Genomic DNA, 57,671 nt, shown 5'->3' with positions numbered 1-57,671 from the left:
CAGGCCCAGTGCCGCGGCGCTGAACTGGGCGCGGAACGCATCGAAGGAACCGAACGCGTCGTCGATGGCAGCTGCCAGCTCGCCTTCGGGCTTGTCGCCGCCGTCCGGGGACAGGTTGTTCCAGAAGACCGAGTGGTTGATGTGGCCGCCGGTGTGGAACGCGAGGTCCTTGGAGAGACGGTTGATGTTGGCGAAGTCGCCCTTTTCCCGTGCCTCGGCAAGCTGGGCCAGCGCGTTGTTGGCGCCGGTGACATAGGCTGCGTGGTGCTTGCTGTGGTGCAGCTCCATGATCCGCGCAGAGATGTGCGGCTCAAGGGCGGCGTAGTCGTACTTGAGTTCGGGCAATACGTACTCAGTCACAAAATCCTCCAATATCGTGGACACGCGGTCCGGTTGGTGACTCTCGGATTGTGCATCCGGGCGTCTGGCGCCCGGAATCTTTTTGATTCTATGGGGCGCTTACTCGTCCAGCATTTCCGGCGTCACATTGGCGTCGGTTCCGGGAATGCCCAGGTCAAGGGCCCGTTTGTCCGCCATGGCCAGAAGCCGCCGGATCCGGCCGGCAATCGCGTCCTTGGTCATCACGGGGTCGGCAAGCCGGCCCAGTTCGTCGAGGCTTGCCTGTTTGTGCGCCACCCGGAGTTCGCCGGCGTATTTCAGGTGGTCCGGAACGTCGTCGCCAAGGATCTCCAGGGCCCGGTCCACCCGGGCGCCGGCGGCCACCGCGGCCTGCGCGGAACGGCGCAGGTTGGCGTCGTCGAAGTTGGCGAGCCGGTTGGCCGTGGCACGGACTTCCTTGCGCATGCGGCGTTCTTCCCAGACCATCAGGGCGTCGTGGGCGCCCATCCGGGTCAACAGCGCCGCGATGGTGTCGCCGTCGCGGATGACCACCCGGTCCACTCCCCTGACCTCCCGCGCCTTGGCCTGGATGTCCAGGCGCCGGGCCGCCCCGACCAGGGCGAGGGCGGATTCGGGCCCCGGGCAGGTGACCTCCAACGAGGAGGACCGTCCCGGCTCCGTCAGCGAGCCGTGGGCCAGGAACGCCCCGCGCCATACGGCTTCGGCATCGGCCGCTGAGCCGTTGACGACGGCGGACGGCAGCCCCCGCACCGGGCGCCCCCGCCCGTCCAGCAGGCCTGTCTGCCGGGCCAGTGCTTCGCCGTCCCGGACCACGCGGACCACGTAGCGGCTGGCGCGGCGCAGTCCGCCGGCCGAGACCACGATGATTTCGCTCTGGTGTCCGTAGACCTCGGCGATGGCGGCGCGGAGCCGGCGGGCCGTAGACGCCAGGTCCACTTCCGCTTCGATGACGATCCGGCCGGAAATGATGTGCAGTCCCCCGGCGAACCGGAGCATGGCGGAAACTTCCGCCTTGCGCACTGATGACTTCTTGATGTCCAGACGGGACAGTTCTTCTTTGACTGATGCTGTCAGTGCCATGGCACCTTCCTAACTGTTCCCAAAAATGTCCTGGTACGCCGTGGCCAGCCGCAGTGGCTCGTGGACTGGGCGGCGTCCCGACGCCCCTACTTTACCCAAGACCACCTCTGCTCCAATCATGGCGGCGGCCTTCTCGAACTCCTGCCGGTCGGGTACTGAAGCGGGATCGGCGAGGACTACGTCAACGCTGAACTCCGGGGCGTACCGCCGGAGGACGTGGAGATGGTCGGCGGCGCTCATGCCTGACGTTTCCTTGGTATCGGTGGCAAGGTTCATGGTCAGGCAGCGCTTGGCCGGCGTGCTGCACAGGGCCTGGCGCATCTCGGGCAGCAGCAGGTGCGGCAGGACGGAGGTGTACCAGGACCCGGGGCCCAGGACCACCCAGTCCGCCAGCTCGATCGCCGTCAGGGCCTCCGTGCAGGCGGGCGCCGATTTCGGCAGGAGCCGGACTTCCTCGAGCGACCCGGCGACGGCGCAGCGCGCCTGCCCGTGGACGGTCTCCAGCCGGGTTCCGCCGCCGGAGGTGGTCACCCGGACGTCGCCTTCGATCGTGAGCGGGACGGTGGACATGGGCAGCACCTGGCCACGGGCACCCAGCAGCGCACCGGCCCACTTCAGTCCGGCGACGGCGTCACCCAGGAGTTCCCACAGGGTGACAATCAGCAGGTTGCCCATGGCATGTTCATCGAGGGAGCCGCCCGGGCCTTTTCCGGCGCGGAACCGGTGTTGCATGACGTCGCGCCAGGTGCGGCCCCAGTCGGTGTCGTCGCAGAGGGCGGACAGGGCCATGCGGAGGTCTCCGGGCGGGAGCACACCGTACTCCTCGCGCAGGCGCCCGGAAGAGCCGCCGTCGTCCGCCACCGTGACGATCGCGGTGAGCTCGGAAGTGAGCAGGCGCAGGGCCGACAGGGAGGCCGCCAGGCCGTGGCCGCCGCCCAGTGCCACAACGTTGGGGCCCTTGTCCTGGCCGGGAGCCGTTCCGCCGGCCGGTGGCACCAGGGGCAGGGCGCCGGTGAAAAGAGCCATTATTCGCGGCCCAGGTCCCGGTGCGCGGTGGTCACGGTGACACGCGGGTACTGGGCGAGTTTCTTGGAGAGCTCGACGGCGACTGCGACGGAGCGGTGCTTGCCGCCGGTGCAGCCGACGGCGATGGTGGCGTAGTGCTTGTTTTCCCGCCGGTACCCCTCCAACACGGGCTCCAGCGCAAGGACATAGCGGTCCACGAAGTTCTTGACCCCCTCTGCCTCAAGCACGTAGTCGCTGACGTCCTTGTCCAGGCCGGTCAGCGGGCGCAGCTGGGGCACCCAGTGCGGGTTGGGGATGAACCGCACGTCGGCCACGTAGTTTGCGTCCACCGGCAGGCCGTACTTGAAGCCGAAGCTCATGACGTTCAGACGCAGGGCCACGGGACCGGTTTCGCTGAACAGCTCCGTAATGGCCGTGGCGAGTCCGTGGACGTTGTAATTGGAGGTGTCGAGCACGACGTCGGAGCTGTCGCGCAGTTCCTGCAGCAGCTCGCGTTCCGCGGCGATGCCGTCCAGGATCCGTCCGCCGCCTTGGAGCGGGTGGGGCCGGCGGCCCTGTTCGAAGCGCCGGACCAGGACGTTGTCGCTGGCGTCGAGGAACAGCACCCGGAAGGTGACCCCGCTGGCGGCGAGTGCGCCCAGCGCGGCACGGATGTCGGCGAAAAGGCCCTTGCTGCGGACGTCGATGACCACCGCGAGCCGGGGAATGGACTGGGGAGCGTGCGAGACGAGTTCTGCCAGGGTGCCAAGCATCTGCGGCGGCAGGTTCTCCACGACATACCAGCCGTGGTCCTCCAACGCGTCGGCGGCGGTGCTCCGCCCGGCGCCGGACATTCCGGTGACCACCAGCAGCTCCGCTTCGAGCGGCTTGACTGTCTCCAGCCCGTCCTGCCCGTCCTCGGATCCCGCCGTCGTGTCTGCCATGAAGTCCGCCCCGTTTCGTTGTTGTGCCAGGGGCGGCCGCGATGGCGCCGCCCCGTCACTTACCCTAGCTAAGTTTCAATGATTTCGCCGGTGGCCATGTTGATCGCCGGGACGGACACGGCCTCGGCAGTGCCGGCGGCGAAGTGGTTCACGATGGCGCCGGCCAGGGCAGGTCCGATCCCCTTGGCTTCGGAGAGCTCTTCCACGGTGGCGGCCTTTACGCCCTTGACCGAGCCGAAGTGCGCCAGGAGGGCCTTCCGCTTGGACGCGCCCAGGCCCGGGACGGCATCGAGCGCAGAGACGGTCATGGCCTTGCCGCGCTTTTGCCGGTGGAAGGTGATGGCGAAGCGGTGGGCCTCGTCACGGATCCTCTGCAGCAGGTACAGGCCCTGGGAAGTTCGGGGCAGGATCACCGGAAAATCGCTGTCCGGCAGCCATACTTCTTCCAGCCGCTTGGCCAGGCCCACCACGTAAACGTCATCGATGCCCAGCTCGGCCAGGGCGCGCGCTGCCGCGTTCACCTGCGGCTGGCCGCCGTCCACCACCACCAGGTTCGGCGGGTAGGCGAACTTGGCTTTGGGCGCCGGCGTGGTGGTGTCCAGCACTGCGTCCCCGGCGACAAGGTCTTTGCCATCCCCGGCAAGGAGGGAGTCATCCACCTGCGCGGACTTGTCCTGCAGGTAATGGCGGAAACGCCGGGTCAGGACGTCATGCATGGCCGCGGTGTCGTCGGAGGCGGCAGGGCCGGTGATGGAGAACTTGCGGTAATCGGACTTCTTGGGCAGGCCGTCCTCCACCACCACCATGGAGGCCACCACGTTGGTGCCCTGGACGTGGGAAACGTCGAAGCATTCGATCCGGAGCAGCGGCACGGGCAGGTCAAGGGCTTCCTGCAGTTCCTGGAGCGCCTGGGACCTGACCGTGATGTCACCGGCACGCCGGGTCTTGTGGAGCTTGAGCGCGTGCTCGGCATTTTCGCGCACGGTGGACATCAGCGCCGCCTTGTCCCCGCGCTGCGGGACGCGGATGTCCACTTTGGCCCCGCGGATGCCGCCAAGCCAGGTGGCGAGGTCCTCCGCGTTGCTGGGCGCGACGGGGACCAGGACCTCGCGCGGCAGCCTGCCGTGGGTCTCGCCGTCTTCGCCGTAGACCTGCTGGAGCAGGTGCTCCACGAGGTCCGGGGTGGTGAAGTCCTCCACCTTTTCCACCACCCAGCCGCGCTGCCCGCGGATCCGGCCGCCCCGGACGTGGAACACCTGGACGGCGGCTTCGAGCTCGTCCTCGTGCAGGGCGAAGACGTCGGCGTCGGTGTCTTCGGACAGCACCACGGCGTTGCGTTCGAAGACTTTCCGCAGGGCTGCGATGTCGTCACGCAGCCGCGCGGCGTGCTCGTAGTCCAGTTTCGCCACGGCGTCGGCCATCTGCTTTTCCAGCTTGTTGATGAACCGTTTTGCTTCGCCGCCCATGAAAGCGCAGAAGTCGTCGGCCAGCGCCCTGTGGTCGTCCGGCGAAATCCGGCCCACGCAGGGTGCGGAGCATTTGTCGATGTAGCCCAGCAGGCACGGCCGGCCGCTGGCTTCGGCCCGTTTGAACACGCCGGCACTGCAGCTGCGCACAGGGAAGACGCGCAGCAGGGTGTCCATGGTTTCGCGGATGGCGCCCGCGGTATAGGGGCCGAAGTAGCGGGTTCCCTTCCGCTTGTCCCCGCGCATGACCTGCACCCTGGGGTATTTTTCGCCCATGGTGACGGCGAGGTAGGGGTAGGTCTTGTCGTCCCGGAACACGACGTTGAACCGGGGCTTGAATTCCTTGATCCAGGTGTACTCGAGCTGCAGCGATTCCAGTTCGCTGCCCACCACGGTCCACTCGACGCTGCTGGCGGCGTGGACCATGGCGTAGGTCTTCGGCAACAGGCCCGCCGGGTTGGCAAAGTATGAGTTCAGGCGGGACCGGAGGCTCTTCGCCTTTCCCACGTAAATGACCCGGCCGTGCGGGTCACGGAACCGGTAGACGCCCGGGTTGGTGGGGATTTCACCGGTTTTGGGCCGGTAACTTGCTGGATTTGCCACCTATCAAGTCTACTAAGGCGCGCCGGGCATCTGTGCCAGCCCGGCTACTCGGCGGACTTGCTCTGGTTGTAGCTGGTGGAACGCTCCTGGCCGCTCAGGGCAGCAATCGCGTCCATGATCCGGTCCGTGACTTCACGGCGCGCTGGCAGGGAATGGTCCGGGCCGGTCTTATCGAAGTACAGCGGCTCCCCCACTTTCATCGTGAAATGCTGTGGCCTGACACCCTTCTCGCCTGCCCGCTGCAGTTTCTCGGTACCGATGAGGCCCACCGGAATGACCGGAGCCCCGGTGGTCAGCGCGAGCCAGCCGACGCCGGTGCGTCCGCGGTACAGGATGCCGTCGCGGGAGCGGGTGCCTTCGGGGTAGATGCCGATGCCGCGGCCGGACTCAAGGATGTCCAGGAGTGTCTTGAGCGCCTGGACGCTGGCCGCCTGTTCGCCCCGCTCCACCGGGATGGAGCCCACGGATTCGAAGAAGGCCTTCATGACCTTGCCCTTGACGCCTCCGGTGGTGAAGTACTCGGCCTTGGCGAAGAACGCGACGGGCCGTGGCATCAGCGCCTGCACGATCACGCTGTCAAAGAATGACAGGTGGTTGGGGGCCACGATGAAGGGGCCGTCGGAGGGTACATTTTCCAGGCCGACGACGGTGGGCCGGCAGGTGCCGGAGATCAGGTTCCGCGTGGTCCAGCGGACGGCATCAAACATTTCCATCGTTGCTCACCCCGCTCATGGCCGCGGCATGGATGGCTTGCAGCCGGTCGATGACCGTGACCAGTTCCTGGCCCGTGCTGACGACGGCGACGGACCCGGCCTCTTCAAGTTCGCCGTCAGGCGCAAATCCCCAGGCCACGCCAATGCAGTCCAGGCCATTGGCGATCGCCCCCGAAACATCCTGGGCCCGGTCCCCTACCATGATGGCGTGTTCGGTATCCAGGTCCCGGAGGGCGGCGGCAATGATCTGGGTCTTACCGAGCGGAACGCCGTCCACGGCGGCTTCGTCGTCGGCGGACCCGTGGATGCCGTGGAAGAAGCCGTCGATGCCGTGGTGGGCCAGTACGGTGTGGGCCAGGCGCTGCGGCTTCTGGGTGGCCACGGCCACGGGCCGTCCGGCCGCTGCGAAGGATTCGAGGATTTCCTGGATTCCCGGGTACAGGCGGCTCTGGGCGATTCCGGTGGACACGTAGTGTTCCCGGTACCGGCGGACCACCTCTTCGAGGCGGTCCGCCGGCACCTTGGCCACATTGAGCAGTGAGTCGCTCAGCTTCGGGCCGATCATCGCATTCAGCAGGTCCTGGGCGGGAACCGGGAGCCCCAGCCCGCGGAGGGCCGATGCAATGCCTTCTGTTATTCCACCGGCCGGGTCGACAAGAGTGCCGTCCAGGTCAAAGATCACGGGCACTGTTGTTGAAGTCACCGGGTTAGTTTCTCACGACAGTACGAGTGCCTGAAACTCGCATACCCGTGCAGGAATATTTCCGGAGTGATTCCGCCGCTGGTCAGCCCAGTATTTCCGCCAGGAACTTCCCCGTGTGGCTGGTGCTTGACTTGGCTACCTGCTCGGGCGTTCCCGCCGCGACGATCTGGCCGCCACCCGAACCGCCGTCTGGCCCGAGGTCCACAAGCCAGTCCGCACTCTTGATGACGTCCAGGTTGTGCTCGATGGTGATCACCGTGTTGCCCTTGTCCACGAGCCCCTGCAGGACCATGAGGAGCTTGCGGATGTCCTCAAAGTGCAGCCCCGTGGTGGGCTCGTCCAGGACGTAGATGCTGCGCCCGTTGGACCGCTTCTGCAGCTCGGCCGCGAGTTTGACGCGCTGCGCTTCACCGCCGGACAACGTGGTGGCGGGCTGGCCCAGCCGCACATAGCCCAGTCCGACATCCACCAGGGTGTTCAGGTGGCGGGCGATGGGCGAGAATGCCGCGAAGAACTCGGCGCCCTCCTCGATGGGCATGTTGAGGACGTCAGCGATGGTCTTGCCCTTGTAGTGGACTTCCAGCGTTTCCCGGTTGTAACGGGCACCGTGGCAGACCTCGCAGGGGACGTACACGTCAGGCAGGAAGTTCATTTCGATTTTCAGCGTGCCGTCACCGGAGCATGCTTCGCAGCGGCCGCCCTTGACGTTGAAGGAGAACCGGCCCGGCAGGTAGCCGCGAACCTTGGCTTCGGTGGTCTCCGCGAAGAGCTTGCGGATGTTGTCGAACACTCCCGTGTACGTGGCCGGGTTGGATCGGGGGGTGCGGCCGATGGGGCTCTGGTCCACGTGGACCACCTTGTCCAGGTGCTCGAGGCCCTGGACGGTCTTGTGCCGGCCAGCCACCTGCTTGGCGCCGTTGAGCTTGTTGGCGAGCACCTTGTAGAGGATTTCGTTGACGAGCGTGGACTTGCCGGAACCGCTGACGCCGGTCACGGCCGTAAAGAGGCCCAGCGGGAAGGCGGCGTCGACGTTCACGAGATTGTTCTCCCGGGCGCCCACCACCTTGATCTCGCGCTTTTTGTCGTACTTCCGGCGCTTCTTGGGCACGGCAATGGCCTTGCGCCCGGACAGGTAGTCGCCGGTCAGCGACTCCTTGTTTTCCAGCAGCTCTTTGTAGGTTCCGGAATGGACCACCTGGCCGCCGTGTTCGCCGGCGCCCGGTCCGATGTCCACGATCCAGTCAGCCACGTGGATGGTGTCCTCGTCATGCTCGACGACGATGAGGGTGTTGCCCATGTCGCGGAGCCGGGTGAGGGTTTCGATGAGCCGGCGGTTGTCGCGCTGGTGCAGGCCGATGGAGGGCTCGTCCAGGACGTACAGCACGCCCACCAGGCCGGACCCGATCTGGGTGGCGAGCCTGATGCGCTGTGCTTCGCCGCCGGAGAGGGTGGCTGAGGGGCGCTCGAGGTTAAGGTATTCGAGGCCCACGTCCAGCAGGAAGGTAAGCCGCGCCTGGATCTCCTTGAGGACCTGGTGCGCGATCTGCGCTTCACGTCCGGTGAGGACCAGGGTGTTCAGGAACTCCGCACAGTCCCGCATGGGCAGTGCCGCTACTTCGGCGATGGACTTGCCGTTGATGAGGACCGAGAGCGAGGCCGGGTTGAGCCGGGCACCGTTGCAGGAAGGGCACGGGACCTGGCGCATGTATTCTTCGTAGCGGTCGCGGGCCCAGTCGGAATCGGTCTCGCCATGCTTGCGGTGGACGTACTGGATGGCACCCTCGAAGCCGGTGCTGTATTTGCGTTCACGGCCGAACCGGTTCCGGTACTGCACCACCACCTTGTGGTCCTTGCCGTGCAGGATGGTCTGGCGGACGTCTTTGCCGAGCTTCTCCCACGGCGTTGCCATGGAGAAACCCACTTCCTTGGCGAGGCCTTCCAGGAGCCGGTTCCAGTATTCGGTGGTGGCGGTTCCCAGGGACCATGGCGCGATGGCGCCTTCGGACAGCGAGAGCTCCGGGTTGGGAACGATCAGTTCCTCGTCCACCTCCAGCCGGGTACCGATTCCGCTGCAGGCCGCGCAGGCACCAAAGGGGTTGTTGAAAGAGAACGAGCGGGGCTCGATCTCGTCGATGGCCAGTGGGTGTTCGTTGGGACACGCGAGGTTTTCGGAGAAAGCCCGGATCCGTCCGGGATCGTCGGCGTCCAGATCCACGAACTCGGCCAGGACGCGGCCTTCCGCCAGGCCCAGGGCCGTCTCAATGGAGTCGGTGAGCCGCTGGCTGATGCCTTCCTTGACCACCAGGCGGTCCACCACCACCTCGATGGTGTGCTTGAACTGCTTGCCGAGCTTGGGCGGATCGCTCAACTGGACCAGGTCGCCGTCCACCCGCGCACGGGAGTAGCCCTTGGCGCTGAGCTCCTTGAACAGGTCAACGAACTCACCCTTGCGGCCGCGCACCACCGGCGCCAGGACCTGGAAGCGGGTGCCGTCTGCGAGTTCCAGGAGCTGGTCCACAATCTGCTGCGGCGTCTGCTTGGACACGGGCTCACCGCACACGGGGCAGTGCGGCCTGCCGACGCGTGCCCACAACAGGCGCATGTAGTCGTAGATTTCAGTGATGGTGCCCACGGTGGACCGCGGGTTCTTGCTGGTGGACTTCTGGTCGATGGAGACCGCCGGAGACAGCCCTTCGATGAAGTCGACGTCGGGTTTGTCCACCTGGCCCAGGAACTGGCGCGCGTAGGCGGACAGCGACTCGACATAGCGGCGCTGGCCTTCGGCGAAGATGGTGTCGAACGCCAGGGACGATTTTCCGGATCCGGAGAGGCCGGTGAAGACAATCATGGCGTCCCGGGGAAGGTCCAGGTCCACGTTGCGCAGGTTGTGCTCCCGCGCGCCCTTCACGACGAGCCTGGAGAGGTCCGGCCGCTGCGGGACGGCAGCAGGGGCGGCGGTGAAGGAGGTGGCGGGGGCAGAGGTTTCTTCAGCTACGGCTTTAGGCACCCCATAATGCTAATCGAAAACTTCTTCGAACATGCGCGGTTCCGCCCTCAGGGAACATCGTAGGCGGCCGCGAGCAGTTTGACTGCTTCCGCGAAGCTCGCCCCCTGCGCCTTGGCCACGTCCGCGTACACTGCCGCGGCGGCAGCCAGGCCTCCGAGCCTCTCATCCCGCGCCGAAACCACCGTGCCGTTCCGCCCGCGGGTGGCTACGATCCCGGCGGCTTCGAGCTCCTTGTACGCCCTGGCGACGGTGTGCGGGGCGACGTCGAGCTTCTCCGCCAGGGCACGCACGGCCGGGAGCCTGGTGCCCGGGGCCAGCGCACCGTTGTCCGCGAGGTGGATGACCTGCAGCCGCAGTTGCTCGAACAGCGCCACGGTGCTGGCGGGATTCGGCCGCCAGGCGCCGGGAAAGTCCGACGGGGCGCTCACAGGCCACCCTCCAGGACACCGGCGCGGCCATCACGGGCGGCGAACTGTGCATTGTAGAGCGCGGCGTAGTAGCTGTTGGCGGCCAGGAGGTTCTCGTGCGTTCCCTGCTCAACGATGCGTCCATGGTCCATGACCAGAATTAGATCAGCGTTCCGAACCGTGGACAAACGGTGGGCGATGATGAAACTGGTCCGGCCGTTCCTGAGCCGTTGCATCGCTTGGCGGATCAGGAGCTCGGTCCTGGAATCCACCGAGCTGGTGGCCTCGTCCAGGACCAGCACCGAGCGTCCGGCAAGCTGCGCCCTGGCAATGGTGATGAGTTGCCGCTGTCCTTGGCTGAGGGGCTCGCCGCCGTTTTCCAGTACGGTGCCATAGCCGTGGGGAAGGGACCGGATGAAACGGTGGGCATGGGTGGCCTCCGCGGCGGCTACGACGGCGTGGTCCGCAGCCTCTGGAAGGCCGTACGCGATATTGTCCCGGATGGTCCCGGCGAATAGCCAGGCATCCTGGGGAACCACGCCGAACCGGGAGCGCAGCTGGTCGCGGGGAACGGAGGAGATGTCCTGCCCGCCAATGGAGATCCGGCCCGAGGAAGGCTCTAGGAAACGCATCAGCAGGTTCACCACGGTGCTCTTGCCGGCACCGGTGTGTCCCACGATGGCCACGGCCTGCCCCGGTTCAACCGTGAAGGTGAGGTCGCGGACCGCGGGGACAGAACCAGGGTAGCGGTACGTGACGCCGTCGAAGACGATGCGGCCCGCAACCGGCCCGGCCGGCGCCGTGCCGGCCTGTTCCCGGGGGTCCTCGACGGCATCCAGGAGCGCGAAGACCCTGGCCGCCGACGCCGCGCATGACTGGATGACGCTGAGCAGGCCGCCGATCTGCCCCACGGGTTGGGTGAACAGCCGGCTGAACTGGATGAACGCCTGGACCCCGCCAATCGTCATGGACCCGGAAAGGATCTGCAGGGCTCCCACCACCGCCACCGCAATGTAGTTGAGGTTGGACATGAGGACCATCAGCGGCTGGACCACGCCGGCGGAGAATTGGGCTTTGCGGGCGGCGCGGGCCAACTGGGCGTTGCTCCGGCCGAAGACTTCCGCAGCCTGCTCCTGCCAGCCAAAAGCCTTGACCACCTCGTGGCCGCTGATGAATTCCTCCACGTGCGCGTTGAGCTCGCCGGTCTCCTTCCATTGGCTGGCGAAATGCTCCTGCGAGCGGCGCGCCACCAGCACGGTGATCCACGTCGAGACCGGGACGGTGGCAACGGCAATGGCGGCGAGCAGCGGCGAGATCCACAACATCATGGCCAGCGAGCCGCACAGCATAAGGACGGAGACGATCAGCTGCGTCAAGACCTGGTTCAGGGCCTGGGCAATGTTGTCGATGTCGTTCGTGGCGCGGCTAAGGACGTCGCCCCGGGACCGCTCCCGGAAGTAGGTGGACGGCAGGTGGTGCAGCTTGTCCTCCACCGAGGCGCGCAGCCTGAACATGAGGCCCTGGACAGCGCGGGCCGTCAGCGCCCCCTGGATCCAGTTGAACAGTGAGGCGAGGACGTACATACCGGCTACAACCGCGAGCAGGGTCCCGAGGCGCTGGTCCAGGCTGCCTTGGGCGACGCCGTCCACCACAAGGTCCGTGGCGTCACCAAGATACTTGGGAGCGGCAACGTTGAGGCCGGCGAAGGCGCACGTGGCTCCGACGGCGCCCAGGGCATGCAGCCGGAAAGGGCGCAAAAGGCCAAGGAGCCTCGCCGCGGTGGGGCGGAAGGTGTGGGCAACGGCCACGGCTTCCCCGGCCGCCGTCACAGGGGGCCGTCCAGCGCGAGCTGGGACTCGGCGATTTCCCGGTAGGTGGCGGAGTCCTGCAGCAGCTCCGCATGCGTTCCCTGGGCGGCGAGCCGGCCGTCGTCGAGCACCAGGATGAGGTCCGCGTCCTCAACGGCGGAGAGGCGTTCAGCAACCACGACCACTGTTGCGGCCGCCAAAACCTGGTCCAGTGCCAGCCTCAGCCGGGTGTCGGTGCGGTAGTCGAGGGCGGAGAAGCTGTCGTCGAAAAGGTAGAGGGGCGCCTGGCGCAACAGGGCCCGGGCAATGCACAACCTTTGACGCTGCCCGCCGGACAGGCTTGCGCCGCCCTGACCCACCGGCGTGGCAAGACCCAACGGGAGGTCGCGCATGAACCGCATGGTCTGCGCCGTTTCCAGGGCGGCCCACAGTTCCTCGTCGGTAGCCTCCGGCGCGCCCATCCGCAGGTTTTCCGCAATGGTCCCGGTGAAGAGGTGGGAGTGCTGCGGCACGATTCCCATGCCTCCGCGCAAAAGCCCCAGAGGCATGTCCCGGACGTCGCGGCCACCGACGGTGATGTGGCCTTCCGTGGGGTCGAGGAACCGCGGAATCAAGTTCAGCAGCGTCGATTTTCCGCTTCCCGTGGAGCCGACGATCGCCAGGGTGGTACCCGGAGCTGCGGTGAAGCTGATGTCCGCGAGCACCGGCGCTTCAGCTCCCGGGTAGCAGAAGCCAACCCCATGGAACTGGAGGAGGCCCGGCCCGAGTGCCGGTTTGGCCGCGTCCGTACCAGGCCCGCCTGGCCTGGCTGGTCCATGACCGGCGCCGGTCATACGGGCCGCAGCGTCGCGGACCGACGGCTGGGTGTCCAGGACAGCCTGGATGCGTTCGGCGCAGGCGGCCGCACGCGGCGCTGTCATGAGGACGTACATGGCCATCATGATGGCCAGCAGGATCTGCATGATGTAGGCGATGAAGGCGGTGAGGGCGCCGAGGTTCATCAGGCCGTCCTGGATGCGGTGGCCGCCGAACCAGACCACGGCGACCGAGCTGATGTTGACCACCAGCATGATCATCGGCAGCATCCCCGCCACCAGCAGCGCAGACTGCAGGTTGTTCGCAGTGAGGCCGGCGTTGGCCCGGGCAAACCGCTGTGCTTCGTAATCCTGGCGTACGAAGGCGCGGATGACGTCCACGCCGATGATTTGTTCGCGCAGGATTCCGCCCGAGCGGTCCAGCAGGTCCTGGCCCTCCCGGTAGAGCGGAATCAGGCGGCGCACGATCAGGTACATGATCAGGAGGAGCAGCGGCACGATCACGATCACCACCACGGACAGTGCCACGTCCTGCTGCACGGCCAGGACGATTCCCCCGACACCCATGGCGGGTCCGGCAAAGAGCATGGTGAAGACCAGGACGGCGAACGCCTGGATTTGCTGGGTGTCGTTGGTGGCACGCGTGGTCAGGCTTTGGGTTCCAAACAGTGCCACGTCCTGCGAAGACAATGACTGGATCCGGGCAAAGACCTCCGCCCGCAGCCGGCGCCCGATCCGCATGGCCACCACGGCTCCCAAGTAGCCCGCCCCGATGGCGGAGGCCGCCTGCACCACGGCAATGACGGCCATCACCGCGCCCAGCCTGGATATGACAGCCGTATCCCCGGCCACAATGCCGTCGTCAATGATCGCCGCGTTCACGGTTGGCAGGAGCAGGTTGGCCGCTGCCTGGACCAACTGGAGCAGCACGATCGCCCATACTTGGGCTTGCTGTCCCGCGAGTTGCCGCCTGATGAGACCGACCAGCAAAATACCCCCCGTAGATGCACTCGGTCGAAACGGGCCGGCGACTCGACCCTAAACCACAGACCACATTGTAAGCCAGATCACTTTCCGCCGCTGTCACGCCGTGTGACCAAATGCAGCAAACAATAGCCGGCGCCCGTTTCAGCCGTCCCTGCGCCCGACGGCAAAGATCCTGCGGAACGGAAAGACGGTGCCGTGGGGTCCCCGCGGATAGGCGTCACGCAGTGCTGCGGCGTATTCGGCTTCGAAGCGCTTGGCGTCGTCCGCCGCCAACGCGGCCAGGACGGGACGCAGCCCGGTGCCCCGAACCCACTCAAGGACCGGGTCCGGCCCCGGAAGGACCTGCTGGTAGCTGGTTTCCCACGCGTCCGCGGCGTACCCGGCGTCTAGCATGCTCCCAAGGTAGTCGCCCGGCTCCCCCACGGACTCCCCGCCCCGCAACACCCCGCCAAGCTTGTCCGCCCACGGGGCTGAGGACGCCAGTTCCCGCATCAGCGCGTGCGAGGGGGCGTCGAAATTTCCGGGAACCTGCAGGGCGAACCATGCACCAGGGCGGAGCGCCGCGAGCCAGCCCCGCAGCATGTCCTGGTGGCCGGGGACCCACTGCAGGGCGGCGTTGCTGACCACGACGTCCGTGTCCGGCGAGGGCATCCAGTCAGCGATGTCGCCCTGTTGGAACCGCAACGACGGGTGCTTCTGCGCGAGGCGCGCGGCCTTGGCCAGCATCTCCGCGGAGGAATCCACGCCCACCACTTCGGCCCCGGGCCAGCGGTCGCTGAGCGTCGCCGTCAGGTTGCCCGGGCCGCAGCCCAGGTCAACCACCTTGGCAGGGTGTCCGGCAAGGATCCGGGCGGTGAGGTCGAAGAAGGGCCGGTTCCGGTAATCGCCGAATTGGACGTACTTGACGGGGTCCCATTGCATGAGGTTCTCCAGGTTCTGCTGCGCACACGGCCAGGCCGAGCCTAACCCGGCCCCGGGCGGGAGCACGGACACGACGTGGCACTAAGGTGGAAGTCAATGAAACTCCTTGACCAGCTGACCGATCTGTCCGTCCCCAACCAGGCCTCCGCCGTCGACCCCGACGCCCTCTACACCCGGTTCGTGGAGTGGACGGAAAGCCGGGGGCTCTCGCTCTACCCGGCGCAGGATGAGGCGATCATGGAGCTGGCCACCGGGGCGAACGTCATCCTGGCCACGCCCACCGGATCCGGTAAGTCCCTGGTGGCCATCGCAGCGCACTTCCAGGCAATGGCCCAGGGCAGGCGCAGCTATTACACGGCGCCCATCAAGGCCCTCGTATCGGAAAAGTTCTTTGCCCTCTGCGACATCTTCGGCGCGGAAAACGTGGGGATGATTACCGGCGATTCCGGCGTAAACCAGGACGCCCCCATCATTTGCTGCACGGCCGAGATCCTCGCCAACATCGCCCTGCGCGAGGGCTCCGCGGCAGAACTGGGCGCCGTGATCATGGACGAGTTCCACTTCTACTCGGACCCGCAGCGCGGCTGGGCCTGGCAGGTGCCGCTGCTGGAGCTGCCGCAAGCACAGTTCCTGCTGATGTCCGCCACGCTGGGGGACGTGACCCGCTTCGAGGAAGGCCTGACGTCCTTGACGGGCCGGCCCACCACCACCGTGAGCTCGGCGGAGCGGCCCATCCCGCTGCACTATTACTACCACCAGAGCCCGGTCCACGAGACCCTGGAAGAGTTGCTGTCCACCAAACAGGTGCCGGTCTATGTGGTTCACTTCAGCCAGCTCGAAGCGATCGACCGCGCCCAGAACCTGATGAGCATCAACGTGTGCACCCGGGAGGAAAAGGACAAGATCGCCGAGCTGGTTGCCAATTTCCGGTTCGCCGCCGGGTTCGGGAAGACACTGAACAGGCTGGTGCGCCATGGAATCGGCGTGCACCACGCCGGCATGCTGCCCAAGTACCGCCGGCTGGTGGAGCAACTGGCTCAAGCCGGGCTGCTGAAGGTTATCTGCGGTACGGATACGCTGGGCGTCGGCATCAACGTCCCCATCCGGACAGTGCTCCTCACCGCCCTCAGCAAGTACGACGGCGTCCGTACCCGGCTGCTTAACTCACGCGAGTTCCACCAGATTGCCGGCCGCGCCGGACGGGCAGGCTACGACACCGCCGGGACCGTGGTGGTGCAGGCACCCGAGCACGTCATCGAGAACGTGAAGGCGATGGCCAAGGCCACCGCCAAGTTCGGCGATGACCAGAAGAAGCTGCGCCAGGTGGTGAAGAAGAAGCCGCCTGAAGGTTTCGTCTCGTGGGGAGAGCCGACGTTCAAACGACTGGTGGAATCCGTGCCGGACCCGCTGACGTCGAGTTTCACCGTCACGCACGCCATGCTGATGAACCTGATGGAGCGGCCCGGGGACCCGTTTGCCGCGGCCAGGCGGCTGCTGACCGAAAACCACGAGCCACGGTCGTCCCAGCTGCGGCTGATGAAGAAGGCGCTGGGGATCTACCGGGAGCTCCTGGCCGCCGAGGTGGTGGAACGCATTCCGCCGGAAGAACAGGGACCAGACGGCCGCACCGTGAGGCTTACCGTCCACCTGCAGCCGAACTTCGCCCTGAACCAGCCACTCTCCCCGTTCGCCCTCGCCGCGCTGGACCTCCTCGACCCGGAGTCGCCGTCGTACGCCCTGGACGCTGTGTCCGTGATCGAGGCGACCTTGGAGAAACCGCGGCAGATCCTCTCCGCGCAGCAAAAGAAGGCCCGCGGCGAAGCGGTGGCCGCCATGAAGGCGGACGGCATCGACTACGACCAGCGGATGGCCATGCTGGACGAGGTCACCTACCCGCAACCGCTCGCGGAGATTTTGGGCGAGGCCTTCGAGGTGTACCGGAAGGCCGCGCCGTGGGTGGGCGACTTTGAGCTCGCGCCGAAGTCGGTGGTCCGCGATATGTACGAGCGCGCCATGAATTTCGGTGAATTCGTGCAGTTCTACGGCCTGGCCCGTTCCGAAGGGATCGTGCTGCGCTACCTGGCCGATGCCTTCAAAGCACTCCGCCAGACCGTGCCCCAGGACATGCTGCGGGAAGACCTTGAGGACCTGACCGCCTGGCTCGGCGAGTTGGTGCGGCAGGTGGATTCCAGCCTCCTGGACGAGTGGGAGGAACTGGCCTCCGGTGCGGCGCCCACCCCGCACGACGCGCCACCGCCTCCCCCGCCGTCGTTGACCTCCAACATCCGCGCGTTCCGGGTAATGGTGCGCAACGAGATGTTCCGCCGCGTGGAACTGTTCGCCGACGAGGACGCAGCCGCGCTGGGTGAACTCGACGCCGGATCCGGGTGGGGTGCCGAGCGCTGGGAAGACGCGCTGGACGATTACTTCGACGAACACGACGACATCGGCACGGGCCCGGACGCCCGCGGGCCGGGCCTGCTGATCATCACCGAGGAGCGCGGTACGTGGAAAGTCCGCCAGATCTTCGACGACCCGGCAGGCAACCACGATTGGGGGATCTCGGCGGAGGTGGACCTGGCCGGGTCGGACGACACCGGGACCGCCGTGGTCAGGGTGACGGCCGTAAACCGGCTCTGACGCGGGACCGGCGGTAAGCTCGAACAATGAGTGTTATCCGCCCCGCCACCCCGCACGACGTTCCCGCCATTCTCCGGATGATCCACGAACTGGCCGATTACGAGAAGGAACCGGACGCCGTCCGGAACACTTCCGAAATGCTGGAGCGGGCCTTGTTCTGCGGCAACCCGAGCGTGTTCGCGGCCATGGCTGAGAACACGGCCGGTGAAGTGCAGGGCTTCGCCCTGTGGTTCCTGAACTACTCCACCTGGGAGGGCGTGCACGGGATCTACCTGGAGGACCTCTACGTCAGCCCCGGAGCGCGGGGCGAAGGACACGGCAAGGCACTGCTGCAGCACTTGGCCGGCATTGCCGTCGAGAACGGCTACGCGCGGGTGGAATGGAGCGTGCTGGACTGGAACGAGCCGTCCATCAACTTCTACCGCCGCGTCGGCGCCGTCCCCATGGACGGATGGTCAACCTTCCGGCTCACCGGCCACGCACTGGACCGGTTCGGCCGGGCGCAGTCCCGCAGCTCCGTCCCCGCAGCCGCGCGTGGCTGAGCGGCACAGCGCGGCCCTCGCCGCCAGGCATCGCGTTGGCGCCAGCCACGCCTTCCGGGGTATGCGGACGGTGGAACACTGGTTCACCGTCCCCCTGGACCACTTCGCTCCAGATGACCCTTCCGCCCCGGCGGCTGAAACCATCACCGTTTTCGCCCGCGAGTACGTCTCTGCTGCGCACAGCGAGGAAGCAGCGGCCGCGCTGCCCTGGCTCCTCTTCCTTCAAGGCGGCCCGGGCGGCCGCGGCAACAGGTGGGCTTCCCTGGGCGGCTGGGGCAAGGCTGCCGCGGCAGACTTCCGCATCCTGATGCTGGACCAGCGGGGCACGGGCCTGTCAACCCCCATCGACAGGCATACGCTGCCGGCACGAGGGGATGCGGCCGCCCAAGCCGCCTACCTGGAGCACTTCCGGGCCGATTCGATCGTGGCGGACGCTGAACTGATCCGTTCCGCCCTCGAATCAGCGCCCTGGACCATCTACGGCCAAAGCTACGGCGGCTTCTGCGCCCTGACCTACCTCTCCTTCGCGCCGGAAGGACTCCGCGAAGCACTCATCACCGGCGGCCTGGCGCCGCTCAGCGGCAGCGCCGACGACGTCTACCGTGCAACGTTCCAGCGCGTCGCTGCCCGGAACGAGGAATACTTCGGCTGGTACCCCGAGGACCGGGAAACGGTGGAACGGATCGCCCGGCACCTGCGGTCCACCACCGAGATCATGCCCGACGGCGCGCCCCTCACAGTGGAGCGGTTCCAAATGGCCGGGGCATTCCTGGGCGGCAACACGCGGGTGGACAGCCTCCACTACCTCCTGGAAGATGCCTTCATCGCCGCTCCCGGCGGGCCCCGCCTGTCCGACGCCTTCCTGGAACAACTCCAGGCTGTCGTCTCCCGCCGCTCCAACCCGCTGTATGCCCTCATGCACGAATCCATCTATGGCCAGGGACCGGCGACCAACTGGTCCGCGTGGCGGATGCTGGGTGAAAACCCCTGGTTCAGGCCCGACGCCGAACCGCTGCTCCTGACCGGCGAGATGGTGTACCCGTGGTACTTCGAGCAGGATCCCGCCTTGCAGCCGCTCCGGGACGTGGCCGAACTGCTGGCCGCCAAGCGGGACTGGAAGCCGCTGTACGACTCGCGGGCGCTGGCCGCCAACACCGTTCCCGTGGCCGCAGCCGTGTACACGGACGACATCTATGTCGACCGGGACCTCTCCCGTCGGACGGCGGCAGCGGTCCGCGGACTGCAGGTGTGGGAGACTGCCGATTTCCATCACGACGGAATCGCCGACGACGGTGAGCGGATCTTTGCCCGCCTGCTGGGGATGGCGCGTTCAGGCGGCCGTTGACCGGCTTCCTGGGCTGCGGGCGAGAATGGCTGCCGCCAGCACGGCTGCTCCGATGGCCGCGCCGATGAGGTTCAGGCCGAGGTAGCCGGCGGCGCCCAGGACGAGCCCCGACACCGCACCGCCCGCCGCTCCGGCAGCACCCATCAGCATGTCCGAGACGCCCTGCACCGCCACCCGGGCGTCGCGTCCTACGCTTTCGGCCAGCAGCGTGGACCCGGAGATCGTCGCAGCGGACCAGCCAAGGCCCAACAGGACGAGGCCTGCCGCTACAGCAGGGGTGGAGGACTGTCCAAGGCCTGCGACCATCACCGCCGCGACCAACACCGCGAAACCGATCATGATGGTCTCGATCCGGCCGGCCTTGTCCGTCAGCCAGCCCATGACCGGCGAAAGGGCGAACATGCCGGCGATGTGCAGCGAGATGGTGAAGCCGATGATCACCAGCACGTCCCCCTCCGCGGCGTGCCCTGGGTGGAACGCAGGCCCTTCCACCAGGTGCTGCAGATGCAGCGGTGTCATGGACATGACGCCCACCATCACCGCGTGGGCGGCGACGACGGCTGTCACCGCCAGGACCGCCGTCCGGGAGACAGCGATGGCTTGGAGCCCGCGGATCAGTGAGCCGCCGGCAGGAGCGGCTGCCACACCGGCAGGGCGTGCCGGGCGGTCTTGGGCGGTGTTGGTTCCCGCAGCCGCGAGCTGGCGTGCCAGCAGCAGCGGGTCGGGGCGAAGCCCGGCGAACATGAGTACGGTGGCAATCAGCAGTCCCGCCGCCGCGATGACGAAAGGCCCGGCCACTGGCGGCAGGCCCAGTGCCGCGCCCACCGCCGTGCCGGGCTGGATGAGGTTGGGCCCCGTCACGGCGCCAATGGTCACTGCCCAGACCACCGCCGACAACGCCCTCCCCCGGTGTTCGGAGGCTGCAAGGTCCACTGCGGCGAACCGCGCCTGCAGGGTGGCCGCAGTGCCGACGCCGATGCCTACGGCACCCAGGACCAGGAGGATGAAGAGCCCGGACACAACGGCCGCGACCATGAGCAGCGCACCTGCCAAGGCTGCGGAAAGACCCGCCGCCTGGCCCGCCCTGCGTCCTCGGTGGTCGGCCAACGACGCCAGCAGAAGCGCGGCGACCGCGGCCCCCAGCGTCATGACCGTGGCGACGGCCCCCGCCCACGCGCTGGAACCGGACAATTCCACGGCCAGGATGGAGCCGATCGACACGGTGGCCCCGGTGCCGATGCCGCCGAAGACCTGGGCGGTGCCCAGGAGCACAACGGTGCGCCGCTGCACCTGGCGAACGCGCTGCTCCGTTGCTGTGCTGGCCATGATCCGAGCATAGTCCTGTGCCGGCACAGCAGCAGGGGGCTTAAACGGGTAATCCCGGCCAGGCCGGGATTACCAGTTGCAGAGAAGCGGCAGACCTAGTCGACGTCGCTGTGGCTCTTCCGGGCGTCTTCCTCGAGCCGCGGATCGATCGCTGAGGCCTTGGCCTTAGAGCTCAGCAGGCTGGCCACGACAGCAACGATGATGGTGCCCACGATGACTGCCAAGGACACGAATGTGGGAATCTCGGGTGCCCACTCGATGTGGTGTCCGCCGTTGATGAAGGGCAGTTCGTTGACGTGCATCGCGTGCAGGACGAGCTTGACGCCGATGAACGCCAGGATGAAGGAGAGGGCGTGCTTGAGGTAGATCAGCCGGTTCATCAGGCCGCCGAGGAGGAAGTACAGCTGGCGCAACCCCATCAGGGCGAACAGGTTGGCGGTGAAGACAATGAAGGGGCTTTGCGTGAGGCCGAAGATCGCGGGAATTGAGTCCACGGCGAACAGCAGGTCCGTGAGGCCGATGGTGATGAAGACGATCACCATCGGGGTGAACACCTTCTTGCCGTTCACGGTGGTCCGCAGTTTGCCGCCGTCGAACTTCTCCGACATGGGGATGACTTTCCGGATCCTGGCGATCAGGGGGTTCTCGCGGTCCTCTTCCTCTTCGCCCTCGTCCTGGGCCTGCTTCCAGGCCGTCCACAGCAGGAACGCGCCGAAGATGTAGAACACCCAGCTGAACTGTTCAATGACGATAGCGCCGAGCAGGATGAAGATGCCGCGCAGGATGAGCGCGATGATGATCCCCACCATCAGCACTTCCTGCTGGTATTTCCGCGGCACAGAGAACCTGGCCATGATGATGATGAAGACGAACAGGTTGTCGATGCTCAGGCTGTATTCCGTGACCCAGCCGGCGACGAACTGGCTGCCGAATTCGGGGCCGGTAAAGGCGAACATCGCTCCGGCGAAGGCCATGGCCAATGCGACATAGAAGGCAACCCACAGGCCGGCTTCCTTCATGGAGGGTTCATGGGGCCGGCGGACCACCAGGAGGAGGTCGGTCAGGAGGATCAGGCCAAGGATGACAAATGAGCCAACCTCGAACCATACGGGCAAGTCGAGCACAGGGACGGCCTTTCGCAGGGTACACAAAATGGTGTAAGTCTCTCCGGCCTGCCAGTGCACTTGGTGCTGAAGCGGCGGCCCGCTACGCCCGGCGGGGCAACCATGCCCTGCGTGTTGACGATCGTAGCGCTTGGGATACTCCCCTACGTGCCTCCAACTCTACCCCAGCAGCGCCGTTGGATAACGGTTTCCCGGAACCATTGACCCCCGGCAAGCGCTGCTGTCATAATCACATCCAGTGAGAAAGCGGTTTCTCGCCCCATCTGTTAGACCCCTCCAGAAAGTCACGGTCAATGAAGACTTCGCTTCGCACCAGCACGATGGTCAAGTCGCTCGCAGCTGCGGCCACCCTTGCCTTGCTTGCCACCGGCTGTTCTCCCTCCTCATCCGGCGACAGCGGCGGGAACGTCACGGTTCGCTTCACGTGGTGGGGCAACGACCTTCGCAACAAAGAAACCCAACAGGTGATCGACGCATTCCAGGCCTCCCACCCCAACATCAAGATCCAGGCCGAGCCCGGGGTGTGGAGCAGCTACTGGGACAAACTGGCCACCACCACGGCCGCCAATGATTCCCCCGACGTGATCCAGATGGACCAGGCCTACATCGCTGAGTATGGCGGCCGGGGCGCCCTCCTGGACTTGTCCAAGCAAAGCAATATCGACACCTCCAAGATTGACCAGGATGCCCTTAACTCAGGCCAGGTCAGCGGCAAGCAGTTTGGCCTCAGCACAGGGCAGAACGCCAAGGCCGTCATGATCAACGCCAAGATGTTCCAGGACTACGGTGTGCCCATCCCGGACGACAAGACCTGGACTTGGACTGACTACACCAAGACCGCCGCCCAGATCGCAAAGGCTGCTGCCAAGGCGGGCCAAACCAACTACGGCAGCTCCTACTCGCTGACGGACTCCGACCTGAACACGTGGGCGATGCAGCACGGCGAATCCCTCTACTCGGCGGACGGCGGCCTCGGCTTCAAGGAAAGCACCGCCACATCCTTCTTCCAGAACCTGCTGGACATGCGTAACGCCGGGGCTGCCCCGCCGGCCAACATTGCCACCGAGGACATCAGCGCTCCGGTGGAACAGACGCTCTTTGCCACCGGCAAGACTGCGATGTCGTGGTGGTGGACCAACCAGGTCAACGCGCTTCAGTCGGCGCTGAAGACCGACGTCAAGATCCTGCGCGCACCCAGTTCCACAGGCAGCGCGAAGGACAATGGAATGTCCTACAAACCATCCATGTTCTGGTCCGTGTCATCGCGCAGCAAGCATCCCAAGGAAGCTGCAGAGGTGGTCAACTACATGCTCAACAACCTGGACTCGGCAAAGACCATCCTGACCGAGCGCGGCTTCCCCACGAATTCAGAAGTCCAGACGGCCATCGACCCGCTGCTGACTCCGGCGGACAAGTCCGCGGCTGCGTTCCTGAAAGACATCAAGCCTGACCTGCAAAGCGGCCCGCCGGTGCCCCCAACCGGCTCCTCCGGAGTTCAGGCGCTGATCCAGCGGTACTGCACGGACGTCCTGTTCGACCGGAAGTCCCCTGCTGACGCAGCCAAGGGCCTGATGGACGAAGCAAAGGGAATGATCGACTCCGCCAGGAAGTAGCACCCAGGCACCGCAAGGTTAACGACGGCGGGCATCTCCCCACGGAGGTGCCCGCCGTTCTGTGGGCAGCTGGCAGGAGGCCGGCTAGGCGTGGCCGGCGGCCTGCATCTGGCGCAGTTCTTTCTTCAGTTCGCTGACCTCGTCCCGGATCCGCGCCGCCACTTCGAACTGCAGTTCGGCGGCGGCCCCGTGCATCTGTTCGGTGAGCTGCTCGATCAGTCCCACCAAATCCTCGGCCGGAGCCGCGGCCAAGCCATCCGCGCGGACCTGGGCCGCGCCCTTGGCCCCGGATTTGGCGCGCTTGGCGCCCTTGGCGAGCCGATTGTTCTTGAGCAGTTCCTCGGTGTCGGCATCTTCCTTGGCCAACTGGTCCGTGATGTCGGCGATCTTCTTGCGCAGCGGCTGGGGATCGACGCCATGGTCTTTGTTGTAGGCCACCTGGATGGCGCGGCGGCGGTTGGTTTCGTCGATGGCGAGGGCCATGGAGTCGGTGATCCGGTCCGCGTACATGTGCACCTGGCCCGAGACGTTGCGGGCTGCGCGGCCGATGGTCTGGATCAGTGACGTGGACGAGCGCAGGAAGCCTTCCTTGTCCGCATCCAGGATGCTGACCAGGGACACTTCGGGCAGGTCGAGGCCCTCCCGGAGGAGGTTGATGCCCACCAGGACGTCGAAGGAACCCATCCGCAGCTCGCGCAGGAGCTCCACGCGGCGCAGGGTGTCGACGTCCGAGTGCAGGTACTCCACCTTCACGCCGTGACCGAGCAGGTAGTCGGTGAGGTCCTCCGCCATGCGTTTGGTCAGCGTGGTCACCAGGACGCGTTCGTCCTTCTCCACCCGGGTCTTGATCTCACCGAGGAGGTCATCGATCTGTCCCTTGGTGGGCTTGACCACCACTTCAGGATCCACCAACCCGGTGGGACGGATAATCTGCTGGACGAAGCCGTCCGCCTTGCCAAGTTCGTACTTGCCCGGGGTGGCCGAAAGGTAGACGGTCTGGCCCACCCGCTGGAGGAACTCGTCCCATTTCAGCGGCCGGTTGTCCATGGCGGACGGAAGGCGGAAGCCGAAGTCCACGAGGTTCCGCTTTCGGGACATGTCGCCCTCGTACATGGCGCCGATCTGCGGAATGGTCACATGGGACTCGTCCACCACCAGCAGGAAGTCGTCCGGGAAGTAGTCCAGGAGGCAGTGCGGCGCGGTCCCGGGTCCGCGGCCGTCAATGTGCGCGGAGTAGTTCTCGATGCCGTTGCAGAATCCCATCTGCTGCATCATTTCGAGGTCGTACGTGGTCCGCATCCGAAGCCGCTGGGCTTCGACGAGCTTGTTTTGGCTTTCCAGCACCTTCAGCCGGTCCGCGAGTTCATCCTCGATCCGCTTGATGGCCCGCGCCATCCGCTCGGGCCCGGCCACATAGTGCGATGCCGGGAAGACGTACATCTCTTCCTCGTCGCGGATGACCTCACCGGTCAGCGGGTGGAGGGTGTGGATGTTCTCGATTTCGTCGCCGAAGAACTCGATCCGGATGGCCAGTTCCTCGTACATCGGGATGATTTCCACGGTGTCCCCCCGGACCCGGAAGGTGCCGCGGTGGAAGTCGACGTCGTTGCGCGCGTACTGCATGGAAACAAACTTGCGCAGGAGGTCGTCCCGGTTCATCTCGGCGCCCTTGCGCAGGGTGACCATCCCGGAAATGTATTCCTCCGGGGTTCCCAGGCCGTAGATGCAGGAAACGGTGGCCACCACGATCACGTCGCGGCGGGTCAGCAGCGCGTTGGTGGCGGAGTGCCGGAGCCGTTCCACTTCCTCGTTAATGGAGGAATCCTTCTCGATGAAGGTGTCCGTCTGCGCCACGTAGGCTTCGGGCTGGTAGTAGTCGTAGTAGGAGACGAAGTACTCCACCGCGTTGTTGGGCAACAGTTCGCGGAATTCGTTGGCGAGCTGGGCGGCAAGGGTCTTGTTCTGGACCATCACAAGGGTTGGCCGCTGCACCTGCTCAATGAGCCATGCCGTGGTGGCGCTTTTGCCGGTGCCGGTGGCACCGAGCAGCACAACGTCCTTCTCGCCGTTGTTGATGCGTTCGGTCAGCTCCGCGATGGCGGCCGGCTGGTCACCCGCGGGCTTGAATTCGCTGATGACTTCAAAGGGCGCTACAACACGGTTGATCTCCTGCGCAAGGCTCATGAATCTAATTTACAGCCGGGCACCGACAGTGACGGGTCCAATCCGTTACGGGCGAACAAGCGCCGGGACGTGGCGGCAGTTCAGGACGCGTACGACGGCGGCGCCCACCCGGCTGCCTCGGCCCATGCGGACATCAGCGGCCAGGCAACGTCGGTGAACCACGGTTCCTTCGCCTCAGCGTAGGGCCCGGTTCCGGCGGAGCCGGAGAAGCGGTGGGCGAGGTCCGCCTTGTGCGCCTGGTAGATCGCAAGGGCGGAAGGATCGTTGCGCAGCCAGTCCCGGAACATCAGCGCATAACGCCAGCCGGCCGAGCCGGCCGGCCGCACATGCACGTTCACCGCCCGGCCCGGGTCCGCGTTGGCGTGGAATCGCTTAAGCCATGACGCGGGATCCGGCGTGCCGGGCTTCGGCGTGTCCGATTCGATCCCCCGCACCGCCGGGTATCCGGCAGCGGACAGGAGCGGCGCGATCGCGCTTGCCGCGTCCAGGTCAGGCACGGCAACCTGCAGGTCGATGACGTCCTTGGCAGCCAGGCCGGGGACGGCGGTGGAGCCGATGTGGTCCACCGCCAGGATGGCGTCAGGGGCGGCCGCCCTCAGCCGCGCCGCGATCAGCGCGGCCTGCCGGGACCAGTCGCGGCTGTGCGGGGCAAGGACCGGCCCGCCGGTACGCGGTGCCCGGGTCCCGGCGGCGAGGTTGCGGGCGTAAGGCTGCAACCGCTGTTCCCAGAGCCGGTCCACCTGGTCCAGGAGTTGCTGCACGGTGCCGGAGTTGTCCAAGACGACGTCGGCGGCTGCCAGGCGTTGCTCGCGGGTGGCCTGGGCGGCCATCCGTGATCGCGCCGCTTCCAGGGTCATCCCCCGCAGCGCCTGCATTCGCTGCAGCCGGACGTCATCGGGAGCGTCCACCACCACGACGAGATGGAAGCTGCTCCCCTGCCCGGTCTCGACCAGCAGGGGAATGTCCTGGACCACGACTGCGTCATCCGGGGCAGCTGCCGTCAGCTCGGCCGCGCGGGCACGTACCAGGGGGTGAACGATGGCGTTCAGTGCCGCAAGGCGCTCCGGCTGGCCAAACACCGCTTCGCCGAGGCGCGCGCGGTCAAGCCGCCCGTCGCCGTCGAGCATGTCCGCGCCGAACTCGGCAGCAATCTGTTCCAGGCCTTGGGTCCCGGGCTCCACCACCTCGCGGGCCAGTGCATCCGCATCCACAAGGATCGCGCCGCGCTCCTTCAGCCGGGCCGCCACCACCGATTTTCCTGAGGCGATTCCGCCCGTCAAGCCGATTTTCAACACCCTCCCACCCTACTGAATCGCGTGCGACGGCGGCGTCAGTGGCGTCATGGAGTCTCCACCGAGACCCCGAGGGCGCCGGTTCCCGCCGCCGCTAGACTGGGGCGGGTGCAAGCGCAAGACAGCAGGACCACGACCTACACCACGGTGGCGGCCGGCCAGGATCTCCGGCATGAGCTGGAGATCAAGCGGTCCAGGTTCATCACCGTCCTCCGCAGGGCCGGAACGGAGGAGGACGCCCGCGAACTGGCTGCCGGGCTTCGCCGCGAGTTCCACGATGCCCGGCACCACTGCTCCGCATTCGTCATCGGCCCGGACCGCAGCATCCAGCGCTCCAGCGACGACGGCGAGCCCGCAGGCACCGCAGGGATCCCCATGCTCGAAGCGCTGGTGAAAAGGGAAACGGCACCCGGGGTGGCCGACCTCAGCGACGTCAGTGCCGTCGTCGTGCGCTATTTCGGCGGGGTACTGCTGGGCGCGGGCGGCCTGGTCCGCGCCTACTCGGAATCTGTCTCCGCGGCACTGGAACTTGCACCCCTGATCCTGCGCAGCAGGCTGCGGATCTGCTGGACGGCGGTGCCGCATGCCGGGGCCGGCCGGCTGGAAAACGACCTGCGCGCCGCCGGCCTGGTAATGGCGGAGACGACCTATCAGGACCGCCTCACGGTGCTGCGCATCGCCGTACCCGACCAGGCCGATGCCATTGCGGCAGCAACTGAACGGATCCAGCAGCTGACCGCAGGATCCGCTGCGCTGACACCCGAGGGAACGGAGTGGGTGGATGAACGCCTTGCCTGAGGTCACCATCGTGGATGTGGACCGGGCTGTCGCGGACCAGCTGCTCGAACTGGCCAAACGTGATGCCTCCCCTGATGAAGTGGCTCCCCCGCTCGGCGGCCCCGGCTGGAACCTTGAGCGTACCGCCTGGTTCTTCAGCTACCACCACGCCGCAGCCGCCGGCCTTGACGGACCGGCGGCGGAAAAGTCCTGGGCCGTGTTCAGCGGCGGTGACGTAGCCGGTTCCGTCCGGCTCAAACGGGAAACCCACGCGGATGTGCTTTCGGCCGAAACCGGCATCTGGTTGGGCCGCAGCTTTCGCTCCCGCGGGATCGCCAGCGCCGCCCTGGCGCTGGTCCGCAAGGAGGCACGCATGGCGGGCCTGCAACGCGTCACTGCCCGCACTCTGGCCGGTAACCTCAAAGCCCAGCGGCTCCTCGAGGCAGCAGGCGCCGTGCTGACGCCCGACGACGACGGAACGGTCCACGCCGTCGTCGCCCTGTGAGGGCGCGAGGCGCTGTCGCCGCAGCAGCGCCCTGGACCCGCTGCAACGAAAACAGGCCCCCTGCCAGAGGCAGGGGGCCTGTTCGCGTTGGTGCCGGGATGAACCCGGCACCGGTGGCAATTAGTTGCCGGTCAGCTTCTCGCGGAGAGCAGCAAGTGCCTCGTCCGAAGCCAGGGTGCCGGCACCGGTGTCGGTGGCAGCAGGCTCGGAGGAGTAGCTGGTAGCGCCGGAATCGCTGTCACCGGACGTTGCAGCTGCAGCGTCGTCGGCAGCGTGCTGGGCAACCTGCTTCTTGTGTGCTTCCCAACGGGTCTGGGCGTCAGCGTACTGCTGCTCCCAGGCGGCGCGCTGGTTCTCGTAGCCCTCGAGCCATTCGTTGGACTCGGGGTCGAAGCCCTCGGGGTACTTGTAGTTGCCCTCTTCGTCGTACTCTGCGGCCATACCGTACAGGGCGGGATCGAATTCGGTGCTGTCGGCGTCGACGCCCTCGTTGGCCTGCTTGAGGGACAGCGAGATGCGGCGGCGCTCGAGGTCGATGTCGATGACCTTGACGAACAGTTCGTCGCCAACGGAGACAACCTGCTCGGCCAGCTCAACGTGGCGCACGGCGAGCTCGGAGATGTGGACCAGGCCTTCGATGCCGTCTTCGACGCGGACGAACGCACCGAACGGAACCAGCTTGGTGACCTTACCCGGAACAACCTGGCCGAGGGCGTGGGTGCGGGCGAAGGTCTGCCACGGATCTTCCTGCGTAGCCTTGAGCGACAGGGAGACGCGCTCGCGGTCCAGGTCGACCTCGAGGACCTCGACGGTGACTTCCTGGCCAACCTCGACAACCTCGGACGGGTGGTCGATGTGCTTCCAGGACAGCTCGGAAACGTGAACCAGGCCGTCGACGCCGCCCAGGTCCACGAAGGCACCAAAGTTGACGATGGAGGAAACGACGCCGGGACGGACCTGGCCCTTTTCCAGCTTGTTGAGGAAGGTGGAGCGGACCTCGGACTGGGTCTGCTCAAGCCATGCACGGCGGGACAGCACAACGTTGTTGCGGTTCTTGTCCAGCTCGATGATCTTGGCTTCGATCTGCTGACCGATGTACGGAGCCAGGTCGCGCACGCGGCGCATTTCGACCAGGGATGCGGGCAGGAAGCCGCGCAGGCCGATGTCGAGGATAAGACCACCCTTGACGACCTCGATGACGGTACCGGTGACGACACCGTCTTCTTCCTTGACCTTCTCGATGTCGCCCCAGGCACGCTCGTACTGAGCGCGCTTCTTGGAGAGGATCAGGCGGCCTTCTTTGTCTTCCTTGGTGAGCACCAGGGCTTCGACCTGATCGCCAACGGAGACGACGTCTCCGGGATCAACGTCGTGCTTGATGGACAGCTCGCGGGAGGGGATGACACCTTCGGTCTTGTAACCGATGTCGAGCAGGACTTCATCGCGGTCGACCTTGACGACGGTACCTTCGACGAGGTCTCCGTCGTTGAAGTACTTGATGGTGGCGTCGACTGCTGCGAGGAAGTCCTCAGCGGTACCGATGTCGTTAATCGCGACTACGGGGGTACCGGGCTTCTCGGTGGAGGTGATGGTCATGTAGTAGGGGCTCCGTTGTGGATAGTTAGTCGGTCAGGCAAACCGGCGCGCCCGCGTTATGGAACGCAGGCGCGATTCACGGTGAATCCGACGGATCCTCCGGGTCATCCTGATTTTGTGGATTACTTTCAATGCGGCCTGGGACCGTAAGGACGTGCACGTGGTACACGCCCGTTTATTCTAGTCGGTGCCGGCAACGCGGGTCAAAGCGGCCGGGGACCATGGCGGGGACTCAGAAGTGGGTCAGGCAGTGCGTCGCCCGTTCCACCGCAAACATCTGCCGCGCCTTGAGGGCGGCGCCCGGCCGTGGCTCGCCGATGGCGCCGGCAGCTTTCAGGGTCACCGGGCACACACCACCGAGGAAGATCGAGGACAGCGCGGAGACCCCCAGCTCGAGATCGGCGGCGGTGCCTTCGGGGAGGCGTCCGACGCCGGCCTGGCCGCCCTCCACGGTCAGCGCAAAAATCCCCGGCGTGAGGCCGAGCGGATCGTCGACTTTGAGGACCAGCCGGCCATCGGCCGGGTAGTGCCGCGCAGCGAGGGCCTGTGGAACGTCGAGGATCCTGAGCCAGAGCATGTCGCGGCTGTCCGAGGCGTCGATGCAGCGCGGGTCAGCCAGGGCCCAGGCAAGGGGATCATCCACGGGCGCCTCGTTCCAGGTGACCCTTTCCACGAGGTCGATGGCCGCCAGATACTGCCAGAGTTCGAGGTAGGCATGGTCGGTGGCGGCCACAAGGTCCACCACCTCCACCGTGTAGGGGGTGGTGTCCCAGCCAAGGAACTTATAGGAGACGTAGCCGTCAATGGTTGCGTCCGGGCCGTAGTGCAGCGCCACTTTGATGGCGGGATCTTCCTTGCCGTCCCGTCCCAGCGACCCTGAGGCCAGGTGCCGGTACCATTCCTGCCGGCCGAGGGACCCGGGCGTGTGCCGGTGGACGCGTTCGAACACGGCGGGAGCCACTTCCAGCAGGGTTTTGGGGTCCGCCACTTCCACGGCGCCGGTGGCCGTGTGCCGCAGGGTGAACCGGCCCGTGGTGTCGACTTTGACGGTGCGCTCGAGGCTTGCCACGCCGTAGCCGAACCTGCCGTAGATGCTTCCCTCCGAGGCCGTCAGCGCTGCCATGGCGATGCCGTCGTCCTTGGCGGCCTGGAGGTCTTCGGTCATCATGCGGCGCAGGAGGCCGCGCCTGCGGTGCGATGTGCGGACGGTCACGGCCGTGACCATCTGTGTTTCCAGCATGCGGCCGAAGCCAATGTTCAGGGTCTTGCGGAAGGTCCCGAACGTGGCAACGGGCACCTCGGCAGGCAGCGAGGAAGGAGCCACGGGACCGGTCTGGTATGCCCCGGTGAAGATCCGGCCATCGACCTCATAGGTGGCAAGGGACCGCTCCCGGTGTTCAGGGGTGCGGGTGGAGTCGTGGAAACCGAACCCGACGGCCTTGGCCCAGGTTTCGGCCTCCGCGTACCCTTCGTTGCCTTTGGACACGGCGGGAAAGCGCCGGATTTCATAGTTTCCGCTCAGATCACCCATTTACCCGAGCCTAGCCAATGAATCCGGCGCTTGACCAGCACAAACACGCCGGCGGCGTGCTGGGCCGGCAGGAAGCCTAGTGGCCGGCGTCGTACCAGCTGGGACCGACCCCGATCTGCACTTCCAGGGGCACGCTGAGGTCGGCGGCGGCGGCCATCTGCTCGGTCACCAGCTTTTCCACGGCGGCCCGCTCCCCCGTGGCCACCTCAAGGACAAGTTCGTCGTGGACCTGGAGCAGCATCCTGGACTTCAACCCCTGCGCCTTGAGCTCGTCATGCACACCGAGCATGGCGCGCTTGATGATATCCGCGGCGGAGCCCTGGATGGGGCTGTTCAGGGCAATGCGCTCGGCATTTTCGCGCAGCTGGCGGTCGGTGCTGGTGAGATCCGGGAGGTAGCGGCGACGGCCTTCGATAGTGGCTGTATAACCATCCACCCGGGCCTGGTCCACCACGCCCCGCAGGTAGTCCCGGACGGCGCCGAATCGGTCGAAGTAGTCCTTCATGAGGGTGCGGGCTTCGTCGACCGATATCTCCAGCTGCTTGGACAGGCCGAAGGAGGTCAGGCCGTAGGCCAGTCCGTAGGACATGGCCTTTACCTTGGACCGCATGGCGCTGGTGACCTGGTCCGTGGGCACGTGGAAGATGTTCGAGCCGACGAACCGGTGCAGGTCCTCACCGTCCTTGTAGGCCTGGATCAGCCCTTGGTCGCCGGACAGGTGAGCCATGATGCGCATTTCGATCTGGGAGTAGTCGGCGGAGAGCAGGCATTCGTAGCCGTCGCTGACCACGAAGATGCCGCGGACGCGGCGGCCCTCCTCGCTGCGGATGGGGATGTTCTGCAGGTTGGGGTTGTTCGAGGAGATCCGGCCGGTGGCCGCGACGTTCTGGGCGTAGGTGGTGTGGATGCGGCCGTCCTCGGCCACCGACTTCTTCAGCGACTCGAGCATTTGGCGCAGCTTGGCGGCCTCGCGGTGGGCCATGAGCTGGACCAGGAACTCGTGGCCGGTCTTCTCCAGCAGGTTCTTCAACGATGCGGCGTCCGTGGTGTAGCCGGACTTGATCTTCTTGGTTTTGGGCAGCTGCAGCTCGTCGAACAGTACCGTCTGGAGCTGCTTGGGCGAGCCCAGGTTGACCTCGTGCCCGATGGCGGCAAACGCCTGTTCCTGGGCCTGGTCGATCACCCGCGCCAAATCGGCGAGCTGTTCGTCCATTTTGTCCATGTCGATCGCGATGCCGGCGAGTTCCATGTCCGCGAGGACGCGGCCCACCGGCAGCTCAAGGGTGGACAGCAGGTCCTCGGCCTTGCGCTCCTTGAGTTCATCCTCAAAGAAGCGGCTGAGGGCGAGCACGACGGCGCCGGCCTGGACCAAGGCGTCCGCGGCGGCGGTGTCCTCGCCATCGAACGACAATTCCAGTTGCCCGGCCTTGGCCGTGGCAGCGGGGATTCCCACGTTGAGGTGGTGCTGGGCCAGTTCGGCGAGCTCGTAGGTGCGCCGGTCCGGCTCGATCAGGTAGCCGGAAATGGAGGTGTCGTCCACCACGCCTTCCAGCTCCAGGCCGCGGGCAGAGAGTGCCTTCAGCGCGGCTTTGAAGCCGTGCATCACCTTGGGCGCCTCCGGGTCCCGGAGCCACCCTGCGAGGACGTTCTCTGTCTCCGCGTCCAGGCCGGTGAGGTCGACGTAGACGGCGGCGTCGCCACGGACGATCGCCAGCGCCGCGGCATCCTCGCCGATCCGTCCGGGCACGAGGTCTACGGCGAGGGCGGAGCGCTGGCCGGCTCCCGCAGCCAGGAAGGCGGCGAGCTCAGAGGCACCCGCGGGGGCGCTGTACTCCGGGGTGTCGATGCTGTCCCGTTCCGCTGCCGGGGTGTCGGCGTCGCCGTAGAGGGCGAAGAGGCGGCCGCGGATGGCCTTGAACTCGAGCTGGTCGAAGAGGTCTTCGAGGACGGCCTGGTCCGGCCGCGGCTGGTAGAGGTCATCGAGCGTGACCGGCAGGTCGAGGTCGGTGTGGAGCTGGTTCAGCCTGCGGTTGCGCTTGACGGCGTCCACGTTCCCGCGCAGGGCGTCACCTACCTTGCCGCCGATGGAGTCGATGTGTTCCAGTACCCCTTCGAGGCCGCCGTAAAGGTTGATCCACTTGGCCGCCGTCTTGGGCCCAACACCGGGCACGCCGGGCAGGTTATCCGCCGTCTCGCCCACCAGGGCGGCGAGGTCGGAGTAGCGGGACGGGCTCACGAAGTACTTCGCTTCGATGGCTGCGGCGTCCATCCGGGGGATGTCGCTGACGCCCTTCTTGGGATAGAGGACAAAGACGTTGTCCGTGATCAGCTGGAAGGCGTCCCGGTCGCCGGAAACGAGGAGGACCTCGAAGCCGGCCTTCTCCCCCATGGCCGCAAGGGTGGCGAGGATGTCGTCGGCCTCGTAACCGGGCATCTTGATGGTCTTGATTCCCCAGGCCTCCATCACCTGCCCGATGAGGTCGATCTGCCCGCTCATCTCGCGGGGGGTCTCGTTCCGGCCACCCTTGTACTCGCTGTACTCGGCCTTGCGATGCGTGGATTCGTCCGAGACGTCGAAAGCGACGGCGATGTGCGTGGGCTGCTGTTCCTTGATCAGGTTGATCAGCATGGACGTAAACCCGTGGATGGCGTTGGTGTGCTGGCCGTTGGCGGTGGAAAATTTGTCCGCCGGAAGGGCGAAGAAAGCCCGGAAAGCCATGGAGTGCCCGTCAAGCACCAGGAGGCGCGGCTGGCCGGTGATGGGGACGACGGGGGCAACGGTGGCGGAAACCGACCCGCCGGCAGCGGGGGAAGCGTCACTGGCTCCCGGGTCCTGGGGGGTGGAAGCAGGCTGCGCCGAGGGCTCAACCTCCAGGACCTGGGAAGGGAAAGGGGCCGGTTTGGTTGTTTCACTCACAGGTGCCAGCCTAGTTGCCATGACAGACAATTTCACGCCGGGTCCCTTCGCCGAAGAGCTGGCAGCGGCCGGAATCCCCGACCACATGCACGACTGGCTGGGCGCGTTCGGCGTCGGCGCCCTGGTGGTCAAAATGGGGATCCATTTCCTGGAGATGAGCCCGGAACGGACAGTCGCCACCATGCCGGTGGAGGGCAACACGCAGGTCGCGGGAATCCTCCACGGCGGCGCCCACGTGGTGCTGGCGGAAACCCTTGGTTCGTTCGCCGCCGGGATGCACGCGGGCCCGGGCCGGCACGCTGTCGGCATCGAGGTCAACGCCACGCATCACCGTTCGATTGCGCAGGGACTGGTTACGGGTACGTGCACCGCGATCCATTTGGGCCGCACACTGACCACCCACGAGGTGGTCATGACCGACGCCCGGGGGCGGCGGCTGTCATCTGCCCGGATCACCAACATGCTCCGGGACAACGCCGGCTGAATCAGGCAGCACCCGGCCTTGTTGTTCCCGCGGCCAGCAGGTAGCGCAACTCAACGATCCCCCTGCCGAGGGTGCGGGAGGCAGCCAGTTCAAGTGGCGCCGTTGGCCCCTTGAGTGGCAGCAGCCGCTTTCCCTCCCCCAGCACTACCGGGATCAGGGAGAGGATGATCTCATCCAGCAGCCCGGCGTCCGCAAACTGGGCGGCCAGGTTTCCGCCGCCCACCACCCAGATATTCCGCCCTTGCGCTGCATCCCGGAAGTCAGCGATGAATTCGGCCACGTCGCCGCGGACGAACGTGACGTCGGCGCCGTCGGGGACCGGGTACTCGTGGTGCGTGAAAACATACGCCGGAGTCCCCGCGTATGGCCAGGTGCCGGCGTCGTGCTCCTGCAGCCAGGCGTACGTCTCCCCGCCCATGACGATGCACCCCACCCCGGCCATGAAAGCGTCGTAGCTTTCCGCCCCGCCCTCGAAGCCGTCGAACTGCAGGAGCCAGCCGAGGTCGTCCGTGGGGGTGGCGATGAATCCGTCCAGGGAGGCGGCTACGAAGTACTGGATGCGCGGCATGGGCCCAGCCTAGCCAACCCCGGCCGTGCTGCCCATGGTCGGGTCCAGCCGGAGGAACCCGCTACTTGGTGAAGTAGGGGATGATCAGGTACAGCCCGAAGAGCACGGCCAGGCCACACAGGGAGAAGCACAGGTAGGCCACCGAGCGCTTGATCCCCGGGGAGGGTTGCTGGGCGTCGGCGGCGATTGCCGTAAACCTGACGCCGAGCGAGTAGAGCGTAACCACCAGTGCGGCGGAAATGAGCGTGGTGCCTGCGACGGTCAGGAGTTCCAACCACTTCATCGCTGATTCTCCTTCGGGGTGTTGGCAGCGGCGTCAGCGTCGGCCTTGGCCTGTTCCTTCGCTTTGGCCCGGGCACGTGCCATGGCCTTTTTCTTGGCGAAGCGGACCGCCTGGCCGGCTTCCTCGACCTCGACAGCGTTTTGGTGGCCTACGGAGGACTTGCGCGAGTAGAAGAACATGAACAGCACCGCGGCGCTGCCTGCCACGGCGGCGATCAGCACGCCCACCGGGCCGGTCGTGACCAGCAGTGCGGTCAGGGCGCCGACAATTCCCGCTGCCGGCAGGGTGAAGAGCCAGCCGAGGGCGATCTTGCCCACCATGTTCCAGCGGACGGTGGTTCCGCGGCGTCCCATGCCGGAGCCGATGACCGATCCGGACGCCACCTGGGTGGTGGACAGGGCGAAGCCAAGGTGGGAGGAGGCAAGGATCGCGGAGGCGGTGCTGGTCTCGGCGGCGAAGCCCTGCGCGGGCTTGACCTCCGTCAGGCCGGAGCCCATGGTGCGGATAATGCGCCAGCCGCCGGCGTAGGTACCGATCGCAATGGCCAGGGCGCAAGCCGTGATCACCCAGAGCTGCGGGCCCGAACCGGGGGCCTGGCTGCCCGCGGCGATCAGCACCAGGGTGATGATGCCCATGGTCTTCTGGGCATCATTGGTGCCGTGGGCAAGGGCCACCAGGCTGGAGGTGAAGATCTGGCCGGTGCGGAAACCGCCGCGCTTCTGGGTGAGCTTGCTGCCGGTCTCGGGATCGTGGCGGGCGGTGAGCGCGTAGGCAAGCCGGGTGCAGACGTAGGCTGCGAGGCCGGCGATGACCGGGGCGAAGACAGCCGGGAGGATGACCTTCTGGAGCAGGCTCTCGAAGTTGACGGAACTGAATCCTGCACCGACCACGGCGGCGCCGATCAGGCCGCCGAAGAGTGCGTGCGATGAGCTGGAGGGCAGCCCCTTGAGCCAGGTGACCATGTTCCACAGGACGGCCCCCATCAGGCCGGCGAAGATGATCTCGGGGGTGATCTGCACGCCACCTGATCCTTCGCGGATGATTCCACCCGACACCGTCTTGGCCACTTCGGTGGACAGGAAGGCGCCCACAAGGTTCAGCACGGCCGCCAGGGCCACCGCTGTCCGCGGCTTGATGGCGCCCGTTGCGATGGGTGTGGCCATGGCGTTCGCGGTGTCGTGGAAGCCGTTCGTGAAGTCGAAAAATAGTGCCAGTGCTATGACCAGCGCCACCATGAAGGTGATATCCACCTGTTGCCCAATCTGCAGAGTCGACGTTCAGCAGTTTCTCCTACCAGGCTGCCTTGCACAGCATAGTTCACCAGCTGTTTGCGTGGAATGACTTGCGGTGGGGGCCGGACCGGCGGGAAACCTTATCGATCGTACGCGTCCCCGGCAGGAGGACAAAACAGTGGCCGGTACAGCCAGCGGGTGGCCGCCGGCGCCGGTCCGCCCCGTTTCCAGGCCATCGCGGCCGGGACCGGGGCGGTGCCCTGCCGCGGCTTCAGCCCTGGTGGAACTGCGCGGTACGGGGCGGCGCATCCAGTTCCGGCGCGATCTTCTCTTCGATCGCGGCGACGGTTACATCGGGCAGGACAATCAGGCCGTCCAGTTCGCGGCGGGCCCGTTTGTAGGCGGCCTGGCGTTCGGCGGGGGTGGCGGCCTGGTTTTCCGCGATCTTCAGGAGTTTCCGTGCTGTAGCCAGCCGTTCGCGCTCGGGACCGCTGAACCTGCTGTCCCTGATCCGCTTGGCTTCCCGTTCCGCGACGTCGAGGGCCACCGCAAAGTTGTTGACGGCCTGCCGGTACGACTCGAGTCCGGTCACTGAAGTCAGGTCCGCGGCAGATGCCGGCCGCTTGCCGTCTGCTTCCCGCTTGGCCCGCAGGAAGGCGACCGTGAGCGGCTCACGGACGTCGGTCATGAGCGGAAAGTCGATGAGCTTGCCAACATCGAGTTCGTAGTCGAGCCACCGTTTGTTGGTGGCGTCGTGGGCAGCCATCAGGGCCTGCACCTCAGCCAGGGAGGCCATCTCCGCTTCACGTGCCTGGTTCTTCAGGTTGTACAGTTCAACCCGGCGCTGGTGGCGCCGTTCTGCGGCACGCCGCCAGCCGCCGGCCCAGCGGCCGGCGAACGCCATCAGCGGGAAGACCAGCCACCATTTATCGGAAAGAAATTCCATGAGGGAACTCACCCCTCCATCCTCGCAGGACGAAGGGTCCGCCTCAAGGAGCGGGCGGGGTGGATTCGCCCGGGCCGCGGCGGGGAACTGCAGTGAGCAGCCGTTCCCCGGCCACCTTGGCCCGGGCGTAGCGGTCAGGGAACCTGCGTGGCTTGCGCGCCGTTGACGTTGACCAGCCAGGACGTGCCGAAGCGGTCGACGCACATGCCGAAGACGTCGCCCCACGGTGCTTTTTCCATGGGGACAGTGACCGCGCCGCCCTCACCGCTGAGCTTTTCGTAGTAGCCCCGGAGCTCCCCTTCGTCGTCGCCGCTCAGGGAAACCGAGATCGATGAACCCGGGTGGTATTCCATGCTGTTGGGGGTATCGGCGCCCATGAGGACCAGCCCCTGCGTGGTGGTGAGCATGCCGTGCATGATCTTCTCGGCTTCGGCAGGATCGTCGCTGGCCTGGAAGTCGGCGAATGTGCTCAGTGTCAGTTCGCCGCCAAAGACGGACTGGTAGAAGTTCATTGCCTCACGGGCGTTGTCCCGGAAGCTCAGGTAGGGGTTGAGGATGGTGGGCATTGCGGGTTCTCCTTCACATGGCCGGAACGGTGCACACACCATCCTGCCCGATCCCGCGCCGGCCCGGTAGGGGATGTCTCCCCTGTTCATCCCGTGTTTGCGCGGCCAAAAAGGCTGCGCCATCGTATCCGGGTGATGGTGCCGTGCGGCCCCGGGAACGTAGGCTCGGGTGATGGCCAGATTCTTTGATGTTCACCCGCACGACCCCCAGCCGCGCGCCATTGCGCAGGCAGTCAAAATCATTCGCGACGGCGGCCTGATCGCCTACCCCACGGACTCCTGCTATGCCTTGGGAACCCAGATGGGCAACAAGGATGCCCTGGACCGGATCCGAAGCATCCGCCACCTGGATGACAAACACCATTTCACCCTCGTGTGCCGGGACTTCGCCCAGCTGGGACAGTTCGTGAACATCGGAAACGATGTCTTCCGCAGCATCAAGGCCGTCACTCCGGGCAGTTACACGTTCATCCTTCCTGCCACCAAGGAGGTTCCGAAGCGCCTGCTCCACCCGAAGAAGAAAACAGTGGGGGTGCGCATTCCGGACAACCGGGTGGTCCAGGCATTGCTCGCCGAGCTCGGTGAGCCGTTGCTCTCGAGCACGCTCCTGCTGCCGGATGAGGACGAACCGCTGACCGTGGGTTGGGAAATCAAGGAGCGGCTGGACCACCAGGTGGACGCGGTGATCGACGCCGGAGACTGCGGTGCTGAACCCACCACAGTGGTCGATTTCTCCAGCGGTGTGGCTGAGGTTGTCCGGCGCGGCATGGGCGACCCGTCCCGTTTCGAATAGCCTCGACGCACCTGCGGTCCCAGGTCACTTTGGCTGCGCCGCCGTCGTAATTTCCGACGACGGCCGGTGCGTCCGTGCCAGCGTGCCCTGTTGTGGCGGGCCGGGTCAGTCGTTGCTGGCGTCGGTCGGCTTTTTTGCCCGGCTGGGCTGCACCCTGGGCGGTTCGCCCGGCATCTTGGGGTAGTCCGGAGGGAAGGGCATCTCCCCGAGGCCGTCCGTGCAGTCCCGGTCCCACCATTCCAGGAGCGTGTCGATGGTGCCGGGCGCGGCGTTGAAGTCAGCCCAGGGGTCTCCCACCGACTTCAAGCGTTCCGGAACCGTCAGGATGGTGAAGTTCTTTGGATCCGCGTTTTCCAGTTCCGCCCAGGTGATGGGACAGGACACGGGGGCGTGCGGGAGTGCCCTCGGGCTGTAGGCGCCGGCGATGGTGCGGTCCCGGTTGGCCTGGTTGAAGTCCAGGAACACCCGGCGGCCGCGTTCTTCCTTCCACCAGGCCGTGGTCACCTTGTCCGGGATCCGGCGCTCCACCTCCCGGGCAGCGGCGATGACGGCGTGCCGGACATCAAGGAACTCGCGGGTTGGTTCGATGGGAGCGTAAACGTGCAGGCCGCGGTTTCCGGAGGTCTTGACGAAGCCTGTGAGGCCCGCCTCTGCAAGGACGTCCTTGAGGACCAGGGCGGCGGGGACGGCGTCGCCGAAATCTGTTCCGGGCTGCGGGTCGAGGTCGATGCGAAGCTGGTCCGGGTTGTCGGTGTTTTCCGCCCGGGACGGCCAGGGGTGGAAGACCACGGTGTTCATCTGGACGGCCCAGACGGCAGCTGCCGGTTCGTCAAGGACCAGTTGGGGATGGGACCTGGCGCTGGGGTACACCACCTTGACGGACCGGACGAAGTCCGGCGTGCCTTTTGGCGGGTTTTTGGAGAAGAACATCTCGCCGTCGATGTTGTCCGAGTACCGCTGGAGGGACACGGGCCGGTCCCCGTTGGCGGCAATGAATGCCTCCCCCACCTCGCAGATATACCTGGCGAGGTCCAGCTTGGTCAGGCCCAGGTCCGGCCAGAGGACGCGGCTGGGGCTGGAGATGCGCATGTCGCGCTCGCCGTTGGGACCTTTGACAGTGATGGTGGTCTGTTCGCTCGCCATGGGGACAACGTACACCCGGCCGCCGGCACACACCGGCATATGCGGCTGCCCTCAGGCATGATGGACCCATGCACCACCAAGACCACCCGCTCGTCATCGCTGCAGGTGACGCCACGTTTTCGGCCATTTACAAGCGCCCGGAAAGCCCCACCGCAACAGTGGTGGTGGCGCACGGCGCAGGAGCTGGGATGGACCACCCCTTCCTGCACGGATTCGCGGACGCCCTGAACGGGCTGGGCCTGGCCACCCTGCGCTTCAATTTTCCGTACCGGGAGGCAGGGCGTAAATTCCCCGACCGCCCACCGGCTGCCATCGCCGCCTGGCGGGCCGCCATGGACACAGCACGTGCCCGGGCGGAGGCCCACGGCGACAGCGGCCCCGTCTGGGCGGCGGGCAAGTCGTTCGGCGGCAGGATGGCATCAATGGCCGTGGCCGAGGGCATGGAAGCCCAAGGCCTGGTGTACCTCGGCTACCCGCTGCATGCCCCCGGCAAGCCGGAGAAACTCCGGGATGAGCACATGTACGGGATCACCGTGCCGATGCTGTTCCTGCAGGGAACGCGCGACACGTTTGCCACGCCCCACATTTTGACGGACGTCGTGGCCCGGATCGGCTCCAACGCGGTCTTGCAGTGGGTGGAGGGCGGTGACCACTCCTTTGCCGTGGCGGGAAACAAGCGTCCCGCCGATCAGGTGGGTGCATCGCTGGCGCTTCCCGTGGCGGAGTTCATCGCCGCGCACACCTAGGACGCCAACCGGCGCCCACGTAGGCCGCGGCCGCTGTGCGCCGCTCCTGACCGGCCCTATGTGCGTGGCTTGGCGCGTGCGGTCGCCAGGGCTGACCAGGGATCCTCCGGCCAGGGGTGCTTAGGGTAGCGGCCGCGCATTTCGGTGCGCACCTGGGCGTACGGGCCGGACCAGAAAGAGGTCAGGTCGTCCGTGACGGCCAGGGGGCGGCGTGCCGGGGACAGCAGGTGGAAGAGCACCGGCACCCGGCCGCCGGCCAGCCTCGGTGATTCAGCCAGCCCGAAGCATTCCTGGAGTTTCACTGCCACCACCGGCGCTGCGCCGTCGTCACCCGGCTCCGGATATTCGATCCGGATCCGCGAACCACTGGGCACTTCAAGCGATTCCGGAGCGAGTTCGTCAAGCCTGGCTGCCTCGGGCCAGGGAAGGAGCCCGCGCAGCGCACCGGCCAGGTCAAGGGAATCCAGCGGCGCCCCCGCTGCGAGGGCTTCCAACCCGGTTCCCAGCCACTCTTCCAGCCGGCCCTGGAGGGCAGTATCCGAGACATCGGGCCACGGCTCCCCTACCTGGCGGTGCAGGAAGGCGAGCCGGCTCCGGAAGGAGGCCGCCGCCGTCGGCCAGGAAAGCGCTGCCAGCCCGCCCGACTGGAAAGCGTCTGCCACAGCGGCCCTGCCTTGGGCGGCCGTGGGACGCACCGGTGTCGAGGCAAGCACGACCGCCCCCAGCCGCTTGGTCTTGCGGGCCGTCAGCCGCCCTCCGCTGAAACGCGTGTCCACGGTTTCAGCCAGCAGGTGCGCGGCCGCAGTTTCGGCCATGGTGGCGGACAGGGGCGCTGCGGCGCGGATGACGGCACCGGTTCCGGCCGCATCCCGCCCGCCGGCCCGTGAAACGTCGGCCACGGCGAGCCATTCGTGGCCCGAGAGGGTACTGCCTCCGGGGAGCCCCGCCCGGGTGCCGGACGTGAACAGGTACTGCCCGGACCCCTCGCTGCCGGGGACGCGGCGTGCCACGCGGTCGGGATAGGCGAGGGCGACGACGGCACCCACAGCTTCGCCCGGGCCGGGCAACGACGGGGGAACCGTGGCATGGCGGTCCGGCTGCCGGCGGGCCAGGGACGCAAGGCGCTTGGTTTCATCCGCCCAGCGCCGGCCGGCAGGCCCCGGATCTGCCCGCAGCTGGGACAGGAGCCGGGGCAGGTCGGCTCCGGGCGCGCGGTGGTCCCCGGAGAGTGCAGCCACCACCTCGGCAGCCAGCCGGGTCCCGGCGGACGCGGCACCTTCAAGCAACGCCCGGGCGAGCCGGGGGTCGGCGGGTATGGCCGCGAGGCGCCGGCCCTCGGCCGTTACGTGGCCGTCGTCGGTTATGGCGCCGAGCTCCCGCAGGACCTCGACGGCCTCACCCATGGCCTGGCGGGGCGGCGCGTCCGGCAGGGGCAGGCCCTCCCCGCCGGGCGATCCCCAGCAGGCCAGGGTCAACGCCGCGCTGGTCAGGTCCGCCACGTTGATCTCCGGCGTGACGTGCGCCGGCGCGGCACCGTAGGCCTGCTGGCTGTAACAGCGGACCACTGTGCCCGGGCCCTGCCGGGCGGCGCGTCCTGCTCGTTGCTCAGCGGATGCCCGGGAACAGGAAACGGTCACAAGCCCGCTCATTCCGCGGCCCGCATCGCGCCTGGGCTCCCGGGCCAGGCCGGAATCGATGACCAACCGCACTCCGGGCACGGTCAGTGACGATTCGGCAAGGTCCGTGGAGACGACGATCCGTGGGCCGTCCCCGGGGTGCCGTCCGGACACCGCCCGGTCCTGTTCGGCCGCACCAATTTGCCCGTGCAGTTCCAGGACATCCACGCTGCTGCCCAGCCTGCCGCGCAGGGCCGCGGCCACGTGCGAGACCTCCCGGGCTCCCGGAACGAAGACCAGGGCGTCCACGGAGCTGTCTGCCGCAGCGTGGGCCTCCGCAGCCGTGGCGGCCACTTCGTCAAGGAAGGCGCGTGTCACTCCCCCGGCGTCAAGGCGCGGCGCTTGTGCCGGCAGCCACTGCACCTCGAGCGGGTAATGCACCGCCGGGCAGTCCACCACGGGGACCGGGCGGCCGGATGTGCCCAGCAGCGCAGCGAACCGGGGTGCGTCGAGGGTGGCTGACATGGCGACGACGGCAAGGTCCCCGCGAAGCTCGCGGACCTCGGCGAGCATCCCGACGAGGAGGTCAGTTTCGAGGCCGCGTTCATGCACCTCGTCCAAAACGACGGCGGCCGTCCCGTCCAGGCCCGGGTCCGCCAGGAGGCGTCGCAGGAGGATGCCGGGGGTAACGAACTCAATCCGGGTGTCCGGGCCTGCCCGGCGTTCACCGCGGACCGTGTACCCCACCCGCCCGGCAGCCGGGCTGCCGTCCAGCTCCGAGAGCCGCCGGGCTGCTGCGCGTGCCGCGACGCGCCGCGGCTGGGTGACGACGACGCGGCCCGACCGGCCTGCGAGGTTGGCCAGCAGGGGCGGCACGAGGGTGGTCTTTCCGGTTCCCGGCGGGGCCCGCACCACTGCGGCAGCATCGGGGCCGGTTTCCAGTGCCTGCCGCAGCCGGGGAACTGAGGCCCCGAAGGCAAGCCCGGCGCCGATGGCACGGAGGTCAAAGCCGTCATCGGGGTGGCCGCCAGGAGGAATCATCCATCTATTCTCCCTTGACCGGGACAGGTTCCGTGGCGCCCGGTCAGGGCTTGCCTGGGCCTTTGGCCTTGCCCTTGGCTTCCTTCGCCGTGTTTGAACGCCCCGCGCCCGGTGGGTCGGCGGCGGGCACCGGTTCCGGCGCCACGGCGGCCACGGCCGGTTCAGCCGGAGCGCTTACAGTGTCACCCGGTGCCCCGGACAGGCCGCCGCCGGCCGGATCAGCCTGTGGTGCCTCGGCGGGCGCAACTGCCGCCACGTGCGCTGCGATGTCTGCCCGGACCGAGGCCAGTGCGCTTTCGATCCCGTTGTACCGCTCGGGTGAAAGCCGCCCGTCCGCTGCCGCCTCGCCCAGGTCCTTCTCCAGTGCCGCAATCGCTGACAAGGCGCCGTCCATCCTGTTTTCGGCCGCCGCTTGGCTGATGCCCAGCACCCGAACCTGGAAGCCCCGCAGCAGGCCCTGGTCGGTGCGCCCGGGGCCAACGGCAGCGGCGCCGGCAACCAGTGAGGCTGCGACGGCAATGCACACGAGGATCAGGGCACGGGTTCCGCGGCGCCGCAGGCTGCCGCGGGTGCCGGGCGCTGTTACACGGTCATTGTCCGTGTCGCGTCCGGCTTCAGGCCGCATGCCGGCCACGGAGCGGGACGACGGAGGGTGCGCGCAGGGGCAGCACGGTAACGGTGGCGGGCTCCTGGGCTGCCGGCGTCCTCCGCGAACCGAAAGTCGACCGCACCAGGATATGGCGGACAGCGGTGCGGATCCAGGTGGTGAGGAATAAACCGATCCCCATCCCGAGGAGCACGTGTCCTGCAACGTAATGTTGCCCGGCTCCCGGACCCCCTTCGGCTGCCATCGCCACGCCGCCGACGGTCAACATCATTGACAGGGCCGTTCCTGAGATAACGCCCATGGCTCCTGCTCCATCCCATTTAGTCAGCACGCTTACTGGTATTGCTCAGCAAGCTTACTACTTGGCGGGACTGATTCAAGAGCCCGGAGGGTAAAGGGCGGGACGGTGGGCCGGCCGAAAAACCGGTGCCGGTCAGCCTGCAGCTTCGAGCAGGCGCTCCGCCGGCGAGATCCCCGCGTAGCGTCCCTTGAAGAACAACAGCGGCTCAGCGTCCACCCGGGCATCCAGGTGCCGTACCGCCGCCACCACGATGGTGTGGTCGCCGCCGTCGTATTCCGCGTGCAGTTCGCAGTCGAGCCATGCCAGGGCGTCATCCAGGACCGGATTGCCCAGGGGCGACGAGGTGTGGCTGACGCCGGCGAATTTGTCCGCCCCCGAGCGGGCGAACTGACCCGCGAGGTGCTGGTGTTCAGCCGGGAGGATGTTGATGGCGAAGGTGCCCGCATTGCGCAGCACGGGCCAGGTGGTGGACGTACGCGCCGGGCTGAACGTGACGAGCGCCGGTTCCAGGGACAGCGACGCGAACGACTGGCAGGTGAAGCCTGCCGGCCCCTGTGGCGTAGAGCTCGTAATTACCGTCAATCCGCTGGCAAAAGTTCCAAAAATGTCCCGAAGCCGGCGGGGAGCGAGATCTGATGTGGCGGTCATAATGTGGCCTCTCGTTTGGATCGTTACCTCACCAAACCATCAGCGGATTGCGCGTTCAAACCGCATGAAATGAGCCGACGCGTACCGCAACGAAATGTCACGGCCGGACACCCTGCGTCATCGAAGCCTCGCTCCGGGCCGTCCAGCGTGACCTGGTTTTACGCAACAAACAGTCATCCCGGATCAGGCGGCCACTGCCGGCGATGTCGGTCAGGCGCGCTGGTCCAGTGCGGCCAGCAGCCGGCGGACCGAGCCGCCGAGGTTCCAGTCGGCGGCCGCCTGCTCGAGCCCAGCCCGCTGGCCGCCGGTCACGGGCCGCAGCCGGGCACCCGCCTCGTCCAGGGTGGGCAGCTCCAGATCGCGGACCAGGCGCACGACGGCGGGGGCGGCTTCCAGGTATTCGGCGGCAGCTTCCAGCCTGGCCCGGACCGGGCCGGATACCCCGCCGCCGGGCTCATCCGCTGCTGCCAGCAATCGTTCCAGGGTGCCGTACTTCAGGAGCAGGGACGATGCCGTCTTCTCACCGATCCCGGCAACGCCAGGCAGTCCGTCTGAGGCGTCCCCGCGCAGGGTGGCGTAATCGGCGTACTGCTGCGGCAGGACCTTGTATTTGGCCACGACGGTTTCCTCCGTGACCACCTCGAGGTTCTTCATGCCGCGCGCGGTGTAGATCACCCGGACGCCGCGTTCGTCGTCGCATACCTGGAACAAGTCCCGATCTCCCGTGACCACGTCCACCGGGAACGCGGCGTGGCTGGCGTAGGTGCCCACGACGTCGTCGGCCTCATGGTCTGCGGCCCCCACGATGGCAATGCCGGCGAGCTCAAGGGTCCGGCGGATCATGGGCAATTGGGCCTCGAGGCCCTCGGGGACCACCTCGATGTCGGTTCCGCCCGGTACCGCCCTCGCCACGCGGTGTGCCTTGTACGTGGGGATCAGGTCCACCCGCCACTGCGGCCGCCAGTCGTTGTCCCAGCACGCCACCAGGTGGGTGGCCTGGTAGTCGGTAGTGAGCCGCGCGATCATGTCCAACAGGCCGCGGACGGCATTTACCGGCGTGCCGTCCGGCCGCCGGATGCTGTCCGGAAGGCCGTAGAAGGCACGAAAGTACAGGGAAGCAGTGTCAAGCAGCATCAGGCGCTGGGGCATACCTGATCCTGACACGGATTTCCCGCCTGCGGCTGCACTGGGCAAGCGACGCCGCGCCGCCTAGAAGGACGGTGTGGTGAATTCCATGCCCAGCAGGCCGCGGCCTGCCTGCTCCAGGATGGGGTCGATGCCCAGGGTGGGGTGGCTCAGGAGCACGCCGACGTCGCGCTGGATGCGCTGCAGCGGATGGGACAGGCGGTGGACGCTGCCACCCGATCCGGCGACGGCGAGCCGGACCGCCTCCTGGGCAGCCTCGGCGCTTAGGGCCAGCGACAGCCGGAACGAGGCCCGCTCCCGCGGAGCTCCCGTGGCCGCCGGCCCGTCCCCCGGCAGCCGGGACAGTGCCGCCTGCCAGTGCAGTTGGGCGGTGGCCACCAGCCCGGACGCCTTGGCGTAGCGGGTTTGCGCCGGGACGTAATCCGCTTGCCGGGTGATGGTGCCGTTCTTTTCCTTCCGGCGCAGCAGCTGGTCCCGGAACAGCTCCAGGGCATACTCGGCGGAGCCAAGTGCCGCCGCCGGGGCCACCAGGTTAAGCAAGGTGGACATCGGTGCCGAGATCAGTGGTTCGGGGTGGAGCCTGGCGCCGGGGTTGTTAGGGCCGCTGAGCACGGCCCAGTCCATGACCCGGTCCACCGGAACGAAGAGCGAGTCCGCGCGGAGGTCGTTGCTGCCGGTTCCCCTGAGCCCGTCGGTATGCCACGCATCCACCAGTTCCAGGTCGCTGAGCGGAACCAGCGCCTGCAACCGGATACCATCATGCTGCACAGCCAACAGGGCCCATTGCGAGTGCATGATGCCCGAGGCGAAGCTCCAGTGGCCCGAAATTGCGTATCCGCCGGGCACCTTCCGCGCCGAACCAACCGGGGCACTGGTTGCGGCGGCGAGCGGCATCACGCCGCCGGCGAAAACTTCGTTCTGCACCTTCCGGGGCCAGCGCGCCAGCATCCATGCGTGCTCCGCCAGGTGCCCAGCGGTCCAGGCCGTGGAGGCGCAACCCCGTGCGAGGCCCCGGATGGCTTCCCCGTAGGTCTGTGCGCCCAGGCCGTACCCGCCGACACCTGCGGGTGCCAGGAGATGGAAGATGCCGGCGGCCCGCAGGTCCTGCATCGTCTCCTCCGGGAGACGGCGCAGCTGCTCGGCCTCCTCCGCCCTGGCGCGCAGGCCGGGGATCAGGGCTTCCACGCGGCCCAGCATGTCCGCGTGCCCGGGAGCGCGGCGGGAACCTTCCGGGGCGGCGCGGACGACGGCGGCCCGGCCGAGCTCCAGCGTATGTCCGGTCCGGTCCCGCTTGGCGGCGAGGTAGCGGGCGTTGGCTTCGGAGAGGTGGACGCCGGTGGGGACCTTTTGGGCAGTAGCGATGCCGAGTGCGGCCAGCTGCGAAGCCTTATCGGGATTGTTGCTCAACAGCCGCACCGACGTGGCGCCCAGGGCATTGAGCATCTGGGCTGCCGCCGTGTAGTCGCGTTCATCCTCGCCGTGGCCGAGGGCAAGGTTGGCGTCATAGGTGTCAAGGCCCTGGTCCTGTAGGGCATACGCGTCGAGTTTGGGGTAAAGGCCAATGCCGCGGCCTTCCTGGCGGAGGTAGAGCAGGAAGCCTCCGGCGGCAGCAATGCGTTCCACGGCTTCCCGGAGCTGCGGTCCGCAGTCGCAGCGCTCGCTGCCAAAGACGTCCCCTGTCATGCATTCGCTATGCAGCCGGACCAGGGGCGCCGTTGCGCCGTCCAGCAGGGCCTGCTCCCAGTTACCCAGGGCCAGCAGCAGGTGTTCGCGGCCGTCCACCAGACCATGGAACGTCATGACGTCGGCGGTGGTGGCGTAGCCGTCGAACCGGAGCGGGACGCTGACCTGGCTGCGGACGGTGGCCGCGGGGAGGGCGGACGAATGCGGTGCGGAATGGGCAATTGCTGTCATTGCGGGCCTCGGCGATCATCATAAATGGTTGAAGGTTAAAGTAAGGGTATCCCGCATTAGTTCAAGCTTCAAGCATTGTGTCCGGATAAGTCAGTGCTGGCTGATCGATCGAACCTGACCAGCTTCGCCCACACCCTTGACTGCCCTGACCGACGGCGCCGATACTTCCATATGGTCCAACCACACAGCCCATGACGGCTCCGTGGCCGGCGCCAGGCGGCGCGCCCACGGGTGGAACCCACCCCTAACGAGAGCAGGACTCCGATGCCCGGCATGCAGACAACCATCAATGACAACGGAGCATGGTGCTGGTTCCAGGACGAGCGCGCCCTGGTGGACCCGGCCAACAACACGCTGCTGGTGGGCTCCGTGGCAGCCCCCGAGGGCGCCGGCGGTGACGGCCGCGGCGGAAACATCGAGGTTGCCGTCCTTGACCTTGCTACCGGTGACAGCCAGGTCCACGTTGTCCACGCACGGCTGGAGCCGGACGACCACAACGCCCCGGCGCTCCTGGTCAGGCCTGACGGCCGATACCTGGCGATGTACGCCAAACACAAGACGGACAACTATTCCCGCTGGCGGATTTCCACCCGGCCACATGACGCCTCCGAATGGGGCCCGGAGGAGCACTTCGACTGGACCGAGCTGGCCGGCGGCCGAGGCGCGACCTACTCGAACCTGCACCGGCTCGCCGCGGAGTCCCGGGTGTACAACTTTGTCCGTGCCATCAACGACGACCCCAGCCTTATGCTGTCCGCGGATGACGGCACCACGTGGCAGTTCGGCGGAAAACTCTTCACCCGGCCCAAGATTGGCTACGTCAACGGCTACACCCGCTACTGCGGAAACGGGACGGACCGCATTGACCTCATCACCACCGACCACCACCCGCGGGACTTCAACAACAGCATCTACCACGGCTACATCCGCGACGACGCCCTGCACGACGCCCAGGGCCAGGTGGTCAGCAAGCCGCTGATCGGCTCGCCGGGGATCAACCAGGCTGCACTGACCACAGTGTTCGCGGCGGGAACGGACATTGACGGTGACATCCTTACCCACGGCTGGACCGTGGACCTGCGCGGCCAGGGGCAGGACCTGGCCGCCATCATCAGCTGCCGCGCCAACGACGTCAACGGCCCGCTGCAGCGGGAGCAGCCGCTCGACGTCGATGATCACCGGCTGCTGTACGCCCGCTTCGACGGGAGGCAGTGGAACCTGCACCCGCTGGCGGCCGCAGGCCCGGCCCTGCTGCCGCACGAGCAGGACTACACCGGCCTGGGCGCGGTGGACCCGCATGACCTCAACCAGGTGTATATCTCCACCCCCATCGACCCGCGGACCGGGCAGGCCACCGGCCATTACGAGATCTACCGGGGCAGGACGCGGGACGGCGGTGCGACCTTTGGCTGGAACGCGATAACCGGAGGCTCCGCAGTGGACAACCTCCGGCCCATGGTGCCGCCCGGTGATCCTTCCGTCCACGCGGTCTGCTGGTTCCGCGGCAGCATGACCTCGTCCCAGGCCTATGCGACAGAGGTGGTGGTCCTGCATTGATGCCGGGCCCCCGGACCGCCCAGGCCCGGTGACCGAGTGTGATCGAATCGGCGCCGGCCGTTGACCCCGCCGCCCCCTTGCGCCAGGGTTGAAACGTTATTAGCGTCTGCGAACAGCCAGGAAGACGAATGCACCACCCAGGGGAGCTCCAACCAACACTGACGGTGTCAACCCTGGGGGCGCCCGGCGAAAGCCTGGACACGGTACTGTCCTGGCTGACGGGGCACGGCGCACGGGGAGTGGAGCTGCGGCTTGGCCCCGGCCAGATCGCCGCCCCGGCCATGACCCGGCGGGAACGCTCCGAGCTCCGGTCCCGGATCGAAGATTCAGGCCTGGCCGTCACCGGGGTGGCCAGCTACATCAGGGTCGCGGAACCGGTTGCCGATGAACTGGTGGTGGGAGCGCTCGAAGCGGCGCTGATCCTGGCCCATGATCTCGGCGCACCGGCTGTACGGGTGTTCCCGGGAGCCCCTGTCCACCCCTGCGGATACGACCGGGTTCCCGATACGGTCCACGCCAGGCACGCAGCCAACGCCCTGGCAGCCGGCCGGCTCACCGCCGTCGCACGCTTGGCCCGGGATCTGGGAACGTACCCGGCGCTTGAAACGCACGATTCACACCCCCGCGGCAGCGACATTGCCGCGATCCTGGACATGGTGGATGGGCCCGCAGGCGCCGTCTGGGACCTCATGCATCCGTGGCGGGTGGGCGAGACCCTCAACGAAACATGGCAGGCCCTGCACCCCTGGCTCACCGGCGGAGCGGGCAGCGTCCAGGTCAAGGACGCCCGGTTGCCCGCCAGCAGGACTCCGGCCCTCGTCGGCACGGGCACCCTCCCGGTCGACGCCTTTGCCGGACTGCTCCGGGACGCCGGCTACGCCGGTCCCGTCTGCCTGGAGTGGGAGAAGGCGTGGCACCCCGAAGCACCGCCACTGGACGAGGCACTCGGATCCACCGTGCGGTGGTTCCGGCGGCACTGGCCCGCCCGGTCCGGACCCGACGCCGCCGCCCCGCGCACCTTTCCGGCCCCATCCTTCCCGTGGAGACATCATGATCGCCAGCCCTGACCTGAACTTCGACTACTCCCCCTGGACCTTTTGGGCAACGGCATCAGAGGCACAACGGGACGCCCAGCTCGAACGCCAGCACCTGCTCACCGGCCGCGGGGGCGTAACCATTGGGGAGAAGTCGTACATCTCGGCCCTGGCCATGGTGGACCCGGACACCCTCGCGATGGGCAGCGAATCCCTGGTGGCAGCCCACGCCTACCTCACCGGGACCCTGGCCATCGGGGACAACTGCACCGTCAACGCCTTCACCGTGGTGCGCGGATCGGTCAGCATGGGCGATGGCGTCCGCATCGGTGCCCACACGTCCATCCTCGGCTTCAACCACTCGATGGACCCGTCCGAGCCCGTGTTCAGGCAACCGCTCACCAGTAAGGGCATCGTCCTGGGCGACGACGTCTGGATTGGCTCCAACGTGGTGGTGCTCGACGGCGTCACGGTGGGTTCGCACGCGGTCCTGGCAGCCGGCGCCGTGGTCACCAAGGACGTCCCGGAGTGGGCCGTCGTGGGCGGCAATCCAGCCCGGATGATCCGTGACCGCAGGGCCCGGCCTGCGTCCAGGGGTGCCGGGGACAGCATCCGGGGGAGGCTGGCGCGGTTCGCTGACGCCGCGCGGGATGACGCGCCGGCCATCCTGGCCCGGTCCTGGGACCCGGCGGCGGGAGGCAGCGGCGGCGGCCCGCGGGGCCGCTACGTGGACCACCCCGGGAGCCCGGCCACCGTCAGGGCACACTGTGACGCCATCGAAATCGCGGATCTCCTCCTGCACGGCGTCCCGGGCCAACTCAGCCGCGAGGAACACGCCGGACGCCTCGAGTCACTCCAGGACCCTGTGACCGGACTGGTTCCCGAATACGGTCCGGACGGCCTCACCCACTCCGCCGGCCTCCGCTTCGGATCCGGCCCGGAAACCTACTACGTCCTCGCTGCCGGGTATGCGCTCGGCCTGCTGGGCAGGAAGTTCAAGCACCCCGTCCATGTGGTCGCGGATACCGGCCCGGACGATCTGGCGGCCCGGCTGACCCAGCTCCCCTGGCAGACGGAAGCCTGGGAATCCGGAGCCTGGGTGGACGCCTGGGGAACCGCCGAGTACTGGAACCTGGCCAGGGAACCGGCAGGACAACACGTATCCCTTGACGCACTGTTCGGCTGGCTCCTGACACACGTCAACCGATCGTCCGGTACGTGGGGCACCCCGCAGGACGAAACCCGGCTCAAGGTGGTCAATGGGTACTACCGCCTGACACGCGGAACCTTCGCCCAGTTCGGCCTTCCGGTCCCGCACCCCGAAAGGCTGGTGGATACCGTCCTGGGACACGCCGCCGATCCGAGGTATTTCAGCACCGGCCGGCAAAACGCCTGCAACGTGCTCGACGTCGTCCATCCCCTCTGGCTGGCCCGCAAGCAAACCACGCACCGCGGCCAGGACGCCCGGGACTGGGCCGCCGCGCAACTCGACCAGGCCCTCTCCCGGTGGCAGTCCGGCGCCGGAATGGCTTTCAGCGCGTCGCCCGAAAACAGCAGGGACAACACGCCCGGCCTGCAGGGGACCGAAATGTGGCTCAGTATCATCTGGTACCTCGCCGATCTTCTGGGCCACTCCGAAGCACTCGGCTACCGGCCGCGAGGCGTTCACCGGCCCGAACCCGCAATGCTGCTGCCCACCCTCTAGGTTCAGCCTGTCGTGGGCTCTTCGCCGTTGGCGACAGCCTCGATCCAATCCACGGCCCCATCAGTAAGTTGGGGACCGTCAGCTGATTCGCCAGCCCACCATTCAGGATCGGTCGAGCCGCCGGTGACGGCCATGATGTCCGTGATGACAAGCGGCGGCAAGGGTTCACCGTTGTGCTCAATGAGCCACGTCCGTGTTTCATCACGTACCAGCGGCCACCAAGCGGGTATCTTCATGAACGCAGTATCGCACCGACGCCGGCGCGTGCCTACGCTCATCTGCGGGCGCGATTTCGCTTCCCCAAGCCGGTGCAGAAATGCTAAGCCCCTGTTAGCATTTTCCTCACGTGCATGTGACCCGTGCCACAAGCATGTCGATTCGACGACCAAAGGGGTGCCCCATGGTGAATCCGCTGCAATGGCCGGTGCTGCGCCAGCTGCTCGAGAACGATCCCACGGGCAGGCATCATGCCGTGAAATCACCCGCCACCGAAAACCTCACGCCCCGGATCGCCACCGCAGACCACGTGGTCCCTTCGGTGTGCCCCTACTGTGCGGTGGGATGCGCCCAGCGGGTCTATGTCAAGGACGGGAACGTCATCCAGATCGAGGGCAATCCGGACTCCCCCATCAGCCGGGGCCGGTTGTGTCCCAAAGGCTCTGCCTCACTGCAGCTGACCACCGGTGACTCCCGCGAAAAGTATGTCCTCTACCGGCGGCCCCACGGAACCGACTGGGAGCGGCTCGACCTTGAAACAGCCATGGACATGGTGGCCCAACGCGTGGTGGACACCCGCCGGAAGACCTGGGAATGGGAATCCGGGGGCCTCCGCACCCGCCGCAGCATGGGCATCGCCAGCTTGGGCGGCGCCACCCTGGACAACGAAGAAAACTACCTCATCAAGAAGCTGTTCACCTCCCTGGGGATCGTCCAGGTGGAGAACCAGGCCCGGGTCTGCCACAGCTCCACGGTGGCCGGCCTGGGCACGAGCTTCGGCCGGGGCGGCTCCACCACCTATCTCCAGGACCTCCAACGCGCCGACTGCATCCTGATCCAGGGATCGAACTTCGCCGAAGCGCACCCCGTCGGATTCCAATGGGTCATGGAAGCCAAGGAACGCGGGGCCAAAATCATCCACGTGGATCCCCGGTTCTCCCGCACCAGCGCCATGGCAGATACGTTTGTTCCAATCCGCGCCGGGACGGACATCGCCTTCCTGGGCGGCCTGATCAACTGGGTCATTGGCCACGATGCGTACTTCCATGACTACGTCGTCAACTACACCAACGCCGCTACCATCCTCAGCAAGGATTTTCGCGACACAGAAGACCTCGACGGCCTCTTCTCCGGATTCAACCCGGACGATTCCTCCTATGAAACCGAAAGCTGGCAGTACGAGGGCGGCTTCGCGGCCGCGTCCTCCGGCGAACGGGACGCGGACGAGCAGGAAGGCAGCAGGCTGGGTGAATCCTCGCACGCCCAGTCCCATGGTTCCGGCGGGCCCGGCGTGGCCGGGAAGTGGCACCGCGACGAGAGCTTGCAGGATCCGCGCTGCGTGTTCCAGGTCCTGCGCCGGCACTACTCGCGGTACACCCCGGAGCTGGTGGAAGAGGTGTGCGGGGTACCGCAGGCCTTGTTCGAGGAGGTGGCAGAGGCGCTCACCAGCAACTCGGGCCGGGACCGGACCACGGCCTTCGCCTACGCCGTGGGCTGGACGCAGCACACCACGGGGACCCAGTACATCCGCGCCGCGTCGGTCCTGCAGCTGCTGCTGGGCAATATCGGCCGCCCCGGCGGCGGGATCATGGCCCTTCGCGGGCACGCCAGCATCCAGGGCTCCAGCGACATCCCCACCCTCTTCGACCTGCTTCCCGGCTACCTCCCCATGCCGCACGCCAAGCAGCACCTGGACCTGGCCGGATACGTCGAGGCAGACTCCGCCAAGCAGGGCTTCTGGGCCAACATGTCCGCCTACACCGTGAGCCTGCTCAAGGCCTGGTGGGGGGACGCCGCCACGGCAAGCAACGACTACTGCTTCGATTACCTTCCCCGGATCACCGGCAGCCACAGCACCTATGACACCGTGCTGGCGCAGCTGGAAGGAATCTGCAAGGGCTATTTCCTCATGGGTGAGAACCCCGCCGTCGGATCCGCCAATACCCACCTGCAGCGCGCCGGGATGGCCAACCTCGACTGGCTCGTGGTCCGTGACTTCTCGCTGATCGAAAGCGCCACCTGGTGGAAGGACGGACCGGAAATCGCCACCGGGCAGATGCGCACGGAGGACATCGGCACGGAAGTCTTCTTCTTCCCGGCCGCAGCCCACACGGAAAAAGCCGGCAGCTTCACCAACACCAACCGCCTGGTCCAGTGGCGCGAGCAGGCCGTGGAGCCGGACGCCGAACGCCGCAGCGACCTCTGGTTCATCTGGCACCTGGGCAACCGCATCCGGAAGCTGCTCGCGGACTCGAGCGACGACGTCGACCGTCCCGTCCTGGACCTGACGTGGGACTACCCCACCGTCGGCACCCAGGATGAACCGGACGCGGACGCCGTTTTCGCCGAAATCAACGGCCGCGGCCCCGACGGCAGCCCGCTCTCCGCCTACACCCAGCTCAAGGACGACGGCTCCACCTCATGCGGGTGCTGGATCTACTGCGGCTGCCGCGCCGACGGCGTCAACCAGGCGGCCCGGCGGAAACCCCACACCGAACAGACTATTTCGAGCCGCGAGTGGGGCTGGGCATGGCCTGCCAACCGGAGGGAACTGTACAACCGCGCCTCCGCCGATCCGGAGGGACGGCCGTGGAGCGAACGGAAGAAGCTCATCTGGTGGGACGCGGACGCCGGGAGATGGACCGGCGACGACGTCCCCGACTGCGAGCCCACCAAACCACCCTCCTACCGTCCAAGCGAGGACGCCACGGGCACCGACGCCCTTTCCGGCATCGACCCGTTCATCATGCAGTCCGACGGAAAGGGCTGGCTCTTCACCCCCGCCGGCCTGACCGACGGGCCGCTCCCCACACACTATGAGCCGCAGGAATCCCCCTTCGACAATGCCCTCTACGGGCAGAACCGGAACCCGGTCCGGAAGCTCCTCAAACATGACGGCAACCGGTACCAACCCAGTGGCCGAGAACCGGGTGCGGAGGTGTACCCGTTCGTGCTGACCACCTACCGGCTCACGGAGCATTTCACCGCCGGGGCCATGACCCGTTGGCTGCCCTACCTTGCCGAGCTGCAGCCGGAGTCGTTCTGCGAAGTGTCGCCGGAACTGGCGGCCGAGCGGGGACTGACCAACAACGGCTGGGCCACCCTGGTCTCGGCCCGCGGAGCCATCGAGGCCAGGGTCCTGGTGACCGGCCGGATGAAACCGCTCACCGTGCAGGGCCGGACCGTACACCAGATCGGGATGCCCTACCACTGGGGCCCCAACGGGCTCAGCCGCGGCGATGCGATGAACGAGCTCTCCTCCATCGCCATGGACCCGAACGTCCACATCCAGGAAGTCAAGGCATTGACGGTGGACATCCGTCCCGGGCGGAGGCCGCAAGGGCCCGCCTTGCCGTCCCTGGTGGCGGAATACCGTCAGCGGGCAGGCATCGATGAGCACACCGGCCAGGAAGGAATCAAGGCATGAGCGTCACGCAGTTGGGCATGCCCGCCATCGGAGCACCCGGTGAAGCACGCAAGGGCTTCTTCACGGACACCAGCCTCTGCATCGGCTGCAAGGCCTGTGAGGTGGCCTGCAAGGAGTGGAACTCGCTGCCGGCGGAAAGGCCGTTGCAGCTCACCGGTGAGTCCTTTGACAACACTTCCCGGCTCAGCGCGGACACCTGGCGGCACGTGGCCTTCATCGAGAAGAAGGTTCCCGCTCCGGCGGCTGGCGGAACCGAGGGCATCAAGTGGCTGATGTCCTCGGACGTCTGCAAGCATTGCACCAACGCCGCCTGCCTGGATGTCTGCCCCACCGGCGCGTTGTTCCGTACCGAGCATGGCACGGTGGTGGTCCAGCAGGACATCTGCAACGGCTGCGGATACTGCGTTTCGGCGTGCCCGTACGGCGTGATCGACCAGCGGCCCGACGACGGCCGCGCTTTCAAGTGCACCATGTGCTACGACCGCCTGGGTGTCGGCGAAGAGCCGGCCTGCGCCAAGGCATGCCCCACCCAGTCCATCCAGTACGGCGAGCTTGATGAGCTCCGGGAACGGGCCGACGCCCGGGTCGCGGAGCTCCACGAGCGGGGTGTGGACGAGGCCAGGCTCTACGGCAGGGATCCCGACGGCGGGGTGGGCGGTGACGGGGCCTTCTTCCTGCTGCTGGATGAACCCGAAACCTACGGGTTGCCGCCGGACCCGGTGGTGACCACCCGGGACCTGCCGGCCATGTGGCGGCGGGCCGCGGGTGCTGCGGCCGGGCTCCTGGCGGGGGCCGCCGTCGTCTTCTGGGGAGCCCGGAAGTGAGCCGCCGCCGCGAGCGTGAGGAATTCACCTCATACTATGGCCGGCCCATCCTCAAGGAACCCACATGGGAGGCGGCGGACATCGCGGGGTACATTTTTGCCGGCGGCGTGGCTGCGGCCTCCTCCATGCTGGCGGCCGGCGCGCAGTACACCGGGCGGCCCGCACTGGAACGCCGGGCGAAGCTCACGGCGCTGACCGCGATCTCGGTGTCCGCAGCGGCGCTGGTGCACGACCTGGGCCGGCCGGAACGGTTCCTCAACATGCTGCGGGTGGCCAAACCCACCTCGCCCATGAGCATGGGTTCGTGGATCCTTTCCGTGTACGGCCCGCTCGCCGGTGCGAGTGCGGCCGCCAACATCACGGGACTGTTCCCGGCGGCCGGGCGGGCCTGCGGCCTCGGCGCAGCTGTCAGCGGTTCCGCAGTGGCCACGTACACGGCGGTGCTGCTGGCCGACACCGCGGTTCCCACCTGGCATGACGCCCACGAAATCCTGCCGTTCGTGTTTGCCGGTTCGGCCGCAGCTGCCGGCGGCGGCATCGCCGCCGCCCTGGCTCCCGTTCCGGAGGCCGGTCCTGCGCGGCGCATGGCAGTGGCGGGGGCGCTGCTGGAAACGGTGGCGAGCCTGCGGATGGAACGCAGCGGCCACCTGAGCACGGAGACAC

At 67.0% G+C, this 57,671-nt stretch carries 47 protein-coding genes (2 of these 47 cut by a window edge); 15 read left to right on the top strand and 32 right to left on the bottom strand.

Going from position 1 to position 57,671, the window contains the following annotated elements; translation table 11 throughout:
• From QRM95_RS00765 to QRM95_RS00710, 12 genes are all read right to left on the bottom strand, one after another.
• Window positions 1–360: the 5' portion of a superoxide dismutase gene (locus QRM95_RS00765; protein ID WP_285246025.1), read on the bottom strand. Its footprint begins 267 nt before the window's first position; 360 of the gene's 627 nt are visible here — the first part of the coding sequence; its start codon is at window positions 358–360; its stop codon lies off the left edge, out of view.
• Window positions 361–459: 99 nt separating this feature from the next.
• A complete protein-coding gene (gene whiA / locus QRM95_RS00760) occupies window positions 460–1,440 on the bottom strand; it encodes a DNA-binding protein WhiA (protein ID WP_015937022.1) in 981 nt (326 codons plus the stop codon).
• Between the two features lie 9 nt (window positions 1,441–1,449).
• Entirely contained in the window at window positions 1,450–2,466 is a 1,017-nt protein-coding gene (locus QRM95_RS00755) for a gluconeogenesis factor YvcK family protein (RefSeq protein WP_285246024.1), read from the bottom strand.
• Entirely contained in the window at window positions 2,466–3,389 is a 924-nt protein-coding gene (gene rapZ, locus QRM95_RS00750; protein WP_285246023.1) for an RNase adapter RapZ, read from the bottom strand. The genes QRM95_RS00755 and rapZ overlap by 1 nt, the downstream gene beginning before the upstream one ends.
• Window positions 3,390–3,457: 68 nt before the next feature.
• Complete coding sequence (gene uvrC / locus QRM95_RS00745) at window positions 3,458–5,458, bottom strand: excinuclease ABC subunit UvrC (RefSeq protein WP_285246022.1); 2,001 nt, start codon at window positions 5,456–5,458, stop codon at window positions 3,458–3,460.
• Window positions 5,459–5,502: 44 nt separating this feature from the next.
• Entirely contained in the window at window positions 5,503–6,171 is a 669-nt protein-coding gene (locus QRM95_RS00740; protein ID WP_285243107.1) for a lysophospholipid acyltransferase family protein, read from the bottom strand.
• Window positions 6,158–6,874, bottom strand: coding sequence for an HAD hydrolase-like protein (locus QRM95_RS00735; protein WP_285246021.1), 717 nt, complete (start codon window positions 6,872–6,874; stop codon window positions 6,158–6,160). The genes QRM95_RS00740 and QRM95_RS00735 overlap by 14 nt, the downstream gene beginning before the upstream one ends.
• Before the next feature lie 82 nt (window positions 6,875–6,956).
• A complete protein-coding gene (uvrA, locus tag QRM95_RS00730; protein ID WP_285246020.1) occupies window positions 6,957–9,881 on the bottom strand; it encodes an excinuclease ABC subunit UvrA in 2,925 nt (974 codons plus the stop codon).
• Window positions 9,882–9,928: 47 nt separating this feature from the next.
• Window positions 9,929–10,309: a GntR family transcriptional regulator gene (locus QRM95_RS00725; protein WP_285246019.1), complete on the bottom strand. Its 381-nt coding sequence runs from the start codon at window positions 10,307–10,309 to the stop codon at window positions 9,929–9,931.
• On the bottom strand, window positions 10,306–12,117 hold the full coding sequence (locus tag QRM95_RS00720; protein WP_285246018.1) for an ABC transporter ATP-binding protein: 1,812 nt from the start codon (window positions 12,115–12,117) through the stop codon (window positions 10,306–10,308). Before QRM95_RS00720 ends, QRM95_RS00725 begins: the two co-directional genes overlap by 4 nt.
• Window positions 12,114–13,901, bottom strand: a complete 1,788-nt coding sequence (locus QRM95_RS00715; protein WP_285246017.1) for an ABC transporter ATP-binding protein — start codon at window positions 13,899–13,901, stop codon at window positions 12,114–12,116. The genes QRM95_RS00720 and QRM95_RS00715 overlap by 4 nt, the downstream gene beginning before the upstream one ends.
• Window positions 13,902–14,039: 138 nt before the next feature.
• A complete protein-coding gene (locus QRM95_RS00710; protein ID WP_285246016.1) occupies window positions 14,040–14,819 on the bottom strand; it encodes a trans-aconitate 2-methyltransferase in 780 nt (259 codons plus the stop codon).
• 96 nt (window positions 14,820–14,915) lie between these two features.
• On the opposite strand from QRM95_RS00710, the gene QRM95_RS00705 reads away from it, so the two are divergent.
• From QRM95_RS00705 to QRM95_RS00695, 3 genes are all read left to right on the top strand, one after another.
• Window positions 14,916–17,459 (top strand): DEAD/DEAH box helicase, encoded by a 2,544-nt coding sequence (locus tag QRM95_RS00705; RefSeq protein ID WP_285246015.1) that lies wholly within the window; start codon window positions 14,916–14,918, stop codon window positions 17,457–17,459.
• Between the two features lie 26 nt (window positions 17,460–17,485).
• Window positions 17,486–18,001 (top strand): GNAT family N-acetyltransferase, encoded by a 516-nt coding sequence (locus QRM95_RS00700; RefSeq protein ID WP_285246014.1) that lies wholly within the window; start codon window positions 17,486–17,488, stop codon window positions 17,999–18,001.
• A 61-nt stretch (window positions 18,002–18,062) separates the two neighbouring features.
• Window positions 18,063–19,346: an alpha/beta fold hydrolase gene (locus QRM95_RS00695; protein WP_285246328.1), complete on the top strand. Its 1,284-nt coding sequence runs from the start codon at window positions 18,063–18,065 to the stop codon at window positions 19,344–19,346.
• On the opposite strand, the gene QRM95_RS00690 is transcribed toward QRM95_RS00695, so the two are convergent.
• Together QRM95_RS00690 and QRM95_RS00685 are read right to left on the bottom strand one after the other, a co-directional pair.
• Entirely contained in the window at window positions 19,332–20,672 is a 1,341-nt protein-coding gene (locus QRM95_RS00690; protein ID WP_285246013.1) for an MFS transporter, read from the bottom strand. The genes QRM95_RS00695 and QRM95_RS00690 overlap by 15 nt on opposite strands.
• A 95-nt stretch (window positions 20,673–20,767) precedes the next feature.
• Window positions 20,768–21,796: a TerC family protein gene (locus QRM95_RS00685; RefSeq protein ID WP_285246012.1), complete on the bottom strand. Its 1,029-nt coding sequence runs from the start codon at window positions 21,794–21,796 to the stop codon at window positions 20,768–20,770.
• Between the two features lie 293 nt (window positions 21,797–22,089).
• On the opposite strand from QRM95_RS00685, the gene QRM95_RS00680 reads away from it, so the two are divergent.
• Entirely contained in the window at window positions 22,090–23,409 is a 1,320-nt protein-coding gene (locus QRM95_RS00680; protein ID WP_285246011.1) for an ABC transporter substrate-binding protein, read from the top strand.
• A gap of 84 nt (window positions 23,410–23,493) precedes the next feature.
• Here QRM95_RS00680 and uvrB read toward each other — a convergent pair whose 3' ends face one another.
• Together uvrB and coaE are read right to left on the bottom strand one after the other, a co-directional pair.
• Window positions 23,494–25,593, bottom strand: coding sequence for an excinuclease ABC subunit UvrB (uvrB, locus tag QRM95_RS00675; RefSeq protein ID WP_285246010.1), 2,100 nt, complete (start codon window positions 25,591–25,593; stop codon window positions 23,494–23,496).
• Between the two features lie 80 nt (window positions 25,594–25,673).
• Window positions 25,674–26,888, bottom strand: a complete 1,215-nt coding sequence (coaE, locus tag QRM95_RS00670; protein WP_285246009.1) for a dephospho-CoA kinase — start codon at window positions 26,886–26,888, stop codon at window positions 25,674–25,676.
• A gap of 105 nt (window positions 26,889–26,993) precedes the next feature.
• Here coaE and QRM95_RS00665 point away from each other — a divergent pair, with 105 nt between their 5' ends.
• Window positions 26,994–27,683 carry an IMPACT family protein gene (locus tag QRM95_RS00665; protein WP_285246008.1) on the top strand — a complete coding sequence of 230 codons (690 nt, stop codon included), beginning with the start codon at window positions 26,994–26,996 and terminating at the stop codon, window positions 27,681–27,683.
• A complete protein-coding gene (locus QRM95_RS00660; RefSeq protein WP_285246007.1) occupies window positions 27,667–28,167 on the top strand; it encodes a GNAT family N-acetyltransferase in 501 nt (166 codons plus the stop codon). Before QRM95_RS00665 ends, QRM95_RS00660 begins: the two co-directional genes overlap by 17 nt.
• 120 nt (window positions 28,168–28,287) lie before the next feature.
• On the opposite strand, the gene rpsA is transcribed toward QRM95_RS00660, so the two are convergent.
• The 3 genes from rpsA to polA form a co-directional block, all read right to left on the bottom strand.
• Window positions 28,288–29,763, bottom strand: a complete 1,476-nt coding sequence (gene rpsA / locus QRM95_RS00655) for a 30S ribosomal protein S1 (RefSeq protein ID WP_018761235.1) — start codon at window positions 29,761–29,763, stop codon at window positions 28,288–28,290.
• Between the two features lie 232 nt (window positions 29,764–29,995).
• Window positions 29,996–31,294, bottom strand: a complete 1,299-nt coding sequence (locus tag QRM95_RS00650; protein WP_285246006.1) for a GNAT family N-acetyltransferase — start codon at window positions 31,292–31,294, stop codon at window positions 29,996–29,998.
• A gap of 76 nt (window positions 31,295–31,370) precedes the next feature.
• The gene (gene polA, locus QRM95_RS00645; RefSeq protein WP_502934921.1) at window positions 31,371–34,013 is read right to left on the bottom strand and encodes a DNA polymerase I; all 2,643 of its coding nucleotides are present in this window, start codon (window positions 34,011–34,013) and stop codon (window positions 31,371–31,373) included.
• 217 nt (window positions 34,014–34,230) lie between these two features.
• On the opposite strand from polA, the gene QRM95_RS00640 reads away from it, so the two are divergent.
• On the top strand, window positions 34,231–34,695 hold the full coding sequence (locus tag QRM95_RS00640; protein WP_285246004.1) for a hotdog fold thioesterase: 465 nt from the start codon (window positions 34,231–34,233) through the stop codon (window positions 34,693–34,695).
• 1 nt (window position 34,696) lies between these two features.
• On the opposite strand, the gene QRM95_RS00635 is transcribed toward QRM95_RS00640, so the two are convergent.
• The 5 genes from QRM95_RS00635 to QRM95_RS00615 form a co-directional block, all read right to left on the bottom strand.
• On the bottom strand, window positions 34,697–35,263 hold the full coding sequence (locus QRM95_RS00635; RefSeq protein WP_285246003.1) for a dihydrofolate reductase family protein: 567 nt from the start codon (window positions 35,261–35,263) through the stop codon (window positions 34,697–34,699).
• 61 nt (window positions 35,264–35,324) lie between these two features.
• The gene (locus QRM95_RS00630) at window positions 35,325–35,546 is read right to left on the bottom strand and encodes a hypothetical protein (protein WP_285246002.1); all 222 of its coding nucleotides are present in this window, start codon (window positions 35,544–35,546) and stop codon (window positions 35,325–35,327) included.
• Window positions 35,543–36,796: an inorganic phosphate transporter gene (locus QRM95_RS00625; RefSeq protein ID WP_285246001.1), complete on the bottom strand. Its 1,254-nt coding sequence runs from the start codon at window positions 36,794–36,796 to the stop codon at window positions 35,543–35,545. The genes QRM95_RS00630 and QRM95_RS00625 overlap by 4 nt, the downstream gene beginning before the upstream one ends.
• Window positions 36,797–37,049: 253 nt before the next feature.
• Window positions 37,050–37,724: a hypothetical protein gene (locus tag QRM95_RS00620; protein WP_502934920.1), complete on the bottom strand. Its 675-nt coding sequence runs from the start codon at window positions 37,722–37,724 to the stop codon at window positions 37,050–37,052.
• Between the two features lie 134 nt (window positions 37,725–37,858).
• On the bottom strand, window positions 37,859–38,290 hold the full coding sequence (locus QRM95_RS00615) for a VOC family protein (protein WP_285245999.1): 432 nt from the start codon (window positions 38,288–38,290) through the stop codon (window positions 37,859–37,861).
• A 172-nt stretch (window positions 38,291–38,462) separates the two neighbouring features.
• Here QRM95_RS00615 and QRM95_RS00610 point away from each other — a divergent pair, with 172 nt between their 5' ends.
• Window positions 38,463–39,083 carry an L-threonylcarbamoyladenylate synthase gene (locus tag QRM95_RS00610; RefSeq protein ID WP_285245998.1) on the top strand — a complete coding sequence of 207 codons (621 nt, stop codon included), beginning with the start codon at window positions 38,463–38,465 and terminating at the stop codon, window positions 39,081–39,083.
• Between the two features lie 105 nt (window positions 39,084–39,188).
• On the opposite strand, the gene ligD is transcribed toward QRM95_RS00610, so the two are convergent.
• The gene (gene ligD / locus QRM95_RS00605; RefSeq protein WP_285245997.1) at window positions 39,189–40,226 is read right to left on the bottom strand and encodes a non-homologous end-joining DNA ligase; all 1,038 of its coding nucleotides are present in this window, start codon (window positions 40,224–40,226) and stop codon (window positions 39,189–39,191) included.
• A gap of 68 nt (window positions 40,227–40,294) precedes the next feature.
• Between ligD and QRM95_RS00600 the strand changes: the two genes are divergently transcribed.
• Entirely contained in the window at window positions 40,295–40,972 is a 678-nt protein-coding gene (locus QRM95_RS00600) for an alpha/beta hydrolase family protein (protein ID WP_285245996.1), read from the top strand.
• A 56-nt stretch (window positions 40,973–41,028) separates the two neighbouring features.
• Here QRM95_RS00600 and hrpB read toward each other — a convergent pair whose 3' ends face one another.
• From hrpB to ribA, 6 genes are all read right to left on the bottom strand, one after another.
• On the bottom strand, window positions 41,029–43,629 hold the full coding sequence (gene hrpB / locus QRM95_RS00595) for an ATP-dependent helicase HrpB (RefSeq protein ID WP_285245995.1): 2,601 nt from the start codon (window positions 43,627–43,629) through the stop codon (window positions 41,029–41,031).
• A gap of 43 nt (window positions 43,630–43,672) precedes the next feature.
• The gene (locus QRM95_RS00590) at window positions 43,673–44,254 is read right to left on the bottom strand and encodes a hypothetical protein (protein WP_285245994.1); all 582 of its coding nucleotides are present in this window, start codon (window positions 44,252–44,254) and stop codon (window positions 43,673–43,675) included.
• Window positions 44,244–44,537 (bottom strand): hypothetical protein, encoded by a 294-nt coding sequence (locus tag QRM95_RS00585; RefSeq protein WP_285245993.1) that lies wholly within the window; start codon window positions 44,535–44,537, stop codon window positions 44,244–44,246. Before QRM95_RS00585 ends, QRM95_RS00590 begins: the two co-directional genes overlap by 11 nt.
• A 132-nt stretch (window positions 44,538–44,669) precedes the next feature.
• Window positions 44,670–45,185, bottom strand: a complete 516-nt coding sequence (locus QRM95_RS00580; RefSeq protein ID WP_285245992.1) for a flavin reductase family protein — start codon at window positions 45,183–45,185, stop codon at window positions 44,670–44,672.
• A gap of 210 nt (window positions 45,186–45,395) precedes the next feature.
• Window positions 45,396–46,334, bottom strand: coding sequence for a 5'-3' exonuclease (locus QRM95_RS00575; RefSeq protein ID WP_285245991.1), 939 nt, complete (start codon window positions 46,332–46,334; stop codon window positions 45,396–45,398).
• A gap of 60 nt (window positions 46,335–46,394) precedes the next feature.
• A complete protein-coding gene (gene ribA / locus QRM95_RS00570; protein WP_285245990.1) occupies window positions 46,395–48,245 on the bottom strand; it encodes a GTP cyclohydrolase II RibA in 1,851 nt (616 codons plus the stop codon).
• 264 nt (window positions 48,246–48,509) lie between these two features.
• On the opposite strand from ribA, the gene QRM95_RS00565 reads away from it, so the two are divergent.
• From QRM95_RS00565 to QRM95_RS00555, 3 genes are all read left to right on the top strand, one after another.
• On the top strand, window positions 48,510–49,802 hold the full coding sequence (locus QRM95_RS00565; protein WP_285245989.1) for a BNR-4 repeat-containing protein: 1,293 nt from the start codon (window positions 48,510–48,512) through the stop codon (window positions 49,800–49,802).
• A gap of 128 nt (window positions 49,803–49,930) precedes the next feature.
• Window positions 49,931–50,869: a sugar phosphate isomerase/epimerase family protein gene (locus tag QRM95_RS00560; RefSeq protein WP_285245988.1), complete on the top strand. Its 939-nt coding sequence runs from the start codon at window positions 49,931–49,933 to the stop codon at window positions 50,867–50,869.
• A complete protein-coding gene (locus QRM95_RS00555) occupies window positions 50,853–52,541 on the top strand; it encodes an acyltransferase (RefSeq protein ID WP_285245987.1) in 1,689 nt (562 codons plus the stop codon). The genes QRM95_RS00560 and QRM95_RS00555 overlap by 17 nt, the downstream gene beginning before the upstream one ends.
• 2 nt (window positions 52,542–52,543) lie before the next feature.
• Here QRM95_RS00555 and QRM95_RS00550 read toward each other — a convergent pair whose 3' ends face one another.
• Window positions 52,544–52,777 (bottom strand): hypothetical protein, encoded by a 234-nt coding sequence (locus QRM95_RS00550; RefSeq protein WP_285245986.1) that lies wholly within the window; start codon window positions 52,775–52,777, stop codon window positions 52,544–52,546.
• A 164-nt stretch (window positions 52,778–52,941) separates the two neighbouring features.
• Between QRM95_RS00550 and fdh the strand changes: the two genes are divergently transcribed.
• The 3 genes in view from fdh to nrfD are tightly spaced (each overlapping or abutting the next) and all read left to right on the top strand, a layout consistent with a single transcriptional unit that may run on beyond the window.
• A complete protein-coding gene (fdh, locus tag QRM95_RS00545; protein WP_285245985.1) occupies window positions 52,942–56,184 on the top strand; it encodes a formate dehydrogenase in 3,243 nt (1,080 codons plus the stop codon).
• A complete protein-coding gene (locus tag QRM95_RS00540; protein ID WP_018761212.1) occupies window positions 56,181–57,008 on the top strand; it encodes a 4Fe-4S dicluster domain-containing protein in 828 nt (275 codons plus the stop codon). The genes fdh and QRM95_RS00540 overlap by 4 nt, the downstream gene beginning before the upstream one ends.
• Window positions 57,005–57,671, top strand: partial view of an NrfD/PsrC family molybdoenzyme membrane anchor subunit gene (gene nrfD, locus QRM95_RS00535; protein WP_285245984.1) — the 5' portion only. Its footprint extends 278 nt past the window's final position; 667 of the gene's 945 nt are visible here — the first part of the coding sequence; the start codon lies at window positions 57,005–57,007; its stop codon lies beyond the right edge, outside the window. Before QRM95_RS00540 ends, nrfD begins: the two co-directional genes overlap by 4 nt.

The sequence above is a fragment of the Pseudarthrobacter sp. efr-133-R2A-89 genome (assembly GCF_030209315.1).
GTDB lineage: Bacteria > Actinomycetota > Actinomycetes > Actinomycetales > Micrococcaceae > Arthrobacter.
Note: the sequence above shows the minus strand (reverse complement) of the source record. Positions and strands in the feature narration are given on the sequence as shown.

Excerpts from the sequence above, each read along its gene's own strand:
- whiA (WP_015937022.1), bottom strand. The coding sequence starts at position 1,440 with ATGGCACTGACAGCATCAGTCAAAGAAGAACTGTCCCGTCTGGACATC.
- QRM95_RS00755 (WP_285246024.1), bottom strand. The coding sequence starts at position 2,466 with ATGGCTCTTTTCACCGGCGCCCTGCCCCTGGTGCCACCGGCCGGCGGA.
- rapZ (WP_285246023.1), bottom strand. The coding sequence starts at position 3,389 with ATGGCAGACACGACGGCGGGATCCGAGGACGGGCAGGACGGGCTGGAG.
- QRM95_RS00740 (WP_285243107.1), bottom strand. The coding sequence starts at position 6,171 with ATGGAAATGTTTGATGCCGTCCGCTGGACCACGCGGAACCTGATCTCC.
- QRM95_RS00710 (WP_285246016.1), bottom strand. The coding sequence starts at position 14,819 with ATGCAATGGGACCCCGTCAAGTACGTCCAATTCGGCGATTACCGGAAC.
- QRM95_RS00705 (WP_285246015.1), top strand. The coding sequence starts at position 14,916 with ATGAAACTCCTTGACCAGCTGACCGATCTGTCCGTCCCCAACCAGGCC.
- QRM95_RS00700 (WP_285246014.1), top strand. The coding sequence starts at position 17,486 with ATGAGTGTTATCCGCCCCGCCACCCCGCACGACGTTCCCGCCATTCTC.
- QRM95_RS00695 (WP_285246328.1), top strand. The coding sequence starts at position 18,063 with ATGCGGACGGTGGAACACTGGTTCACCGTCCCCCTGGACCACTTCGCT.
- QRM95_RS00690 (WP_285246013.1), bottom strand. The coding sequence starts at position 20,672 with ATGGCCAGCACAGCAACGGAGCAGCGCGTTCGCCAGGTGCAGCGGCGC.
- QRM95_RS00680 (WP_285246011.1), top strand. The coding sequence starts at position 22,090 with ATGAAGACTTCGCTTCGCACCAGCACGATGGTCAAGTCGCTCGCAGCT.
- uvrB (WP_285246010.1), bottom strand. The coding sequence starts at position 25,593 with ATGAGCCTTGCGCAGGAGATCAACCGTGTTGTAGCGCCCTTTGAAGTC.
- QRM95_RS00660 (WP_285246007.1), top strand. The coding sequence starts at position 27,667 with ATGAACGCCTTGCCTGAGGTCACCATCGTGGATGTGGACCGGGCTGTC.
- rpsA (WP_018761235.1), bottom strand. The coding sequence starts at position 29,763 with ATGACCATCACCTCCACCGAGAAGCCCGGTACCCCCGTAGTCGCGATT.
- QRM95_RS00650 (WP_285246006.1), bottom strand. The coding sequence starts at position 31,294 with ATGGGTGATCTGAGCGGAAACTATGAAATCCGGCGCTTTCCCGCCGTG.
- polA (WP_502934921.1), bottom strand. The coding sequence starts at position 34,013 with ATGGCTTTCCGGGCTTTCTTCGCCCTTCCGGCGGACAAATTTTCCACC.
- QRM95_RS00640 (WP_285246004.1), top strand. The coding sequence starts at position 34,231 with ATGACAGACAATTTCACGCCGGGTCCCTTCGCCGAAGAGCTGGCAGCG.
- QRM95_RS00635 (WP_285246003.1), bottom strand. The coding sequence starts at position 35,263 with ATGCCGCGCATCCAGTACTTCGTAGCCGCCTCCCTGGACGGATTCATC.
- QRM95_RS00630 (WP_285246002.1), bottom strand. The coding sequence starts at position 35,546 with ATGAAGTGGTTGGAACTCCTGACCGTCGCAGGCACCACGCTCATTTCC.
- QRM95_RS00620 (WP_502934920.1), bottom strand. The coding sequence starts at position 37,724 with ATGGAATTTCTTTCCGATAAATGGTGGCTGGTCTTCCCGCTGATGGCG.
- QRM95_RS00615 (WP_285245999.1), bottom strand. The coding sequence starts at position 38,290 with ATGCCCACCATCCTCAACCCCTACCTGAGCTTCCGGGACAACGCCCGT.
- QRM95_RS00610 (WP_285245998.1), top strand. The coding sequence starts at position 38,463 with ATGGCCAGATTCTTTGATGTTCACCCGCACGACCCCCAGCCGCGCGCC.
- ligD (WP_285245997.1), bottom strand. The coding sequence starts at position 40,226 with ATGGCGAGCGAACAGACCACCATCACTGTCAAAGGTCCCAACGGCGAG.
- QRM95_RS00600 (WP_285245996.1), top strand. The coding sequence starts at position 40,295 with ATGCACCACCAAGACCACCCGCTCGTCATCGCTGCAGGTGACGCCACG.
- hrpB (WP_285245995.1), bottom strand. The coding sequence starts at position 43,629 with ATGATTCCTCCTGGCGGCCACCCCGATGACGGCTTTGACCTCCGTGCC.
- QRM95_RS00590 (WP_285245994.1), bottom strand. The coding sequence starts at position 44,254 with ATGCGGCCTGAAGCCGGACGCGACACGGACAATGACCGTGTAACAGCG.
- QRM95_RS00585 (WP_285245993.1), bottom strand. The coding sequence starts at position 44,537 with ATGGGCGTTATCTCAGGAACGGCCCTGTCAATGATGTTGACCGTCGGC.
- QRM95_RS00580 (WP_285245992.1), bottom strand. The coding sequence starts at position 45,185 with ATGACCGCCACATCAGATCTCGCTCCCCGCCGGCTTCGGGACATTTTT.
- QRM95_RS00575 (WP_285245991.1), bottom strand. The coding sequence starts at position 46,334 with ATGCCCCAGCGCCTGATGCTGCTTGACACTGCTTCCCTGTACTTTCGT.
- ribA (WP_285245990.1), bottom strand. The coding sequence starts at position 48,245 with ATGACAGCAATTGCCCATTCCGCACCGCATTCGTCCGCCCTCCCCGCG.
- QRM95_RS00565 (WP_285245989.1), top strand. The coding sequence starts at position 48,510 with ATGCCCGGCATGCAGACAACCATCAATGACAACGGAGCATGGTGCTGG.
- QRM95_RS00560 (WP_285245988.1), top strand. The coding sequence starts at position 49,931 with ATGCACCACCCAGGGGAGCTCCAACCAACACTGACGGTGTCAACCCTG.
- QRM95_RS00555 (WP_285245987.1), top strand. The coding sequence starts at position 50,853 with ATGATCGCCAGCCCTGACCTGAACTTCGACTACTCCCCCTGGACCTTT.
- QRM95_RS00550 (WP_285245986.1), bottom strand. The coding sequence starts at position 52,777 with ATGAAGATACCCGCTTGGTGGCCGCTGGTACGTGATGAAACACGGACG.
- fdh (WP_285245985.1), top strand. The coding sequence starts at position 52,942 with ATGGTGAATCCGCTGCAATGGCCGGTGCTGCGCCAGCTGCTCGAGAAC.
- QRM95_RS00540 (WP_018761212.1), top strand. The coding sequence starts at position 56,181 with ATGAGCGTCACGCAGTTGGGCATGCCCGCCATCGGAGCACCCGGTGAA.